We start from the raw sequence: 46,273 nt of genomic DNA, 5'->3' as shown, positions 1-46,273 counted from the left end.
GATTAAAGTGCGAACTCAACCCATTAGGGTTATCTCTCAAATGTCACTCATCCCTGAATATTTCTACTCATTTCGAGTGAACGAATCGCACCCCATGCCTGAAGGCGAAGAAGACGGGTATAGTCTGGAAGGGTTTGATCTGCCCCATGTAACGATCGAAGTACCAGCATCTCAAATTATCCCCATTGCCCAGTGGCAGCAAGAAGAAATGATTTTAGCCAAGTTACGCCAGCTATCTGGAGAAAGGCTGTTGCAATTATAAGACTATCTCGATTTTCTCTTGGAAAAAGAAGAGTCTGATTATCAGAGTGCTTAAAGCTAGGAGTGTCAAATTAGTCCTAAATGACCAGGGATATCTCTCAAAGGTTAAAATCTACCACATAAATATTTGGCGAGAAACTGCTGGGCGATCGCTTTTACTATCTTAAGAGAATTACAGCTAACCGTAGAGCAAGTGCTTAACACTGGATAAAGCAATGCGGTTAAAAGGCAGACAGACAAAGTGATTTGAGAGGTGCGATCGCTCAGTTTTCTAGCGCGAGAATAGCTTAACAGATTTCTGAACGTACACAAGTCCCAAAAAGGACAAAATTAAGGAACTTTTGCAGATTTTAAATTAATTATTTTTTATTTAGATATGTATTTCTGTATAGATTGCTAATGGGTCGATGACTGTTTGAACTTCTCCTGCCATTTGAGTCCATAACTCAGCCATGTTTAGAGTTCCTGCCAATCCAGGGAATGTAGTTTGTTCTATTCTTCGTTTTGGTACAAATCCAACAATAGTTGTTTCTACATCCCCCGGCATTACGTATGTTGAACGTAGTTGATCTTTTGTCATGCATAAATTTTCAACATTAAGAGAGCTAATTAAAATTGAATTTCCTATTTTCGTGTGCAAAGTAATTTCACCTAGTGAGAATAATTTCACTGCTTGTAATATTAGTTTAATTGCATCTGCTTGTAATGCTTCTTCTGAAAGAGAGTTATTAACTAGAATATTTCCAAACTCATCATACAATTTCAGTAATGAATTCCAATCAAAAAACTTTGATGTTCCTGTAATTTTGATTAAAGATGCATACTGTTTTAATTGATTTTAATGGCGAATTTCTTTCAAAATGCCTTTTGTAATTAGTTGCTTTTCAAATATTAAATAACTGTTATGATAATCAATTTTATCTTGTGAAAAGCTTTCCGATGATTCGTCCGTTATTGTTTTTGCACCTTCTTTATATCCTTCTTTTTTAGTTAGCTTATCATTTCCTTTCCCTGATACCCCCCCATAAGGTTCTTTGGCCCTAGACTGAACTCTATCTCTCTGGCTTCTTCTTCTGTTTTTTCGGTATATCTCTCTCCGTGGACATCAGCAGTTTTATTTCCTAAGTTTTCTGTTAATCTTCTTATTTGAATTATCCCGTCTTCTAATTGAGAAGAATATGAATTTAGACGGTTTCTATCTAAATAAATAAAGTGTTTTAGACTAATAGCGCTTCCATTGTTTTCTAATTTCATCTCTTGTTGCTTCCCGTTTAATCTCTGCTTGTAAGGTTCGTTCTTCTTCTTGACTTTCATTTTTTTTAATTATTGAATTAAATTCTTCTGAGGCTTCCTCTAATTTTTTTTTTGATGTTTCTTTTAATGCATTAGTAATTTCTTGACTCATTTCTGCCGCAGACTGAATCTTTTTATCTAATTCACTGGGTTCGGAGGACATCATTATTCGCCCCACTACTTGCGGACTATTATAATTTATTTTATCTATTTTTAGCAAAAATTTTGATTGATTCTTCTTTAAGACAGTTGTAACAAACCCATGACTGAACTCTGTAAGTGTCATCTGCTTTGCTTAAACTAGGTCAAAAATCAATGGCTTCTTTCATTGGAATTAAACGAAAAACAATAGTCTCCCAAAACTATGGCTTTCAACGTTGCCTTAGTGTAAGGTTTTCTCGCTTTGTCACAGTGATTCACTTTGAGTCTACGTTTACTGGATTAAAAATATTAAGGTGGTCGGTGAATAACACTAACCACCCTTTTGAAACTTTATTTAACTATTCCTGAATGACCTGGAATCTCTCCCAAAGGTTCAAATCTACCACCTAAATATTTGGCAAGAAACTATTCTGCGATCGCTAACGAGTTTTTTATACTCGTGAGTAGTTTGTGCTGTCTTCGCTAAAACGCAGACTACAAACAGTTCTGAAACCCAAGATTGGAGGATAGGGAACAGGGCAGTTTAGCGGCAATTGTCACAATGTCCGCAACGCCAGTTAGCTGCTTCTTTGTCAAAACCAAAGGCATTTAATAAAAACTGCCAACGACACTGCTTTGTAGTCAGATATTGATGCATTTGTTTGGCAGCGTGTAATTGGGTCGGTGGCTGAGTTACCGCTTTTTCAGCAATAGTGTAATGGAAAGGATCAAGCCAGTTTAGCTGACCATTGCTATGGAGTAAAGATAAGGCGATCGCACCATCAGGAAATTGTCGCGTCACTGCATTCACTTCTCCCTGTTTTGGTAATTTTTTCACAAGTTGCTGCGCTATTTGTTGTTGCGATCGCATTTGTTCTTCAAAAAACTGCTGTCTTTGCTTATCCTCTGGATCTAACCACCCCGTAGGTTCACTCACTAACGTTAACGCTTCTGCTGGTTTACCATCTCGTCCAGCGCGACCAATTTCTTGCACATATTCAGATAGCAGATGTGGTGCGTGAAAATGTATTACCCAGCGAACATCTGATTTATTTATCCCCATGCCAAACGCACAGGTGCAGACTACAAAGGGTATTTTACCACCTAACCAACTTGCTTCTACTGCACGGCGTTCTGTTGCACCCAATCCCGCATGATAACTAGCTGTTGCATAACCCATGTCTGCTAACCATTCAGCTAAATCTTCGCTATCTCTCCTAGTGCGAACATAAACTAATCCAGATTGTTGCGGTCTATTTTGAATAAACTTTAATAATTGTTGTTTCCTACCTCGTGGTGTCCAAGCAATGCGAACGCTGGGATGCAAGTTAGGACGGTAGGGATTCAAGCGAAAAATCTCTGGTTGCTGTAATTGTAAAACTGTTTGAATAATCTTTTGGGCTAAAGGGTCAGCAGTAGCGGTAAAAGCAGCAATACTAATTTTTGTTCCCGGTGGTTTTGATTTTAGTAGTGCAGGACGCACCGCCCCTAATCTGCGATAAGCTGGGCGAAAACTATCACCCCACTGCACTAAACAATGGGCTTCATCCAAAATTAAGGCATTAATTTGCAATTGCGGCTGACATAATCTTTCCCAGACTGGCGCACTTAGCAAAGTTTCTGGCGATAAATAAAGTAATCTTAGCTGTTGACGTTCTAAAGCTTGCAGAGTTGCACGGCGTTGAGATGAAGACAATTCACTATGTAAAAGCGCTGCTTTCTGATTGCTTTGTCGTAGTTCCTGTACTTGATTTTCCATTAGCGCCACCAAGGGCGAAACTACCAAAGTTAATCCTGTTTGTAGCAGTGCAGGGAGTTGAAAACAAATGGACTTTCCTCCACCTGTGGGCATAATAATCAGCGCATCTTTTTGTGCTAATAAACTACTGACAATTTCTCCCTGTGGGGGACGAAAATCTTCATAACCCCAGATTTTTTGAAAAGCTGCGCGAACTTCTTGCCAAGATTTTGATGTAGGCTGATTCATAATCAATAGTAGATGCACTCATATCCTTAAACGCTGAATATGAATGATGTGATTTTGAATATAGCCTCTGCTATCCAGCTAATGGTTCAGTAATTTCATCATCTTATGTTGCAACGCACTGACTGTAAGAATGAATTATAATTAAATATTATTTTTCAATTTATTAAATAGAAGATTTAGTCATGATGAATGAAGAATTAAAACACAAATTTTACATCAGCACGGATAAATCTAAATTGGATATTCAGATTATTCATGATTTTTTACAAACTTCCTATTGGGCTGAAAACATCCCATTAGCCCTTGTGGATAAGTCAATAAAAAATTCTTTATGTTTTGGACTTTATGAAGGTGAGCAACAAGTTGGCTTTGCGAGAGTCATCACTGATTATGCAACTTCTGCGTTGTTAAAAGATGTTTTTATTCTAGAGCCTTATCGAGGACAGGGTTTAGGAAAATGGTTTGTAGAATATATTTTGGAATATTCAGAATTGCAAGATGTTCAAAGGTGGATGTTAGGCACAAAAGATGCTCATGGACTTTATCGCCGTTATGGTTTTAAGAATTTGACAGAGCCAGAAAAAATCATGATGCGTTTAAATACTAATGCTGATCACTCATGAGTAAAAGGATATTTTAAAAGTATTAGGCGACTAGAAGTCGCTACTACACAAACTTTCGTCTTCCTCCGTGGACTAACACAAAATCAAGGGTTTGCTAACCTGCGGAGGCAGGTTTTGTCTGTATAGCCAAGCCAGTGCGGTCTTCTCCCAAGGGGAGACGCTAAAAGCGATAGCGAGTCCGCGTTCGCGCAGCGTCTCGTAGAGAGCGTCTGGGGGTTTCCCTCATGAGTAACTGGCGCGCGACTTCTAGTCGCCAAAGCTACTGATTTTGGGAATGGAAGGGACAACCACCTGCTGTTAGTTTCTGAAGAAAGGCATTATTATCAAAATAATGCTCTAAAGACTCAATCTTCAAATCATCAGTTACGCGAGCAATACTAACTCCTACCATTTCTATTGTTTCCCCGGTGGGTGCATAGTCTTTATACGAACCATTAAATGTTCCCCAATGTCGCCACTTAAAGGTAACATTAGGCGGCCCCGAAAGGACTTCTGTCAATTCCCAAAGAAAGCCATTAGGAAAGGCTGTATGAAAAACTTGAAATGAAGATTCAAAGGTTTCTGTTTCAGAGCTATACTGCTCACTGTCACCCAAAAATAGGTTATAAGTACCTTCGACTGCAACATCCTGAGCAGTGAATTGTTGTCCCCCATTGGTACTCATCTTAAACTTATCAGTAACAATCGAAAGCCACTGTTGAGGATTAGATTTATTAGAAGCTTCCATCTCAAAATTTCGGACTAAATTTTGTGCGATCGCCTCTAAAGAACCTTCTAGATGCTGAAATTTGCTTTCTTGATGAAGAAATTCATTGGTGTAAGAATAATCTGGGCGTTTTCCTTCTCGCCACTGTACTTCTTCATCATGAGCAATAACTATATCTCTATCTTGTACCCAAAGCGGCAATTCTGGAGTTTTTTCGTTACTCATACAAGCTGATTGAGTATAAACATCATTTTTGATCATAAAGTTTTATGGATATGAGGTAAATCTAAAAATCTGAAAAAGTAAAAAATATTTATAATGCAATACCGTTCAGTTAAAGTTATTTGTAGGATTTTTCGGTGTCTAGAGATGTTACATTACAACGTCTCTACATTCTTACAAAAAGCTGAAAAACAGCAAAAGAAACGACAGATAAACACTTATATTTATCTGTGTTTATCTGTCGTTCTATTTAACAAATCTCAACTTATGCAAAAGGTCTAATGCAGTGCAGTTACTTCCTCTGGCTTTTCTTGAGTTTGCAATGCAGAATACAACCTATTCAGCGCATTTACATAAGCTTGAGCAGATGCCACGATGATATCTGTGTTCGCTGCATGACCAGAAAACACTCTAGATTCATAACGTAAACGAATCGTCACTTCTCCAATGGCATCAATACCAGCCGTTACTGACTGCACAGAAAACTCAATCAACTCGTTAGGCACATTCACCACCCGATTGATGGCTTTGTAAACTGCATCCACTGGCCCAGTACCGATCGCAGCATCGGTTAATTCTTCACCTTGTGGGGTGCGGAGGGTAACTGTAGCAGTGGGACGGGCGTTGCTACCACATGAAACTTGCACCAACTCTACACGGAACAAATCGGGCGCTTGTTGGATTTCATCGTTAACGATCGCTTCCAAATCCCAATCAGAAATTTCTTTCTTTTTATCTGCGACATCTTTGAATCTGACGAATGCTTTATTTAATTCCGTATCCGACAGTTCAAAGCCCAATTCTTTCAACCGAGTCCGGAAAGCATTTCTCCCTGAATGTTTACCCAAAACTATTTGATTGTCTGTCAAGCCAATCAATTGGGCATCCATAATTTCGTAGGTGAGCCTGTTTTTTAACACACCATCTTGGTGAATCCCAGACTCATGGGCAAAGGCATTCGCCCCAACGATCGCTTTATTTGCTTGTACTAACATTCCCGTCAAATTAGAAACCAAGCGTGAAGTTTTGTAAATTTGCTTAGTGTCAATATTTGTCAGGGATTCTTGAGAATCTGCTGGTCTTCCCAAATAGGGGTTAAAATATTGCCGTCGCACATGCAACGCCATTACCAATTCTTCTAGTGAGGCATTTCCGGCACGTTCGCCAATCCCATTGATTGTACATTCTAGTTGCCGTGCGCCATTTTTCACGGCTTCTAAGAAGTTAGCAACTGCCAAGCCTAAATCATTATGACCGTGAACGGAAATAATCGCTTGGTCGATATTGGGAACATTTTCGATAATGCCCTTAATTATGGCTCCAAATTCGCTAGGGGTGGTGTAACCCACAGTATCGGGAATGTTAACTGTTGTTGCACCAGCTGCGATCGCTCCCTCTAACACTTGGTAAAGAAATTCTGGATCGGTACGAGCCGCATCCATCGGCGAAAATTCGACATCTGTCATGAAGGACTTGGCATAAGCTACCATTTCTTGGGCGATCGCTAGCACTTCTGCCCGTGACTTTCGCAACTGATACTCTAAATGAATATCAGAAGTGGAAATAAATGTGTGAATTCTGGCGTTAACTGCTGGTTTTAATGCTTCGGCGGCCGCTTCAATATCTGCTTTAATGGCTCTTGCCAAACTGCAAATTACCGGGCCATTTTCTGTCCCGACAATTTGGGCAATTTTCTTAACTGCTTCAAAATCTCCAGGACTAGCAAAGGCAAAGCCTGCCTCAATTATATCCACACCTAGACGCGCGAGTTGCTTGGCAATAACTAGCTTTTCGTCTATGTTCAGAGTTGCTCCTGGACACTGCTCTCCATCTCGCAGTGTAGTATCAAAAATGATGATTCGATCTGTTTTGTTTGTCATTTGCGGTTTGTTGTTTAGTTTTTACTTGTGGCTCAATATATCTTCAACCTTAGTTTTTCTTTTACTCTTACCTTTGTAAATAATTGCTAAGGCTACTAACCTTCGGTTTTTTCTATTTGTTCTCTGATATCATTTAAATCTATATATCTGTCAGTAGCGTTCCGTAGCTCTCTAGCGATCATCCCTTCTGTTGACACTACCGTAATATGTGTATTTTTTGAGCGTAATAGTTCGATTGCTCTTTCAAAATCTCCATCGCCACTGAATAATACTACTCTGTCATACTGGTCTACTGTATTAAACATATCTACAACAATTTCAATATCTAAATTCGCTTTTTGCGAGTAACGACCAGAGGTATCATCATAATATTCTTTAAGAATTTTAGTTCTGACTGTATATCCTAAACTAATTAGAGCATCTCTAAAACCTCGCTGATCTTGTGGGTCTTTTAAGCCAGTGTACCAGAAGGCATTAATTAATGTTGTTTCTGATTGCTCATGTTTGAAGTATTCTAAGACTCGCCGCGGGTCAAAAAACCAGCCATTTTTTTGTTGAGCATAGAACATATTATTTCCATCTACAAAAATAGACAGACGATTCATTGGAGAACCCATACAAATTTACACCTAATAATATAAATGAATTTAGATGGAACAATAGATTATAGCAATTTTCAAATGCCTTGTTTGCTAATATCTATAAAGTAGCTCTTCATCTATAGCTTTTATCCTACCTCTTTCAAGGCATAAAAACGGTTGCAACATTGGAGTTGAGATCCTGGGTGCTAACCTTATTCACCTCCGGCACTGCAAGAGCCACGCTGTGATCAAAATCTACCAATAAAATTGAACCAGTAACAGCATTCATCGCTGTATAACACTAAAGTTTACTCCTAAAGAGGTATAGCATAGGCTTAGGGTAGGATATAAGTTGATGCCTATCTATAGGTAAAGCTGTCAGTATAAGGACACGCTTTGTGGGGAGTACCAATATTGCGCCAAAGACAGAAGACAGTCTTGGGACAGCTTCTGGTAAAACACCCAGTTAAGAGCGTACCTGTTGGTTAGGTTAGGGTAAAATCTCGCCACAACCAATTGCAGAAGCGAAGTAGATCCGGCTCTGATGTGTGAGACAATCACTAGTTGTAACTCACTTAACAGAAAAAGAATAAATTAGGCAGTATTAGGCAGTACCTGAGTAGAAATCTCTTGGGGGCTAGCTCTGCCAATAAAAGTTTGTTGATGAATAGAAGATACTTTACAAATGTATAAGATTGTCATTTAAGTCTTATTTGAATGTGCTTACACTAAAACGTGGTCTGAATAAATAAAAGTGTTGGACTTAAATCAATCAGTAACACGATATGGCAGAAGAACCTACATCTACCTTAACTAAAAACTATGTCTCTGCTGCCAATAGAGTGTCAAGTAAACCGACAAAAGTAACCTCGACAGTATCGGCTCGCCAGTCTAGGTGGATGGTTCGCTTAGGTCATCTCCTCGCTGGCGCTTGGGTAATGGGGGCAGCAGTGCTGAGTGCTTCTGGTGGGGAATTGGTTCAATTGATGGAAAATAAGGCGCTTTCTGGCTTTTTTCAACTGCGTGGGCCGATTGTGCCTCCAGAAGACATCGTAATTTTAGCAATAGACGATCAGTCAATATCAGTACCCGAACAGTACTATAAAACAGATCCGAAACAGTATGCCTATCTAGAAACACTGAAATCTTATCCTTATAAACGGGCTGCATATGCTCAGGTAATCACAAAGTTAATCAAAGCAGGTGTCCGCTCTGTAGCAGTAGATGTCGTTTTTGACACGCAAAGTAGTTATGGAGTTACTGACGATCGCCAACTCCAGGCAGCATTGCAAAAATATGGCAGCAAAGTTACCTTAGCAGCCGTCTACGAAAATTCCCAGACGCACCAAGGGTCTTTTATACAACTGATAGACCCACAGCAGATGTTTCGTACAGGGTCAGTGTCCATTGGCTCAGTTAATTTCCCCCTGGAGGTGGATGGTAAAGTTCATCGATTGGCAAGTGAATTTTCTAAGTTGTTAGCTGAAGATAATTTGATCGAGAAGCTACCCTCTTTTGATGAAGCAGCCCTCAGGGCAGGACAAGTAAATTATCCTCAACCAAAGGGCGATCACATTTATTTTTGGGGGTCTGCGGGTACATTTGAGCAAATACCCTTTTGGCACGTACTCGACCCGGAAAACTGGAATACCTATTTGCAGCAGGGAAAGGTATTTAAAGACAAGATAGTGCTGATTGGTGCAACAGATAAGTTAAACAATGATTATTATCCAGTCGCTGCTACCAACAGCAGTAAACCCATGTCGGGTGTGGAAATTCACGCCAATGCGATCGCAACTTTGATGCAAGGTAAAGCGATTGCCCCAGGAATTAAGAGTCCACCGTTGCAAGGTTTGTTTGTGCTAATTCTAGTTGGCAGTACAGCCTTGATGATTAACAGACGCAAACGTAGTATCAATAGATTTCTATATAGCCTTGCCTTGTCTGGTAGTTGGGTAGGAATTAGCTATGGGTTATTTGTCTATGGTCAGTTAATTTTGCCTACTACAGTACCAGTCATCGCGATCGCAATGATCGGACTTTCCTACCTGGGAACCTCATTAGTCAGAGAAAGCATCAAAAAACGCCAATTAGTAGACATTTTTCAGAAGTATAAAACTTCCACTGTTGTCCAAGAGATTATCAGCCAACAAGATGACTTCCAAGGACTAATCGAGCAACGAGATTTAGCCTTATCAGGGAAAGTCCTGGCTCGACGCTACAAAATTGTCAAAGTTCTCGGTTCCGGTGGATTCAGCGAAACCTATATTGCCGAAGATACCCAACGTCCTGGTAATCCGCGATGTGTTGTCAAGCAACTAAAACCAGCTAACACCAAACCCGAAGGATTGCAAATTGCTAGACGTTTTTTTAAGTCAGAAGCGCAAACACTCGAAAAATTGGGAACGCACGCTCAAATACCTCAACTTTTGGCGTATTTTGAAGAAGATGAAGAATTTTATTTAGTGCAAGAACAGATAATTGGTCATCCTTTAAATCAGGAACTCCCAGCAGGTAGAACAATTGATGAAATTGCAGTGATCAAAATTGTCAGGGATTTATTGCAAACATTAACATTTATACATAAAAATAACGTGATTCATCGGGATATTAAGCCCAGCAATATCATCCGGCGACATTCAGACGGTAAACTGGTGCTGATTGACTTTGGAGCCGTCAAAGAAGTCAGCACAAAACAGCTTGATCATCAAGAGCAAATCCCCTTCACCATTGGCATTGGTACTCAGGGTTACGCACCAAGCGAGCAATGTTTTGGGCGTCCACACTACAGTAGTGATATCTATGCAGTGGGAATGGTTGGGATTAAAGCCTTGACTGGTATAGCACCCCGTGAGCTAAATAGAGATACTGATGGAGAGATAAAATGGAGCGATGCCTACGGCGGTAAACTACGGGCGCAAATGAGCCACTCCCTAGCTAATATTCTCAGTAAAATGGTGCTGGATGACTTTAAACAGCGATATCAGTCTGCATCAGAGGCTCTTAAGGATCTTGAAGCTCTTGAAGCTTTTGACGATATTGTAAATTCCCAAAGCAGATACCCTATGCTACAGGATGACTTATTAATGAATACTTTAGACGATTTAGGCGCTCCCACAAAATCTTGCTCAGAAGGACAAGAGGAACAAGAATAATTGGGCACAAGGGCGGGGAGCAGAGAAAAAGGATTTTACCCCATACACCCCGCCCCCTTCTCTATTCGTGCCTTTTTCACTCGGCCCTGCACATGATTTTAATTTAACGACAAGAATTCTTCTCCTACCGTCGGATGAATGCCTATAGTTTCATCCAGGTCTTCCTTGGTAATGCCCTTGCGAATTGCCACGCCGAGACTTTGAATGATATTTGCTGCGTCTTCACCCACCATATGAGCGCCCAAAACTTGCCCAGAATCACCATTTAACACTAACTTTATAGTGGTTGGCTCATTCTGTTCGATTAGCTGATACAACAGTGGTTGGAACTGGGTGCAGCAGCATTGTACAGATTCACCAAATTTTTCCCGTGCTTTTGCCTCCGTCATCCCCACACTAGCCGCTTCTGGACGGCAAAAAACAGCAGTGGGCACATAATCATAATTCAGTATTTGCGGCTTGTTGCCAAAAACTGTATTGGCAAAGGCAATACCTTCTGCCTGAGCCACTGGAGACAATTGCACGCGGCTGGTGCAGTCACCCACAGCAAAAATGTTTTCTTGGCTGCTGCGGCTGTATTCATCTACTTTAATTGCACCATCTTCGCCAACTTCAACATGGGCATTTTCCAAACCAAGATTCTTGGTATTTGGAGCGTAACCTGTGGCAACTAAGATGGTATCTGCTGTAATTATTTCTTGGCTCTCACCACTAATAGTCAACAAAAAACCCTCTTCTGAGTATTTGATTTCTTGAGCAGTGCTGTTGGTGAATAACTTAATTCCCCGTTTGCTCAAACCCTGTTGTACAGCAGAGCGAATGTCATTATCAAACCCCGATAAAATCATCTCGTCTTTTTCAATCACCGTCACCTCGCAGCCGAAAGCGTGCATCATGCTGGAAAATTCTACGCCAATGTAGCCGCCGCCAATAATTGCTAAACGTTTCGGCAAATAAGGTAGCTGAAACATCTCGCGGGATGTGATGGCGTATTCTATACCTGGGATGTTGGGCTTGAGGGGTTGCCCTCCCACAGCAATTAAAATTTTGTCTGCTGTAACTTTGCGTCCATCAATATTGATAGTATGGGCATCGATGAAAGTGGCTTCTTGAGAAATCAATTCAATTCCAGCTTTTTGCAATTGCTGAAAATAGGATTGGTTAACCCTGTCAATATGCTGATGTACTGACTTAATAAATAATGTCCAGTCAAAGTATGTTTGACAGTCACTCCACCCATAACTGGGCGCTATTTTATTTTTCAGGGCGAAGTCAGCAGCGTAAACAATCAGTTTTTTGGGAACGCAACCGCGATTTACACAGGTTCCACCGATGGCTTCTTGTTCAGCAACAGCTACACGGATGCCGTAACTAGCTGCTTTTTTAGCTGCTGCCAATCCCCCAGGCCCAGCACCAATGACAAACAAATCGTAATCAAATGTCATAAAAATCTGTTCCTTTTTTACTTTTTGGAAAGCAGAGCTATTTCATCCCTTATAGTTATTCAAACAAAACTTCATCTACTGTCTTTGGGTGGACAATTTGGGATGAAACCAGGTTGATATGTAGCACATTGCCGCATTAATAGCAATTACATCCAAAAGGAACAGCGTAGGCGCAGCCCGCCGTAGGCATCGCTCGAATATTGCTAAGTTATATTACATTATGTTGTAAAAAAGGATCTTGTCTATTTTGCAAAAGGTAAATGTTTGCGATGCCTAGTTTGAGCGGGTATGCGATCGCGCTTTTGATCCAAAGCATATAAATAACAGCCTAATCTTCAGTTACAATCTCACCTAAGACTAAAATAGTTATGGAAAAACACCCTTGTAAATAGATATATGAATGTGTTTTTAAATCCAGAAATAGAGCAATTCATCCAAACTCAGATTGAAAGTGGTAAGTATGCTTCGCCAGAGGAAGTAATTGTTGATGCTCTGAGGATGTTTGCAGAAAAAGGTCACATTGAAGCACCAGTGCAGGTAAAAACACCTGAAGAATTGGGGTGGCCTTCTGGTTTTTTTGAACAGACGGCTGGTTGTCTACAAGATGATCCTGTAGTGAGATATCCGCAAGGTGAATATGAAGTGCGGGGGCAACAGCTTTGACCTTATCCCCCAGTTTGTAAAGGGTTGAGGCTGTAAACCCGCCATTTATTTTTTCGCAGGTGTAGAAAAACCAAAGTTGAGGAGCGCCAAGGATGGGGTTTACTCCTGATTTTATATAACTCTTGGCGTGAAATACCGAAGTGATGCTCTAACTGATCGGTTGACCATTCATAGCTTTCAACGACTGAAAAAGCTGGCTGCCAACCCTGCAAAGTTTTTTTAAGCAACTCAAGTTGAATTGCTTCTTGCTGTAAATTATTGTGACGCATATTAAATTATCCCTGTTTTGTGAGTTCAACTTTCAATATGTTGGTTCATAACTAAAAAATTTAGAATCCATAAAACCTCATTGAAATTCAGGAGTTATTAGATTAAGTAACCTCAGCAAACCTCAGAATTTCCTGATGAGGGGCATATTGTTTTGGCAAATTGCCTGCACTACCTGCCGTTGCGCTAACACATTGGAAAAAAAATGTGGGGCTATACAAACAAAGCTTGTCTACGTAAGCTTTATGGAGTTGTAGACTGACTTTACTTGTGAGGTTGAGGTTAAGCGATTCTATTTACCGTACATTGTTTGTAAAGAGAGATTCATATTGCCCATTACAATAGAAGATAAGTCTCACAACTTAAAACACCAATGGATGTTAATGAAGCTTTAGATTTTGCCAATAAATTAATTACTAACAAAACAAAAAAACCTCTAAATGATATAGAAATTAAAGTTTTTAGAGGGTCTTGGGAAAGTTTAACTTATGGACAAATAGATCCTCTTAGCCCTGGATATTTAGAGAAAGATGTTGGCCCAAAACTATGGAACAAACTATCAGAAGTATTAAAAATAAAAGTTACTAAAAAGACTTTTCGAGGAATAATAGAGGGACAATTGAGGGAGCAGCGATCGCACCTAGCCGCAAACCCTCAGCCTCAAAAGTCAGTCTCTGAGCTACCAATATCCAACAATTCTGATTTTGTGGGGCGTGAGGATGCGATCGCACACCTCAACATGCTGATTGACTGTAATGCAAAAGCCATTGGTATTTATGGCAAAGGTGGTATAGGCAAAACAAAACTGGCTTATCATTACTTCGAGACTCAAAAGCTAGAGTATTTGGAACTTCAAGTAGGAATGCAAGCTCAGTACATCACTTCTGTAAAAAGTTGGGTCAATGATCAGCTACGTCATCACTTTAAAGAAGAACCACAACAGGATTTCATCGGAACACTGGAGCAACTAAAGCGTAAGCTTCAGAACAAACCAGTGGGTATAGTGATTGATAATCTTGAAACTGCATTAGATGAGAATGGTAAGTTTAAAAAAGGCCACATTGACTATTTAGAGCTATTCATTAGAGTTTTAAATGCTCCTAATATCAAATCAATCACATTAATTACCAGTCGTCAGAGGCTCAATGAAGCTAAGTTGAGCTTTGTTGAAGCTTATCAATTACCAGAACTAGATGAGAGTGCATGGCAAAAATTTTTTAGCAGATTTGGTATTAATGTTAATTCTCCAGCTATGAGCGCAATCCACAAATCTTATGGTGGGAATGCATTATGTATGAAAGTTCTCCGAGAACCTATACAAACAAAATATAATGGTGACTTAGAGACTTATTGGCAAGACAATAAAAAATATTTATTAAAGGGCAACATAAAAGATTTAGTTACAAGTCAATTTGACCGTATACAAGATAATAATATTGATGCTTATAATCTTCTTTGCCGTTTAGGATTATTTAGCTATCAAAAAATACCTCATATTCCAAGAATGGCAATATTATGTCTACTTTGGGACGTAGGAGAAGAAGAAAAGCTACCTAGTATTGATTCTTTGGAACAAAGCCATTTACTAGAGTTCCGAAAGGGAATGATAGATAATATACCTGAGTATTGGCAAGATAATCTTGATTTACATGTTCTTGTTGCACAAGGATGGATGTTTGATTTACAAAAGCTGCAAAACGAAGTGAAATTATCAGTGTTTCGACCAGCAGGATACTCTCTACATAAAGTTATATGGGAAGAAGCTAAGTCAAGGCTTAATTTAAGCAAACAATCAATAGACTATTTACTATTTTCCTTGAAAGAGCAAGTTGATAAATTCCTCAAATCATCTAAAAAAGTACAAGAATTTTTAAATTTTATATATCAAAAACAGCAAGGTTTTTTTTGCAAATTTATTTATAAAAAAGCTTGTATCCGTTCTGCTTATATTGAAGTAGCTGTAGACATATTTGGGAATTTATCTAATGAAATTGATCCCAGATTTGAGCTAGAAAATGTAGGAATGTGTCATTTTTTGGATATGCATTTATCTATTGAGCTAGATATTACTTTTGAAATTGCTCAGGACATCAATAGTATTCTTACATTCTTATATTGTTTTGATCCAAAATCTCTATTTTGGGAACTAAGCAATACTAGTGATTTAAGTGATATAGACTTTTTTTTAGAAATTTTACCTGGTATTAAGCGTGTTCTCAATCATAAACTACAAATAAATCCAGAGTTATATCAAGCATTACAACAAATTCAATCTCTTCTACCTGAAAATGTTGGAAAGATAAGTTTTTACCGTAGCTTATTGCATATAGTTAAACCTGAGTTAATCCCAATTAGTCGAAAAATTCCAATCGTATTACTGAAAGAATTTAAGGATATTTGTGGATCTCAGTTGCGTGGAAGTATAGAAGAATTTGAGAAATGGTTTCAAATTAATGGTCAAGAATGGCTTGACAAAATTGCAGAAATCATGTCAAATATTCCACGGATCAATATTAGCACTGATTGGCAATTCAGCGTTCAAGAAAAGCAACAACTCAAGGAATACTATGATGCTAATAGATTATTAGTTGACTGCCTCAACAGTGCTTCTGAGAAAATGCGATCGCACATCGAAGACACCCTACTCTTACCCATCGCTGAAATAGAAAAACGACCATTCAAAAATTAAATCGCCTTCTTATTTGCGTCTTTGTGTAAGTCCTGAATCAAACAAAGGCGGGTGCGGGGTTTGAACCCGCTAATCCCCACAATGGTGGAGATGTAACCGATAACCCTAAATTCTTGGCTGACGCCACGCTTCGCGAACGTCCCCGAAAGGCAAGTTGCGAACAAGGATAACCCGCCATGAAGTATGAAGGATAAAGTTTTTCATCCTTTACCCTTCAGCAATATCTACAACTCATCTGTAGCTAGCATTTGGATGATCCGAGGCGTACCCGGATCAAACCCTGCCAAATCCCAAGACAGCGAATCTTCAGGATCTACCAAAGTAATTTGGTAAGGTGTCAAGCTGACATACACCGCCTTGACGTTGGGATTTATCTTTTTGCGGTACTGCTTCAACGCTTGACTTGGATGCTTATTCCCAGCCCAGCTTTCTGAGTCAGTCCAAAAGCAGACTACATCAGCTTTGAACTTATTCTTAATCATCCAGTCGTAAGCCACAGATGCATCAGTTCCACCGAAGTTTTGGTTGCTAGCTTTGCGAACCGCAGAACTAAAACTATCTTTGGCGGTGATACCTAATTCCCGAAATTCCGTAGCAAAGCCGCGAATCATGTAGTTTTTCTCTGCTTTTGCTGTTACTAGCGCCATTGTGGTGGCAATTTCACAACAACTCAGCCCCATATCTGCAACCAAGCTACCCATAGAACCAGAAACGTCTACGGCGTGCATGAACACTTTACCTGTGGGCTTCACAACATCAAAAGATAGTTCAACCGCCTTTTCTAAAATGTCCACAATCCGAGGAACTGGGTTCCAAGTTTTCTTACTGCGTCCTAATGTTCCACCAGATTCATAAGTCTTGAGTGCTTTCAAAACATCAATCGGATGGATGCGACCTTTACGCAGATGTTCTCTGCGATTAAGAACTGCTTCCACTTGCAGCAAATTGGCGCTTTCATCGGCTCGCAACACACCCAGTTCAGTTAAAGAACCCAAGTTACGCAGCATTGCACCTATTGGCATTTCCTGAAATAGTAGCTGCCAAGCTTGCTGATCCATTTTGCCCACAGGTGCAGCCATTTCGTGGGTTAAGCGTCCTTGAGAAATAGCTTCATGGGTTTGGGTCGGATTTCGCTTCAGCCACTCATACCACCAAATCTGCGCCAACGCCTCTGAGGGAATATCTGCTGGTAATTCTTCCCAGCCTCTAACTACCCACTCAAATAGTTGACGGTGATTTTCTGTAGGCGGTTTGACATGGAACAACCGCAACGCATCTCGGTGGGAGAAGCCTTGACGCTGTTGATATTTCAACAGTTGATAAGCTAAACCCTTGACATCTTCCCTTGAGAGCCAAGTTTTACCAGCTTCCCGTACTACTTTGCCAAATCCCCGCAAAGATTTGGTGTAGTTCAACCATTCGTAGAAGTGGCTACCAGTGCGGACAATTTGCGGGAAGATTTCACCAAACGCCTGTTTTGCTGCTGGTGTTTCACCCATCGATAGCAGCACCAAAGCCAAGATAGGCGCACTATTATTGATGGCGCGTCCATCGCTAGCATACAAAATTTCTTCCGCTACACGGCTGGGATTTTCGGCAACAGCTTGTCTGACAACTGCCACAAAATCTTCAGTTAATTCCTGTTTACCAGCGTAGTAAGTGCTTTTTGCTGTGCCAACCAAAAGACAGCGACGCAGCATTTTCCAAATACCAGCATCAAACATAAAGCCGCCGGAACGTCCCTGAATCATCTCTGCTTCCCGTCCGGGGATAGGCTGATTTTGTGGTGTAGTTGTTTTCTTTTTAGTGAAGAAGTTGTAATTCATCGCTTCATCTCCCGGCCCTTGGGGGCAAAAATGAAAGGTGGCAGAGCAGGATTTGAACCTGCGACTTCCGGCTTAACAGGCGATAACCCTAATTCGTCGGCCTTTTCAGGCAAGGTGTGAAGAAGGATGTTTTTCGGCGCTCTACCAAACTGAGCTACCTACCACATGAAAATTTTGGATTTTGGATTTTGGATTTTAGATTTTAAATTTAATCCAAAATCTAAAATCTAAAATTATTTGGTGTAACGGAGCGGGATTTGAACCCGCGACCTCTCGAACCTGATTCGATAACCCTAATTCGTCGGCCTTTTCAGGCAAGGGGTGAAGAAGGATGTTTAGCGCTCTACCAAACTGAGCTACCCGCCACATATAAAGTTAGGAGTTAGGAGTTAGGAGTGAGGAGTTAAACATTTAAAACTCCTCACTTTTAACTTTTCACTCAGTACTGAATTTGGTGTAGTGGAGCGGGAATCGAACCCGCCACCTCCCGCTTGGCAGGCGATAACCCTCAATTCGTCGGCCTTTTCAGGCAAGGGGTGAATAAGGATATTTAGGCGCTCTAACCACTGAGCTACCCACCACATGAAAAATTTTAGATTTGAAATTTTAGATTTTAGATTCAATCCAAAATCTAAAATTAGTTTGGTGTAGCGGAACAGGATTTTTACCTGCACCTCCAGAAGTTGGATCAAGGGTGTTTTAGTTATATGCGATAACCCTCGATCTGTCGGCCTTTCCGGGCAAGGTGGGCGCTCTGCCATTTGAGCTATCCGCTACTGGTGAAAGCTAACTCCCTAATGAAAGTTTACTTGTATTATTAATGTAGTATACGGATTATTTGTTGTCAAGGGGCTGGCAAGCTAATTTAGAATTATTGTTTTGCAAAGAGAATTCTGAGCGGTACAAGCAAGCCGTCGCTCAGAATTTTGCGGGGATATTATCTGAGATGTATTGCGATCGCTCTTGTCAAAACCCTCTTATTTTCTCTTGAAAAAACTTCTGCCCGATCGCAGACCAATATTAAAGAAGTTCCAGTTTCACAAGGCTATAACACCTAGCGAGTAAAGGTTTTGCCAGGAAATTTGCCACAAATTTGCCAAAAGATACAAAAAAGTACTCAAATTTTTGCCAATATAATATATTATTTCCTAAAATTCACTTGGCAAAAATCGGTATGAGTGAAAAACCGATAGAAGGTAATGGTAATGCTTTTCTCGTTCTACTTTTGCCCATCTCGTTTTTGATTATTTTCCTGGTTGCTACCTGGAGAATTTTACTGGCGGTAATTTTCCTGGTAATTGGCTTCAAGCTTTGGCAGGAATATCAATGGCAACAGTGGACTGTGCGAGTTAATCCAATTTTTCATCAGTTGGTTCGCGAAAATCAGGGCAGACTTACGCCAATGGACTTGGCAATCAGGGGCAATTTTCCTGGAACAACGGCAAAACGCTACTTAGATACTAAAGCCTCGGAATTTGGGGCCAGTATACTGAACTCTGAAGATGCAGGGCAGTCTTATTACTTTATAACTGCCAGCATTCTCGGCAATATTCTTGATAGTAGTGAGCCTGTTAAAGAACTTCCTGCTCAACCAGTTACTAAAACTGCGCGATCGCTCCTAGCACCACCACCACCAACGCCACAGGAGGAAGAACTAGAAACCGAATCACTTCCACAGCCAAACCATGAGGAAACTAAACGATCGCTAGAAAAACAGTTAGTTTTTGGCTCTCTGATCCAATCTGAACTTGCCAAACGGCTAAATGTCTATTCCAGCACGGTTTATAAACGGCGAAATGATCCAGAGTTTCCTGAGTGGAGTCGCAGCAAAGACCCTGATGGTATTGCCTGGTCATACTCGGAAAAAACTAAGGAGTTTTTCCCACTGGAAGAAGAAGGTTAAACAATTCAAAAATCAAAAGTAATCAGCACTTACGCAAAAAAGTTCTGAAGTAGCGGTAATTCATGAATTACCGATACGACAAATCAGGTTTTTGAGACAATTTTGCGTAAGTCCTGGTAATTAATATTTTTGATTTTTGAATTCTAAACCCACAGCTTCGTTGATGGAATTTAATCCGTTTTGTTCTAGCTTTGAAAGCAAACCTAAAAGAATCCGGCGTACCATCAGTGGGCCTTCGTAAATCCAGCCTGTATAAATCTGAATCAAGCTAGCACCAGCAGTAATTTTCTCCCAAGCATCTTCAACAGAAAAGATGCCACCAACGCCAATAATCGGGATTTGTCCTTGGGTTTGCTGCCAAATAAAACGAATCACCTCAGTGGAGCGATCGCGCAATGGTTCACCGCTAATTCCGCCAGCTTCATCCTGGGGTGATTTGCCAGTTTGGTCAATTACCTGGGTTTTTAGTCCATCACGGCGGATGGTGGTATTGGTGGCGATAATTCCTGCCAGTTGGTAGCTTTTAGCCAGAGTTATAATGTCAGCGATCGCCACCCAATCTAAATCTGGCGCTATCTTGACAAAAATCGGTTTTTGTGTAGTATTTTCTTGTTGCAATAATTCTAAGATGGCACTGAGCATAGAAGCATCTTGGAGCGATCGCAACCCCGGTGTATTGGGGGAAGAGACATTAACAACAAAATAGTCTCCCAAATCCTTGAGTAAGCGAAAACTATCGAGATAATCCTGTGCGGCTGCTTCTAAGGGAGTTATCTTAGATTTACCTAAATTTATCCCTATAGGTATTGACTGGGTTAACTCATGCTTTTCTTGTGCTAATCGTGCCGCCATTGCTGCTGCACCACGATTATTAAAGCCCATGCGATTGAGAGCAGCTTTATCCAACGGCAAGCGAAACAAACGGGGACGCGGATTTCCTGGCTGTGCGTGAAAAGTTACAGTTCCCAATTCCGCAAAGCCAAAACCCAGGTTAGACCAAATGCCAGCAGCGACTCCATCCTTGTCAAAGCCTGCTGCTAACCCTACGGGATTTGGGAAGTTTAGCCCAAACAAATTTTGTTCTAGGCGTGAATCGTACAGGCACAGGGATTTTTGTAGGCGGCGGTTTACCCAATTAGCAGGGGAGCTAATATTCCTTTGCGATAGCCAGCTAAAACTGCGAATCGTCTGCTGGTGTAACCACTCTGAATCGGTTTTTACCAGATTGAACAAAAGCGGACGAATGGCAAGTTGATAAATATCCATCTCAATCCTTAACACTACGCGAATTCGGTAGACTGCCGCGCTTGCTCTTTAGCTTGTCGGAGTTCCTCTTTAGCTTGTCGCAGTTCCTCTTTAGCCTGCCGTGCTTCGTCTTTAGCCTGTCGGAGTTCTTCTTTCGCTAGCCGTGCTTCTTCAGCAATCTGCCGCGTTTCTTCGGCAGTCGCCCTGACTTTTTCAGCAAGCTGTCGCGTTTCTTCGGCAGTCTCCCTGACTTCTTCAGCAAGCTGTCGCGTTTCTTCGGCATACTGCCTCATTTGTTCAGCAAGCTGTCGCTGATCCTCTTGGGAAAGCCTGACATTTTCAGCAGACTCCCGCTGCTTCTCTTCCGAGAGCCTAACATCTTCAGCAGACTCTCGCTTCTCCTCTGAGACTTGTCGCTGCTCCTCTAGAGCATCAGCTGAAGGTTCACCCATTTCCTTAGCATTCCATAATGTAATTTTTACTAACTTGTTACTTATAACTTTCAGCAAACACCTGTGGCCATATTAGTCAAGGTGCTTTTCTGGGCATCTTATATATTACAAGTTATGTAAACCAATAAATCAGATGGGGCAGCCGCAAAAACCTATAGCCGCCGAACAGCAGATCCTCTCCTTGGGACGCGTCCTCCAGAGCCTTAGGGAAGAAGATGATGTTGACGTTCTGATTGAAACTACTATTTCTTATCTCAAGGAACAGTTTGACTACAGACTGATTTGGATTGCTCTTTACGATCGCCTGAATCACATATTATTCGGCAAAGGAGGCATCACACCTGATCATGACACGAGCTTTTTACGACAAAGGGTTGTTCTCAGTCCTGGGGATTTATTAGAGCAAGTAGTGATTGAACAGCATCCCTTGGGCGTAGCCGATTTGCAAACTGAAATTCGCGCCGGAGATTGGCGAAAAATTGCCGAAAAATTCCACATCCAGGGAACGATTATTTTACCAATTCGCTATAAAGACCGTTGCTTGGGTTTGTTGTTGCTGGGTTCAGAACGCTGGGGCTACCTACTCACAGGGGAAGCAAAAGCCCGTTTGATGATGGTTATAGGCGAACTGGGGGCAGTGCTTTATCAAAATGAGATGGATTTGCACCACAAGCAAACCAAGAGAACCGACGAGCCATTATTAGAATTACTGGAAAATTTACGCACCCTCACTAACCTTAATCAAAGACTTGAAGCAGCGGTGCAAGCAACTCATAAATTTGTCTCCCCCAACCGGACAAATGTTTACTGGTTTGAGCGGGAAGGGCGCTACTTTTGGTGTCGGATGAGCAATCAGCTGGTCAAACTTGATCGCAATTCCAGCAGTCAGCAAGCAGCAGGAATGACTGTACAGGATTTGAGCGACTTTTATTATGCTTTGGCTGTTAACCAAATTGTCTCGATTGGTGATGCACGCAGTACTTTAAAGAGCCATTTTACGGCAAAATTGCTGCAACGGCTGAAGGTGCGATCGCTCTTGGCAGCTCCGATAATCTGGCAAAAGAACTTAGTAGGTTTTCTGGCGGTGGAAAGCAATGAACCTCGGATATGGACGGAGACAGACAAAAATTTCGTCCAGGGTGTTGCTGGCTTAATCTCCCTGGTTGCATCTACCGAAAGCATGGAAAGCACTATCAAACAGATTCAAGAGGATGCTCAACTGACTAGCCAAGTTGCCCAAGGTATTTATAGCGAACATGACCTTCAGGAAACTTTACACAGCTGTGCAAAAAGAGTTTTAGCTCGACTAGCTGCTACGCGATTTTTGCTGTTGCAGTATGACCCGGAGGAGAATAATTATCAATTTATTTACCAAAATCAGCCCCATAATCGCCGACCGTTGACATTTACGCTTCATACTCTCAAAGAATTAGATGGGCAGCTTTTGCAACGTTCAACTCAAGCGGTGGAAATTGAGAACTTAGATGAAGATTTACGCTTTTTTAACTGGCGTCCGCCTTTACTAGAAAATGGTGTGCGATCGCTACTCATTTGTAAATGCGCTCAAGGTCATATACCACCAGCACTTTTGGTCATCACTCACGAAACCCATCGTTCTTGGACAACTCTGGAAAAGGAATTACTGTGGGCTGTTAGTCAACAGATTGGTGTAATTGTTCGTCAGTGGCAATTGCACAACCGCACTACTCAGCAGCAAAAAACTTCCCAGGCATTTGAGCAATGCTTACGCATCCTGACACAATCCCAGAATAGCAAAATCGAGGTCAAAAAAAAGCATTTAGAACGGACAGCACTCGAACAAATAGCATCAATTTTGGGCTGTCCCCTAGCGGTACTGCTATCCTGGTCGCCTGGTGAAAGTTGGGCAGAAATTATCCCTGGAGTGATTGACGATAGTCAATTTGGGATTTTTTCCGATGCATCTATTCCTATCCAGGCTGAAGCTTTAATTCAGTGGGCACTTGCTACGGAGAGTTACCTGACTTTGAAGGTAGATAATTTACTCCCGGAAACCCGGAAATGGTTGAATGCTCCAGACAAAGGTCAAATTTTCGTGATGGCATTACGTACCAACGCTGATTATGAAACCACGGGTGTAGTGTTGTTAGCAGACTATCAAGCGCGTCGCTGGTCAGAACAAAACCTTAGTGCGACAGTAACTCTGATTTCTCAATTAGCCTGGTGGCGTCGTGAAAAGCAAATTACCCGACTTCTAGAATCCACAACAGAGGAATTACGACAACTCAACTGGTACAAACATCGTCGCTTAGAGGAAATCCAAAGAATAACGGCCTTATCCCTTAAACAAATACATGATTTGGGCATTCCTGCTAATGAACTTACTCAGATGCGCTATCAGCTATTACTGCGGCAGTTAGACCACACAGCCACCTCAATGAGTGGAATGCTAAAACTTGAGCATTGGCAGCTACATATCAGTTGGGAAACGATGTCCATAGCCAGTTTAATGAAGCGATCGCTTGAACGCATCGAGAATTTACTTAAACAACAAAAGCTGTGGATTGGTGTACATGGTTTGGGACAACCGATTGAGGATCAAGAATCGCCAAAGAACTCTTCGTTAGCCAGAGGCGTTCCTAGTTCAAGCGCTCAATCCGCAATGGCGATCGCTGGTGATATTGTCAAAATTGAATTAGTTATCCATGAATTATTGCTTACTGCCTGTAACCGTTCTCAAACCGGAGGCAGAATTGATATTTGGTGTCGCCGTTTAGATGCGTCAAAACCCTCAGATGCAAAGCATTCTTCTGCAAGTGTAGGAGATGATCATCAGACATCGCTAGAACTGTCGATTACATACAACGGTGCGATCGAACCACAGTTACTCACAGAACTACATGATAATACACCCAAAGATGTGCTTGCTCCCTCCAACCTCGACCAACCACCAGGTTTACATCTGCTAATCTGCCAAAACCTCATGCAGGAGTTGGGAGGAGAGTTGAATTTCTATCAATTACCAGATAATCGGGTAGTTAGCCGCTTGCTGTTACCGTTAGTTGGTCATAATTCTTAGTATCTTTTTTCAAAATAAGTGTCTGAAAATGAGCTTGAGTTAAGAAAAAATTTTGACATCTTTATATAAAAACCAAGTCGTAGCCCAAAACAGCCCGTCAGATTCTCAACTTTCTCCTATGAATGTTTTTCCTACAGAGCCTGCACCAAATCCTGAAGACAGTAAACGGCAACTACCTCCTTTAAATACCGACTCGTTACTAGGTCTTCCATCTCCAGCAAATCCGACTGCTGATATAGGTGAACAAGTTGCAGCAAAAACAGCACTAGAGATAGTAGCAAAACGCTTTAAAGCAATTAACTCAAAAGTTATTAAGTCTAGTTTAATGAGCTATAAAGAAGCTCTACAAAAATTACCATAACCTGTAGAAGAAGACTATCTACTTTCTAAAACTCAGGTTCGACTAGTGGAAATTTCGGGAACTTTTCAAGGAAGGGGTCGCTCCCCTCGGCAAGGAGTACCGACACCCACTCGGACTTTCACAAAAGCTTACATTATTTTAAGGGGGCGGATGGCTTTCTATTAGGTACAACCCTTTTAACATAGCTTGAAATATTAACGCCGACTTAACTTAACTTATTGACTACAAGCATTAACAATTTATCCTTATCACTGTCAAGGCTATAGGACTTACGCACTGAAAACCTGAAACCTCGATCCCCCTAACCCACGCCAGTCGCTCCACTTGGGGAGACCCCAAGTGGAGCGCTGGCTCCCCTTAAAAAAGGAGGATCTGAAAGAGCCAACTTTTTAAGGGGGTTGGGGGATCTCTTCTGCGTAAGTCCTGGGCTAATTAAACGGAAATATCAAATTATCTTGGCAATTATCTCAATTAATTTCTATATATTTACTGACTTCACCAAGAGGTCAGCTTTGAGTTTTTAATGAATTTAATATCTACAAAAAACGTGACATTCTTTTTAAAAATAGTTAATATGTAACTTGATAAAACACTGATCAAGATCATTCCTTTTGAATGTAATAAAAATTCACATTTCAAGTTACAAATAATTAACCAGCCCGAAATCGGTAAAATTGTCTATAAAATCGGGATATTAATGGGATTTACACAAGAAGAATTAGCAATTTATCCTTAGCGTTGCTTTACCAACAGTGAACCGTTGGGAGAATAAAAACAGCAATATTTTAAGGATTGTTGTGCAGTGGATTGAAGTTTTAGTAGAAAAGCTTGGTTAAAAGGTCAAAATATATTGCCTCAATATCACCAAAATATTTCGTATTTAGCATAAAAGCTTAAACATAAATTTATTTTTTAATTGTATATCGTGTTTATAAATTTATATAGCCAATTAAATTCTTATATCGGTTTTGGTATGGCAATAGCAGCTTAAACATTCATTTTTAGGTAATGAGATGAAATCAATACATCAAATCATAACTGTCAGGTTGTCAATTCTAACTTTCCTGCAAAGAGAAATATATGGATGGTATAAAAATATATTTACAAGTATCAAGCGGCTGAAATATCAACTCTTAAACTATCGCTTTAAAGAAGACCAATATAAAATCTATCTGCCTGGAGAAATCTATCAATGAGTTTTAGATACTTCAAGCATTGTTTGAGATTTAGTTCAATCCAAAGCATTATTGTTTTGGCTCTAATATCAATTTCTAACTTGTGTGGTGCATCTGCTCAAACTACTCCTAAAGGGGGAATTGACTGGATTTTAGTAGTAGATACTTCTGCTTCCATGCGTGGTGTTGGTGGAACGAAAAATATTTTTGAACCAGTAAAGAATTCTGTTACTGAATTTGTTAACACGGCCAGATTAGGCGATACAGTTACTATCTATACTTTTGATCAAGATGTCACCGTAAATGCCAATGATGTCAGTATTACCAGTAATGCCGATAGGGGGAAACTCAAGGAAATAATTAGCTCACTTCAAGCTCAAGGTATGCGGACTTATACAGGTAAGGCTGTGCAAAAGGCTTTGCAACATTCTGCCCTGTTAAACAAACGTGCTGATGCTCTTGGTCGGACTGTCAGTATAGTATTTTTGACAGACGGAGTAGAAGATGTGCGTGGTATTCCTAATCCTATTTCTATTCCTAGCAATACTCAACTTTTACCTGATCAACAATGCAAGCCCTATATATTTTTTGTGTCTTTAGGATTAAAAGAACACGAAAAGCAGCTGAATGACTTTGCTAGCAATCCAGCGCTTTGTGGGAAGGGACAGGTATTGCGAGATCCTGGAGGAGTTGAACTCAATAAACTGGCTGAAAATATCCGGCCAGTGCTGATTACACCCAAGCTTGATGTTAATTTACCCACTGCCAATTTGCAGCCAGTATCACCTGGAACAACAACTGAACCGCTCAATATTAACAGCATCAGTAATGTCAGTGGTAAGGTAAGTTTGCAATTGGAAGACCCCAAGCAAAGCGGTATTCGCTTAATTCCACCCGATCGCACCATCGACTTAGTTGCGAATCAAGCAACAGTCATTCCCGTGCGTTTAGAGATACCAGCAGAGGCAAAGGGGGGCGCTAGTAGCTTGCGCTTGGTGTTGATAAGTGCAGATCAAGCGATCGCACCGATTACAATTGACCTACCTGTAACCATTAAGTCGAAACTACAAATACAACCTACACGGATAGATTTTGGGTCAACAGAGGTAGGGAAAACCACTGAAACCCAAACTTTGGTAGTTCGCACCAATATATCTGGAACAGCCAGCTTACAACTACAAGGCAATTCCAAAGACGTTTTTATCGCAGAACCTTCAGCAGCCATATCCTTCCAACCAGGAGAAACTAAAATTCCTGTGCAGTTGCAGGTTACTGACAGTAGTTTTGCAGGCAATCGCAACTTCACCTTAGTCCTGACCCCAGATAACTCAATTGCTAGTCCTGTGAGTACGGAAGCTCATCTGCTTATTTTGATGCCATTGGGACGAAAAATAGTCATTTGGTTGCTCTTAGGGCTGCTGGTGTTGTTAATTACCCTGATAGTAGTTTGTTTGATCCAACGTAAAACCCCCTTGGAATTAGTCGAAGATTTCCGTACCCGCAAACGCTTAGAAGGAGCATTGGTAGTGCTAGAACCACTGCCACAATCATCCCAAGACGAAGAGATTAGTCTTACTCATCTCCAGAAGGGGAGAGTATGCTTGAGTGATTTGATACCAGCCATTGCTGCTACAAATTCTGATGCCGAATTAGTCACAGTTTGGCGAGCAGGCAAAAAGAATATAGATTTGCACTGTTTGAAAGGTGTAATTTTTGTCAATACTAAAAAGATAAATACAGATGAACTTTACAACGAGGACATCATCGAGATTGACAACGTTAAGCTGCAATTTAACTGGATTGAACACCAAAGACCCTCTGAGTCAAGCAGTGGGCAGACAAACTTTTGAATAATCTCACAGGAAAGTGAATGTTAAGTCCCAAGGTTGTGCGTCCCACAGTTGTTTTTCGTCCTACCGTTGTTATCGGGTTAGGAGGAACGGGTTATGAAGTTGTCCTCAAACTCAAAAAGCGATTCATAGATGCTTACGGCTCAGTACCAGAAGTTATTCGTTTTATTTCGATTGATACTACCGAAAACATTCAAGAACGACAAAAATCACCTGATGGCACCAAGGTTGTCTTAGAACCTAATGAACTTTATGCAATTTCTGTCGCAAATCCACAAGTTCTAATAGGTAGAGAACATATCGCTAAATGGTGGCCTCAGAGCATTTCAGCATCCAGCCTGATCAGTGGTGCAGGACAGATTCGGGCACGCGGACGGCTCGCCTTATTTGCAAAAGTAGGGGATATTGACGCTTTAATTGCTCAAGCGATCAATGCTGTACGCGAAATTCGCACTACCAAACAAACATTTAAAGTTAACATTGAAGTTTCCAGTCGGGATGGTGTCGAAGTTTTTATAGTTGGCAGTTTGGCTGGTGGGACGGGCAGTGGTACATTCTTAGATGCGGCTTTTTTAACACGAGAACATCTCAATAATTTTTCTAATATTACCGGGGTATTTGTTTTACCCAGAGTGTTTGCCAATATTCCCCAAACTCATTTGGTGAAGTCTAATGCCTATGGCGCTCTCAAGGAAATCGAACACTTTTCGGGATTGTCATCGTCTAATAGCATTGAGATTGATTATGGTATTTCCAAAATTCAAGCCAATCGCCCTCCCTTTGATGCTGTATTTTTAATTGACGGCGTTAATAAAAATGGAACTGTAGTCAGCCGTCCAGACGATTTGCAAAATTTAGTTGCAGATGGCTTGTACATCCAGATTGGTTCTCAAATCGGTCTAGACGCTGCTAACGTTGCCGATAATATTCGCGCTTATCTAGCAACTGGTGAGAAAGTCCGAGGAAAGAATATAAATTACTGTAGTTTTGGCTTTGCTACTCTGACTCTGCCAGTACAGCAATACGAGCGGATGAAATTAGAGGATGCTCAAAGCTTGCTGAAAAATGAGTTAATGGGATCTACCCCAACAATCGATTTAGAAAGCGACATCGCCCGCTTTTTAGAAGATTGCAAGTTAGCAGATGCTACTACTGTCCTGAATGCGTTGACTGAAAGCGATCGCGGTGGACAGATGAAACCCGAATTCCGAATTGGCGAAATGCGTCACGATCGCACAGCTTTGCCGACAATTAAAGAACTATATAAACGGCAATTGGATCAATTTGAACAACGGACGGCTCAAGAATTGGGATTGAGTTTTTATCGCTTAGAGCAGACTGCAACTACTGCGATCGCAACCTGGTGGGAGCGGAGTCTTAACCGTGCCAATGGACTAGCTTATGTCTTGCAATTTTTGACAAAACTTTCCCAAAAATTGGATGAATCACAGCAGAGTATACAGCACAAGTCACGAGAGGCACAATCGAGCTTCAATGCTTTGAAATTAGAAGCCCAAGAAGAAAAGATTAAAGAAGCCGCAGAAACTATGTTTTCAAATAAAAATACTATTCAAGCAGCTTGCCAGAAATACAAAGAACGGGCTGACCAAAAGTGGAAGACTTATGTACATTGGAAGCGGTGTGATAAAGCGGCTGAACTCTATGGTGGGTTGCGGGTTAAGGTAGAAGAAATCCAGGAAAAGTGTCAGCGTCTGCACAGCAACCTAGATAAAGTTTACCGAGATTTAGAACAAAGTTATAACGAGGTCAGCCGTCAAGAAAATAGCGACAATCCTTTTATTCATACTATTCAACGTGGCAATCTGCAATCTAAACGCCCCAAAATTACTGGCGAAGATTTCATCCGTTGGTATCGAGAACAGTCTCAAACTTTAACGAATTGGTCTGATAAAAAAGCTGAAAATGTCAAGAACGAAATTCTGAAATTTATAGCTGAAGCTTACTATCCCCTCACCAGTATGACTGTTGAGCAGGTTTTAGCAGATAGTAATCCAGAAGATGCTGGGCAAGATTTACAACAACTTGGCAAACTTGCAGTTCCTCTGTGGCAATATCAAGCAGAGGAAATTCCACCTCAACAACAGCATTTAATTACGGAATTTTATTACTACGGAGTAGAGAGTAACAACACAGTTTTTAGCGATCCGCCGCTTTCAAATCGCTTGCCTAAAGGAAGAAATAATCCTTCTTTCGTACCAACAGGCGACCCCGATAAGGTCATGCTGTTTCGAGTGGAAGTCGGTGTCCCCTTATTCGCCTTCAACGGAATGAGGGATCTGGAGGTAGCTTATCTAGATCCAAATAAAGTCTTCAAGCACTTAGACCGCAATTGGACTAACTTACCCAATTTAATTCCTTCAGAAGATGATGGTGGGGCGTTGCGTTGGTTTGCATTAGCATTGGCACCTGATCCGTATAAATTGATTGTCAATCAGAGTAGAAGATATTTTGTTTCTACAGAACAAGCGAAAAGATCAGATGACGGAGTTTTGCTTTTGGGAAGCGATCGCAAGTCAGCATTTCAAGCTTTCAAACGTAACTTGCCTCTAATTCAGGAAATTGCTAAAAAAGTTGAGCGCATTACTTACGAAGACCAAGACAAAGCTAAATTAACTTTACAAAACTACATCAATTACCTCAGTAAGAATTTAACAGATGGCAACATTAATACCCTGATTCAAGAACAGGTAGAAATGGAAATTCAAGAAATTGAAGCCTACCTGGAAGATTTGGATGTGATTATTTAGCCCCATAGTTTGCACTCTGAGAGTGTCCCCATGCCAAAACCAACTATTTTACTTGCACTCGATCCTCATAGTGCCGCTTTTTGTGCAGCCATTAAACGGCAACTGCAAGAATTTCCGGCTGCCCAAAGCTGTTTAATTCAAACTTATACCTTAACTTGGGACGGTCAAACTTTTGGCTTTAGTAACGAGTTAGATCAGTTTGCTGACACCAGTTTTGATCTCGCTCAAACTCATAGTAAACAAGCTTATGTCTCCAAAATCCGTACTCAGTTCAGCGAAGCAAGTGGCGAAATCCAAACTGCACTGATTGAATTATTGAAAACGGCTAATCAATCAAAAGAAGCGATCGCAGCAAAACGCCAAGGAGTGGAAATCAGCAGCACCCATCGAATATATCTCATGCTGTCAGTCAGCAATCAATTTGCTCGGGAAGTAGTTTTTGGCATAGTACGCTTGATTCGTTGGCTATTTATTAAGTACTTTACAGATATTCCTTACAGCTTAGAAGCTTTATTACTACTGCCAGGATTATTTACTCAAGCCACAACTGCTGATTACGGCGCTGCTTACACGCTCCTGAAAGAATTAGATTACAAAATGACCACTGGAGTTGTGATTACAGGTGCCCAAAAAGTACCACCTTTTGATAACTGCTGGTTGATGGATGAGCAAATTGGGGGACTGAGGGATAATTTACCTAGTTATGCTGATGCTTTGGCAGGTTTTCTCACCGTCGAACCGGAAACCAACGGCTTATTAATTGGCACACAAAAAGTTAGGGGGAAAATACCTGCATATAGTGCATTTGGCTATGGAGAACTATTTTTTCCAGGAGAAATAACTATTAACCGTTTGAGTGCTGCCTTAGCTGCCGATATTCTGATGGAGCAGTATTTACCGAAGGCAGAATTCACTCCAGAGGCAATTCGCAAATGCCTGTTAGATGCCAAAGGATTTATCCTCAGCGAAGATTTCAGCAATGCTTTTCTCGGATTAGAACGAGACAACGGCAAACCAGTTTGGCAAGATTTTAATCCGCGCCTTGAAATGCGTGCTGGCCAGGCTCAGGAATATGGGATGGAATTGCAGCGTGCTTATCGGCAATTTGAAAATAAAGAGCTACTTTCCTATAAGCGCACACTAGAAACTTGTTGCAAACAATTACAGGCAACACTAACAGCCTTCTTAGATCGCACCATTAATAGCTATGCTGATGCTACACCTAGAGGCTTGCATGAAGGATCTAGGCTATTAAATATATTGACCCTTCTTTATTTGGAACTGCAAACGGATGCCATTGGCGATCAATCCCAGAATCTGGTTACAGAACTGCGTGCCGCTGAAGCATTTCTCGATTCCAGATTGCAGGTAACAATTGATAAAGAAATCACTCAAAAGCTGCTCAACCAAATTCTGTCTTTAAAATTGCGGCAGCAACAATTACAAGATATTTTAGCTGAAAGAAATTCTGAAGAACAACTGCAAGAGCTTCAAACAACTCAGAAACAGCTAGAAACCGCAATTGCTGAGTATCGCCAAGCGTTAAATGCAGAAATCGAACAAGCTCGACAAATTCGTTTTATAGCGATCGCTGGCGCTCGTGAACAAGCAGAAGCTGCGATCGTTTCATCTCAAAATCACCTAACTCTCACTGAAAATCAACTTGAAAAAGCCACAGATCAACTAAATGAACTGCTAGCAGAAGAAAATCAATTTTGCTCTCAGTATCTAGTCATTTATCCTATTGTTGTTGTTATTGCTTTATTCGGTTTGCTGATTCTGACTGGAATTTTCAGTCAATCAACACTATGGCTGTTATTGCAAAAATTTTGGGCTAACTTAGTTAGTTATCTGCTTGGGACTGCGGTAACAATTCTGACTTACTTTGGTATAGTTTGGCTTAAGTACAGTACTAACATTCGCGATCGCATTCAAAAGGCTCAGAAACAAATTAAACGCCTAGAAAGCACTGTTAAAGCAACCATCGTCGAATTACGTCGCAACTATAATGAACAATTAAAGTTGGAGTATGATTTATACGCCCAAAATCTCCGCGTTGAGGCATTGAATTATCTGATTAAAACAGCTAAACAAAGGGCTGAGACTTTACGGCAAACTCTTACCAACTTGTCTGAGATATACAATGATTTGGTTGCTCAACGCGATCAAGCTACGACGAAGTTCTCGGAAATTAGACTCACAGTTCTTACCGATGCTGATATTGATGCTTATTACCAAAATTTTCTGACCACACTAACAACTGAGACATTCACTCAGGAACAAATTAGCCGCTCTCAGTCGTGGAAAATTTCTGCTGAAGCATTTAAGAACCAACTTATCCCCTTTACTTGCCAGCAGTTCGAGCAATTGAGCAACTTGTCTATTGGGGAAGTATTAAAACAATCAGATTTAATTACCGCAAACACTGCAAATTTGCGTTTAAATCAACTTTATAATAACGCTAACTTATTGCTGCGAATTCAGGATATTGACGCTAACTTAAACCCAACTTCTCAACGCGAGATTACCCTCTGGGTAGGAGCAAAAGATAAAGAACAAATGTTTGCGCTTTACAGTCGATTTAGCCGCACTTTAACCGCCTTGGTAACTGAAGATGAGCGACGGTTGTGTGTTTTGACCCGTTCGTTGGGCTTTCCGGCTTATTTTCTCAGTCAAATTGAGTTTTATCGAGACTGCTATGAGCGGACTCAGAGCGAACAAATCGAGCTAGACGAGAACATTCCCGATTTAATTCCAGAGGAAATTGGTTCTGGTAGGGAATTAAAACTAGCTTATCAAACTTTGCTTTTAGCGATCGCTCTTGGGCTACTATCCCAGGATTCTCAAGGTGATTATCAATTCAACGGTCGGTCACTTGGTAAAGACCGAGAACAAATTACCTTGGCTTTAGCAACTGAGTTCAACTTTCAGGAAATCTATGGAAACTTACAAGAACGGATCGAAACATTTGAACATGATTTTATCTACCAGAAATTGCAGGAATTAGGAACATCTGCTTCATATTTAAATCATTACGAGGTTAAGCTTTTAGATCATCTCCTCTCAGAGTATAATCCTCTGAATTAGGCAAGCTTTTAGAGATTATCTCGTTCCCAGTCTCCGACTGGGAATGCATATTTTGGGGCTGCCGCCTCAAGACTTGCGGCAGAGCCGCAACGAGTAGCATTTCTAGGCTTTGGCTGGAAACAAGGTTTTAAAGGGGTTTGAGCTTAAGTTGACACCAATGATTCCTGAATTGCCCCTACGTGAAACTCTCATTCCTCTGCGGTAGCCTGCGGCAAGCCGCTTCTCTACGAGACGCTCCGCGAATGCGTCTACGTTATTCCGTAATCCGTGCGTAAGTCCTATTTGGAAAGAGTTAAAAAATAAGTTCAAAGATAGATTGACAATACATTTTTTCTCTGAAAGTATCCTCCCTTCGTAGCAAACTGGTTATAATTATTTTCCATCTCTCTCAGAAATCAAATTCTCATCTACACAGCATTTATATGGGACGTGTTCGTTCTAAATCTGACCTACCGACAAAAATCTGTCCGGTATGTCAACGTCCTTTCACATGGCGTAAAAAGTGGCAAGATTGTTGGGACGATGTGAAATACTGCTCAGAACGTTGTCGTCGTCGCCGTTCTGAAGCTCAAAATGAAACTAACCGCAACACAGACGCAAATAGCGCAAGGGATTAATGGAGTCACAGGTGCAACCGAAATTAATTATTCATGGGGGGGCTGGTAGTTCTCTCCACGGTAAAGGAGGATTGGAGGCGGTGCGCCGATCGCTCCATACAGTAATAGAAGAAGTCTATTCTCTGCTATTGTCAGGAGCAACTGCCTCTGAGGCGGTGGTGCAGGGTTGCCAAATGCTCGAAGATAACCCCCGCTTTAATGCTGGTACTGGTTCAGTTCTGCAATCTGATGGGCAAATCCGCATGAGTGCTTCTCTGATGGATGGTGCATCAGGGCGGTTTAGTGGTGTGATTAATATCTCGCGGGTGAAAAATCCTATTGAGTTGGCACAATTTTTACAAAGCTCACCAGACCGAGTGCTATCAGATTTCGGATCGGCTGAGTTGGCGCGGGAAATGCAACTTCCCACCTATAACGCTTTAACTGATTTGCGGTTACAAGAGTGGATGCAAGAGCGCCAAGATAATTTTAAAAGCACAATGGCTGGCGTGGTTGCAGAACCTGAACTGTTAGAAACCAGCAATGCCGGACGCGGCACCATCGGTGTGGTAGCTTTAGATGCATCTGGTAGGCTAGCTGCTGGCACTTCTACTGGTGGTAAGGGATTTGAGCGGATTGGAAGGGTAAGTGATTCGGCGATGCCAGCAGGTAATTATGCTACTAGTAACGCTGGTGTTAGCTGTACTGGTATTGGGGAAGATATCATCGATGAGTGTTTAGCTCCCCGGATTGTAGTCCGTGTCACTGATGGGATGTCCCTGAAGGAGGCCATGCAGCGATCCTTTGGGGAAGCGCACCAGAACAAACGGGATTTGGGAGCGATCGCCTTAGATGCTAGTGGAGCGATCGCTTGGGGAAAAACTAGCGAAATCTTACTCGCCGCCTACCACAACGGCGAAAAAATCGGTGACACCTTGGAATGGACTGACAACGAACTGATCGGCTATTGTTGAATCAGTTCCAGCGCTTCGGCTAAAGTTTCTTGCTGCTCAACCATTGCGGCTAATTCTTGGGCTTCATAACGCCCTTCAAAAGCTTCTAGCGCCGCTCTTTTCAGTGCCACTTGATATCCTTGTTGCAGAATATCGATTAATTCTGCTTGATTCAAGTAAAAACCACCGGATTTGCGGCGCTTGTTTATTTTGTTGATTTCCCGCACCGTATTTTCTATCGAAACATCCCAAGAGCGAGTAGAACGTTTTTCAGCCTTTTGTTTAATTAAATGGATGAGAAGAATTACACCATAACTATCAATTTTATTGATTTTGTCACTGAGGCTCATTTCTTCTAACTCATCCACCAACAGCAGCGCCTCATGAATTTTGCCTTGCTCTAGAAGTTGCCTAAGTTCTAGCAGTTCTTCCATAGTGACATACTTCCCCACCCGAAAGAACGCGCAGCTTACCCAACACTTACCTCTAGGCGTGTAATAAATACTTCTGTAATTAGCCGTTCTTGGACTTCAGATGGGTCAGCTGTCTCAAAAAATAATTCCAATGCCTCAACTAAATTACTGCGTGCTTCTTCGATGGTGTCACCTTGGCTAGCAATATCTAATTCTGGACAAAGCGATACATAGCCCTTTTCCTCACGCTCAATAATCGCGGTAAATTGTTTTGTTTTGCTCATCTTTTGCCTCTATTAAAATCAGTTAATCTGATGATTTAATTATCGCTTTATTGGCTTTTCTTGCGCCAAGCTGGTTTCACCACCTGACGACTACGGGCAATCACCAGAGAATCATCAGGGACATCTTCTGTCACGGTAGAACCGGCTGCGATGTAGACATCATCGCCCAAGGTGATTGGAGCCACTAAAACGCTATTGGCACCAGTTTTTGTGCGATCGCCTATTTTTGTCCGGTGTTTCTTTACGCCATCATAATTGGCAGTAATTGTACCGGCACCAATATTCACCTGATTGCCGACAACGGCATCACCTATATACGACAAATGTGCTGCATTCGTGCGATCGCCTAATTGAGTATTTTTCAATTCTACAAAATTCCCCACACGGCAACCAGCACCCACTTCTACATGACCGCGCAAATGAGCATAGGGGCCAATTCGGCTTCCTGCCTGCACGGTGCTATCTGTTACTACTGAATACTGCACCATGACATTTTCAGCCAACTGGCTATTTTCAATTAAACTTCCCGGCCCAATGTGACATCCTGTTTGAATCACCGTATTTCCCCGCAGATGAGTTTGGGGTTCAATAATTACATCTGGCTGTAATTCCACTGTTTCATCAATGGTGATGCTTGTAGGGTCGATGAGGGTGACACCCGCCAGCATCCATTTTTCCTTGACTCGCCTTTGCAAAATTTCGGATGCTGTTGCCAGTTGCAGGCGATCGTTGATGCCGAGAATTTCTTGATAATCTTCCACATCCACTGCCATAACTTTGCCCACTTGAGTCACAGCATCAGTTAGATAGTATTCTTTTTGGGCATTGTTTGCCTGGAGGTGGGGCAGCACCTTTGCCAAATCTGGCCAGCGAAAGCAGTAAACTCCAGCGTTAATCTGCTGATTTTCTCTTTGAGCAGCAGTACAATCCTTGTGTTCGACCATTTGCTGCACAATATTTTCATCGTTACAAAAAACGCGCCCGTAGCCTGTGGGATCGGGTAGGTGCGAGGTAAGAATGGTGGCGGCGTTTTGATTTTGGGCGTGAGTTTGTAACATCTGCTTGAGGGTTTCGCTGCGTATCAACGGTAAATCGCCGTTAAGTATCAGCAAATCCCCAGTGTAGTCTTCCAAGTGAGGAAGTAATTGCTGGATGGCATGACCTGTCCCCAATTGCACAGTCTGTTCGACAAACTCCAAGCTAAGAATTGAATGCATGGCGGCTTGCACTTCTTCGGACTGATACCCCACAATCACGATTCGCCGTGAGGGGGAAAGTGGTTCTACACTTTCGAGAACTCTCTCGACTAGCGATCGCCCACCCAAAGAATGTAAAACCTTGGGTAAGCGTGATTTCATCCGTGTGCCGCGTCCTGCCGCTAGAATTGCTACAACTACCATAATTAGCTATCAGCTATCAGTGAAATTATGATTAATCCTGTTAGTACTTTAAGATTTAGGCTCAAATCATACCAGCTAATCATAGAAGACTGAAATATACAGTAAACTACTCGCCGCTAAATCGGAGTAACGATTGTAGCGGGAGCTTTATCCCAGATTTCGCCTGTCAATTAGAAGGACAATTGTCCTTCTAATTGACAGACAATCCCCGGAATTTCGGGCGAGTTTACAAAAGTCACCCCAAGAGCGGCAATATTGTTGGCCGCATTTATAGTTAAACTAAGCGATTCTCTCACGAGAACCGCTCGTCTACAAAACCGGACATGAGACTTTCGACCTCATCCGGCTCCTCAATGATTTGGCGCTTGTCATGCGTACCTACAGCCGAACCATCATCGGTTGTTTTCATGTCGTGGCAGTGTCTATGAAAAATCTGGAGATTTTTGTACTCGTCTTTGCCTCCCAGAATTTTGGGGATTATATGGTCAATCTCCAGTACATCCTCCTCTCGGAAGTACAATCCGCAGTGGTTACATTTCCCTTTTTGCTTTTTAAGGAGTGTAGACATCCTTATTGTTGCTTCGGGGTGTATTCCCATTCTTGAACTCCAGTAAATTAGGTTGCCATCAAATGGACTGGCTTCGCCTCTGACTTTTACATGGCGTACTATAGGTGTTCTGCTAAACAAACGCAGTTGATAGAACGCCCAATGATTGGTTCTACGGCGTTCTACTTTGCTTCGTCGCTTTTGGTTCAAAGACTCTCGAATGTTAGTCAAATCTTCAAAAGCCAATGCCGCATTTATTCGTTTCGCATCTTGAACAAGTTGCTTGCTGATATTGTGATTCAACCATTCTTGAAACTTCCGCTCTCTCCCAAAAAGCCTTCTCAAAAGTCGCCTAGACGACCGAGTGCGTTTGGATTGGACGTTAGCCCTGATCTGACTGTATCGGTCACGAACCGATTGAATCTGTTTGCCACTCCACGACTTACCCGTGGACGTGGTTGCGATATCGCGTCTACCCAGGTCAACCCCAATCACTTTGCGAAAAGTCTGTGCGTCCCGGTTTCGGCCGGGTGAACTTTTCAAGACGGGAGTTTTACCAGTGGGCTGAGTCGGGATATCAACAACAAAGTGGATATTGTATTGTCCCTGTTTGGTTCTATTCAGTGTTGCACTAGTCGGGCTTTGCCCTCTCAGCAGTGCAATCTGGTAGCCACCAATAGACAACTTAAATTCAACTCGCCCACACATCAAAGTCACCCCTACAGACTGGCTTTCTTCCTTGTAAACAAAGGTGCGAACATCCAAGCTGATAGAGGTGGGTCTAAATTTGTGGATTTGCTTAACCGCTTTAGCGTTACCAATAACTCTTCTAATAGCCTGACAAACATGGTTAGCTTTCAGTCCCGTTGCCTCACGTACAGGTTTATAAACCTTATGGTGAAGCTTGGTAGTATTCCAGCAATTCTCACGTTTAGCCCTGACTTTTCCCGTTATCTTTTGAGAAGATGCGATCGCTCCTGGAAGCGCTATCCCAAAGTCCTATTCTCTCGTCGTGTATTGTCATTAGCTCTCATGTGTTGATAATACATGAGAGCTTAAAACCCTTACTATTTCAACCTTTTACGACTTAACGGGAAAAGTCAGCGTTTAGCCACCTCCAGTATCTGATTGCAAGCATCAGCAAACCCCTCCATTGTGCGGTTGATTTCGCCACCGAAGTTAGTAGGGACTATAAGTTTGCATTTAACAGATATATATTGAGTCATAACAGTATTACAACTCATCCAAAAAAATTATTAACGACAACTCGCTCACCGCTACACCGGAACGGTGAGAGGAATGGAGGTTTTAGATGAGTCAGAATAATACCATTTCGTGCTGATTACGGTAGCTACAAAATCCCCTCCTCCTACTCCCTAACGTTTTTCCTGACAGGAGCGAATAAACTCGGCAAACTGCTGCATTAGTTTGGGATTGCGCCAACCCGAATTAGCTTCTTCTAGCATCACTAAAAGTGCTTCTGCTGAAGTAAAAGCTCTCTTGTAAGGTCGTTCGCTGGTCAGAGCATCGTAAATATCAATTAACTGAAATACTTGCGCCAGGTGGGGAATATCATCCCCCTTGAGTCCATCAGGGTAGCCTGAGCCATCCCAGCGTTCGTGGTGATGGCGAATAATGGGAATTACACCCCGCATACTGCGTAGTGGCCGGCAGATTTTTTCCCCAATCAAAACGTGCTGCTGCATGATCTGCCAATCTTCGGGGGTGAGTTGGCCTTTTTTCAGCAGCACTGCATCGGGAATACCCACTTTGCCGATATCGTGGAGATAACCACCCCACATCAAATCTCGAATTTGGTAGCGTGAGAGGTTGAGGTATTCACCAAAAATTTGTCCCAGTTTTACCAGGCGTTCACAATGGTCGCCTGTATTGGGATCGCGACTTTCAATTGACATGGCAATGGAAAATAGTACTTGTTCGGCATGGTCTAAATCTTCGTTCAGACGCTTCTGCCGCACTAAGGACTTTACACGCGCCGCCAGTTCCACACGATCAAAGGGTTTGGTGAGAAAATCATCTGCCCCAACTTCAATTCCCCGAATGCGCGATCGCCTGTCATTTAATGCCGTAATAAAAATCACTGGAATTAGCCTAGTCTGCTCATCCTGTTTGAGCAATTGGCATACTTCAAATCCATCCATTCCTGGCATCATCACATCCAGCAAAATCAAATCTGGTTGTTTTTGAGTTACCAATCCGACAACAATGGAACCACTGTCCGCCTCAATCACTTCGTATCCTTCCATCCCCAAGAGCGCAACAGCAGTCATCCGACTGGCGGCATGATCGTCAACTACTAAAACCTTCGGCGGATCTAAATCAAACCCATTCACTTTAGAACCTTTGGCTTGTAGTGTTCTAGAAACCAATGAATCATCACCACAATTAACATCAGCTTTTATCCAAGAATACACTGCTTGGCTATCTTCAAGCATAAGGTCTTCTTGAGATAACCCTAAAGAATAACCCTCTGAATTTTGCGATCCTACGGCATGATTAGAACCCATATTCTTCACTGTGCTAATGGGGTTTGACCCACTAACAATTTGTTCTGTAAAGCCAGTATGGTTGGATTTCCACTGAATCACAAAGGCACTCCAAGTTTTTGCACAAGTTAACAGTGTCAGATTTCAAAAACAAATTTAATATTTGGCTGTATCTAAGCCAGAGTTTTCATAGGGATTATGCGTGATGTCAAGCTGCCTATCTGAGTTTTTCGCAGCATGTATCTTTTATCTTATGAACAAGGTATATCTTGTTCGTAACATTTTTTTGCTTATAATTCCAGTATGATGAATTGGCACAAATGTTAAATCAGGTTTTTTACGGAGATTTTTTAACCTAGCGCCGTCAGAAAGCGTTATGATTGCTTGCTTTATTCGATATATCGGGTTTTGAGTTTTAACTTTTTATGGTAATCATTATGCGTATACGTTTTTACTTAATCACTTATAGTAATACTCGATTACTGCTCAGTGGTATGTAATATTGAATACTACCACATAATTAAGCTATTTGGCTTGTAAAAACTCGTTGCCTGAGTATTTAAAAAGTAATAGGACTTAGGCATCATACATATGTACTATACAAAATTTGGGCTTTTGAGCCATATCTAGCACCCGACACAGTAAATATGCGACTAAATCAGCGTTGTGATCAGCGTCTGAAAGAGACATTTTGCGTAATACACATTAGAGTTAGTTTGTAGAGTGCATAAGTTTTAAGTGAATCAGAATTTTTGGCAAAAAAAATATCTAAAATTATTAATTTTGCACAAATTTTTAGATTGATAATTTTATCAATAATTGAAGCAGGTATTGATGATGCAAAAATATTTGTGCAGTTAATTATGTTTGTGAATTCTTTGAGAGCTTTGTTGTGAAATATCTGTTATCTGTTATCAGTGTTGGGTTTCGTTCCTCAACCAAACCTACGAGCGATCGCACTCTTTAAGCGCAAATCTTCTATCAGAAGAAAATCAACATGAATTCTCAAATTTAACGCGGCATTTCCCAAGGGGAATAGGTTAAAATTTGCCCGTCTGGCATGATGGTGTCTTCCAAGACAGCATCCTTGATAGCATCGTCCAAAATAGCTTTTCTGAGATTAGCACCACGGAAGTTAGTATTCTCCAAGATAGCATCTCTAAGATCGGCTTCAGTAAGGTTGGCATCGAGCAATCCAGAACCGTATTAGCATTGGAATATGACGAATATAGGTTTAGTAAAGATATTGATTTTCTTTTTCCCTATGGAACTGAACATTATAGATACTTAAGAAATTTAATCTATGATGATGGAATTGCTGCATTATTTATAAATCCCACAAATATTAAGTTGGGTGACAGCACAGCAAATCAGTACGGGATTCGATTTCCTGTTACCGTTCATGGAACAACTATTAAAGTAGAAATTGTAGCTAATGGAAACTTTAACTTAGATCCTCCTGTTTATCCTCAGTGGGCAAATATTCCATGTTTAAGTATAAGTGACAGATTTACATCAAAACTGATGGCTAACGCTGATCGTTGGAATGATACCAGCACCCAATCCAGGGATTTAATTGACTTAGCAATTCTACGGGTGAATAACGATATCCCTGCGGGTGCAATTTCTAAAGCTGAGGCAAGCTATGAAGTTCGCTCACCACTAATTAGATCGATTAACCAATTTCTTAAAAATACAGAATACAGTCAGAAATGTTTTCAGGAATTAAGTGTGAATGAAGAAAAAATTCCAATAATCATGAATGGAATAGATTTGCTTTTTGTTGATTTTAAAAAAAATCTTTCAAGGTAGAAATAATCTAGGGAATACCGTATAGCTAAGGTAGCCGGAGGAACATTTAGCAGTGCTGGGTTTCGTTCCTTAATCCAACCTACCAGCGATCGCTAGGCTTCGGTACAAAAGATGATAAAGTCATCATTGGTAACGTCATCCTACTCGACAAAGACCTGATTAGCGCGATCGCAACTGATAACCCAGTTGCGTAAGTCCTCTAAATAATGCCTAATTTCCAATGCCTAATACCCAATTTGTTGTTTCGCCAGCTTGGCTGTTTGAACATCTGGAAGATCCGCAAGTCGTTATTGTGGATTGTCGCTTTTCTTTAGCCGATCCACAACTCGGACAACAACAGTACCAAACAAGCCATATTAAAGGATCATATTACCTAGATTTAAATGAGGATCTTTCCAGTCCAGTGGGTAAACATGGCGGGAGACATCCTTTACCTAACCCTAATGATATAGCTAACAAATTTGCGGCAATTGGGGTAAATTACCAAAAAACTTTAGTTGTAGCTTATGATGATTCGCGCTTTGCCTTTGCAGCTCGTCTATGGTGGCTGTTGCGCTATCTCGGACATGAGCAAGTAGCAATACTAGATGGAGGCTTTGCTGGATGGCAAAAAGCTGATTATCCGATTACGGATGTTATTCCTACCCCCCGAATGGGTACGTTTGTAGCTGAAGTACAAACAGAAAAGGTGGTAGATATTACTGTGGTGAAAAGCCGGAAAGATAGCGACGAGGTAGTATTGGTAGATTCAAGAGAGAGCGATCGCTACCGAGGTGAACGAGAGCCAATTGATAAAATTGCTGGTCATATTCTCGGTGCAGTCAACTATCCTTGGCAAGAAGTTACAGACTCTTCCGGCTACCTACTCCCTCAACCAGAACAACGCCGTCGGTGGGAAAAACTAGAAGCAGCCGAAGAAATCTTGGTATATTGCGGTTCTGGTGTTACTGCTTGCGTAAATTTACTTTCTTTAGAATTAGCTGGCATTAGCAAGGGTAAACTTTATGCTGGCAGCTGGAGTGATTGGATTTCTTATTTATAGCGAGGAGTTAGGAGTGAGAAGTTAAGAATAAAAACCCCTAACTTTTAACTCCTAACTCCTATCAAAACTGACCTAATTGTAAATTGTAATTAATACTGAAAAACCAGCCATCAAAATCAATGTTTTCGGCGGTTGAACTACCTAAACTAACTCCAGCCTGTACATTCATATTAGTGGTATCGGATATTCGGTAATTTAAGTGCCCAAATAACCGATGAAATTGGTCTTCTCGATCGCGCTGTGTAAAGTCCGAGAAGTTCGCCTGGTAGTCAATACCAACCTGGAGAGGGTTTTGTAAGTAGTAGCTCAGAGAAATCCAAAAGGAATTGATTATCCGATCGCGACTTAGGGGGTCAGAAAAATTTACACTCAATTCGTAGAAGCTATCTAGCGTTAATTTTGAAGTTAAGGGATCTCGCCGTCCCAATGACAGTTGCACGGAACTCTCGTTTAAAAAGCGATCGCCTGCTTTAAAGCTATCCAGGCGATTGCTGTTGTTGGCATAAAATAACTGTTGATTGCTCCAACTTATTTCTCCGTACATTCGCTGGGATAGCTGCTGGTAAAGACTGAGATTAAATCTTACCTGGTTGTAATGGTATTGTGACTGATTTATATAACGAATGAGATTACCATCAATGGAGCCGTTTAAATAAGTCTTAGATCCCAAAGGAAAATATGCAGAGGCTAAGGTCAGTCCAGAAATAATTAAACCATCTTCTATTGGACTATAATTTGAGGAAAAAATGTTACTTGTCTGGAAGTAGCCTACATGGGCCTGTAGATAGCCGATAGGTTTAAACTTAACTATGGGTTCTGTTGGTGGGAGTGGCTGCTGTTCTAAGGGTCGTAACCGCACACGCAACCCCAATTCGCGATCGCTATCAGACTCAGGTGGCTGTTTTGGCGATCGTAGCAGCTGCATTAGTCTCTCTAGCCTTTGGGACTGATTTATTTGAGGTGCATTTAATAGTTGCTCTTTTGAGTCTGGAGGAGATGTAGGCAAATTACTTGGCTGCGATTCTAGCTGTGGCGGGTCATTTTGCTTTTGAGTATCTCCAGGTTTTTGATTTGTGTTAGGGGCTTGACTTGTTTGTGGTGTTTGCTGTGCTAGATTTAACGGCATCTGGGAGTCTAAAGGATGCGACTCACTAGACTGTTTACACAAAGAGTTAATTATCTCTTGCTCCAACTTCTGACATAGCTGCTGATAACTTACCTGTGTGCTTGCTAAATTTTTAGGACGCCAAATATCTGTATTTGCAGATTCTGCCGCTTCTACTCTAATGCAACACCAGCTTCCACCACTGGATGCTAACAAAATACAAAAAAACAAATTCTTCCAGTTCTTGAGTTGCATCTGGTTAGATCGCATTGATCGCATTTGGCAAATGTAGACCTACAAGCTGTATCGGAAGTTCCGACTCAGAAGATACAGCTATTAAGCGTATCTATTTTAGTTTTGTAGGTATATACTGAAACTACAAACTAAAATTGCTGCTTTTCGGATTTTTTCCCAGATTTTTTTGCAAAACTGAGATGCTCCGAGAAAGTTGATGTTGAACTTTAGTGAAATAAAGCCAGTGAGTCATTTCACAACAGATCCCTAACAACCCCTTTTTCCACATAACTGATGAACCTGTGCCTGATCTGATTAAAAAGGATTATCTGTAAGGTACTCTTCATTTAATTGTTGACATCAAGTACTAACTTTCAAATCTGCTACAGATTTTATTGCATAAAATGTCAGTTTAAGAAGAAAAACTTAAATAAACTAAACACATAGTTTATTTGCTATCTATTTTATGTATGTATTAAATGTAGGGTAGAATGCAAATAAATTTACCTAAGAAAACTTATAACAATTAGCAGCAGCTTAAACCTTTAACTTTTTTGGTACTAGTTTAAATTCATAAATTCTCAAACTATGTTTCATAAATCCTTTCCACTGTTAGTGATTGGTTTATGGGGAGTTATACTACTGCCTTTGCCAAATCGGGTAAGTGCTATGACTCCTCTAACGCGAGCGGAGATTCAGAACCTCCGCAACATGGTACAACTGATACCCAAAGATAAACTCAAGAAGCGTCCTGCACGCAAATCAGATGCAATGATTCCTGGGGATGGGTTGTCAACTGGTCGAGCTTCCCTAGCAGATTTACGTTTCAATGATGGCTCTTTGGCACGGGTTGGAGAACAGGCGCTATTTCAATTTTTGCCGAAGACTCGCAGCTTTAGACTGTCAAACGGAACCGCATTGCTGCTTATTCCACCTGGAAGGGGGCAAACACGGATACAAACGCCAAGTGCAGCAGCAGCAATTCGTGGTTCAGCATTATTTGTCCGCTACGACCAACAAACGGATACTACGATTGTGGGTGCGCTGACAAATAGCGGCATTGAAGTTTCTAATAAGGAAGCTTCTCAAACTCAGGTGCTGCAAGCAGGACAGATGATGGTTATAGTTAAAGGCAAATTTCAGGGCTTATACGATTTTGATCTTAGAAATTTTTATCAAACGAGCGATCTGGTTCGGGGATTTGATTTGAATAGGCAAAATCCTACGCCTACGTCCGACCCAGCGATCGCTAGTGTTCAAGCTGAAACTGCTACGGCTTTGAACGCACAGTCGCCTATAACAGGTCAGGGAGTAGTTGAAAACCCATCTTTTGCAGAGCTAACTACTAGTCCTTCAACTTCCTCTACCAACAACATTATCACAGGCAATTCTCCAGTAGACCCCATTGGAGATGATTCCGCATTAAATCCCTTTAAGGACATAAGACAAGTCCTGTCAAATACTGAGCAGCGTTCTGGAATAAATAGTAACAGAAATAATCTAAATACTCAAAATAATAACGTAGTCCCAACACCAACAACTTCTGTAGTCCAAACACCAACAACTCCTGTAGTCCAAACACCAACAACTCCTGTAGAACCAACACCAACAACTCCTGTAATCCCAACACCAACAACTCCTGTAGAACCAACACCAACAACTCCTGTAATCCCAACACCAACAACTCCTGTAATCCCAACACCAACAACTCCTGTAATCCCAACACCAACAACTCCTGTAAT

At 41.3% G+C, this 46,273-nt stretch carries 36 protein-coding genes and 4 tRNA genes; 17 read left to right on the top strand and 23 right to left on the bottom strand.

Annotation, left to right across the window (positions count from 1 at the left end; translation table 11 throughout):
- Window positions 1–262 (top strand): hypothetical protein (locus V7K30_RS18210; protein ID WP_335001569.1); only part of this gene is annotated, 262 nt, incomplete at its 5' end.
- A 369-nt stretch (window positions 263–631) separates the two neighbouring features.
- Here the strand turns inward: V7K30_RS18210 and V7K30_RS18205 are convergent.
- From V7K30_RS18205 to V7K30_RS18190, 4 genes are all read right to left on the bottom strand, one after another.
- Window positions 632–1,021: a hypothetical protein gene (locus V7K30_RS18205; protein WP_335001567.1), complete on the bottom strand. Its 390-nt coding sequence runs from the start codon at window positions 1,019–1,021 to the stop codon at window positions 632–634.
- Window positions 1,022–1,251: 230 nt separating this feature from the next.
- Window positions 1,252–1,515, bottom strand: coding sequence for a DUF6414 family protein (locus V7K30_RS18200; RefSeq protein WP_335001565.1), 264 nt, complete (start codon window positions 1,513–1,515; stop codon window positions 1,252–1,254).
- Complete coding sequence (locus V7K30_RS18195; RefSeq protein ID WP_335001563.1) at window positions 1,484–1,840, bottom strand: hypothetical protein; 357 nt, start codon at window positions 1,838–1,840, stop codon at window positions 1,484–1,486. Before V7K30_RS18195 ends, V7K30_RS18200 begins: the two co-directional genes overlap by 32 nt.
- Window positions 1,841–2,239: 399 nt before the next feature.
- A complete protein-coding gene (locus V7K30_RS18190; protein WP_335001561.1) occupies window positions 2,240–3,682 on the bottom strand; it encodes a RecQ family ATP-dependent DNA helicase in 1,443 nt (480 codons plus the stop codon).
- Between the two features lie 182 nt (window positions 3,683–3,864).
- Here V7K30_RS18190 and V7K30_RS18185 point away from each other — a divergent pair, with 182 nt between their 5' ends.
- Window positions 3,865–4,305 carry a GNAT family N-acetyltransferase gene (locus V7K30_RS18185; protein WP_335001559.1) on the top strand — a complete coding sequence of 147 codons (441 nt, stop codon included), beginning with the start codon at window positions 3,865–3,867 and terminating at the stop codon, window positions 4,303–4,305.
- 259 nt (window positions 4,306–4,564) lie between these two features.
- On the opposite strand, the gene V7K30_RS18180 is transcribed toward V7K30_RS18185, so the two are convergent.
- The 3 genes from V7K30_RS18180 to V7K30_RS18170 all read right to left on the bottom strand — a co-directional run bounded on the left by V7K30_RS18180 (window position 4,565) and on the right by V7K30_RS18170 (window position 7,730).
- On the bottom strand, window positions 4,565–5,236 hold the full coding sequence (locus V7K30_RS18180; protein ID WP_335001573.1) for an ester cyclase: 672 nt from the start codon (window positions 5,234–5,236) through the stop codon (window positions 4,565–4,567).
- A 275-nt stretch (window positions 5,237–5,511) separates the two neighbouring features.
- Window positions 5,512–7,113 carry a 2-isopropylmalate synthase gene (locus V7K30_RS18175; RefSeq protein ID WP_335001557.1) on the bottom strand — a complete coding sequence of 534 codons (1,602 nt, stop codon included), beginning with the start codon at window positions 7,111–7,113 and terminating at the stop codon, window positions 5,512–5,514.
- Between the two features lie 95 nt (window positions 7,114–7,208).
- The gene (locus V7K30_RS18170; RefSeq protein ID WP_196517317.1) at window positions 7,209–7,730 is read right to left on the bottom strand and encodes a LabA-like NYN domain-containing protein; all 522 of its coding nucleotides are present in this window, start codon (window positions 7,728–7,730) and stop codon (window positions 7,209–7,211) included.
- A 749-nt stretch (window positions 7,731–8,479) separates the two neighbouring features.
- Between V7K30_RS18170 and V7K30_RS18165 the strand changes: the two genes are divergently transcribed.
- On the top strand, window positions 8,480–10,849 hold the full coding sequence (locus tag V7K30_RS18165) for a CHASE2 domain-containing serine/threonine-protein kinase (protein WP_335001555.1): 2,370 nt from the start codon (window positions 8,480–8,482) through the stop codon (window positions 10,847–10,849).
- 98 nt (window positions 10,850–10,947) lie between these two features.
- On the opposite strand, the gene gorA is transcribed toward V7K30_RS18165, so the two are convergent.
- Window positions 10,948–12,294: a glutathione-disulfide reductase gene (gene gorA / locus V7K30_RS18160; protein WP_335001553.1), complete on the bottom strand. Its 1,347-nt coding sequence runs from the start codon at window positions 12,292–12,294 to the stop codon at window positions 10,948–10,950.
- Window positions 12,295–12,690: 396 nt separating this feature from the next.
- On the opposite strand from gorA, the gene V7K30_RS18155 reads away from it, so the two are divergent.
- The gene (locus V7K30_RS18155) at window positions 12,691–12,957 is read left to right on the top strand and encodes a ribbon-helix-helix domain-containing protein (RefSeq protein WP_335001551.1); all 267 of its coding nucleotides are present in this window, start codon (window positions 12,691–12,693) and stop codon (window positions 12,955–12,957) included.
- Between the two features lie 2 nt (window positions 12,958–12,959).
- Here V7K30_RS18155 and V7K30_RS18150 read toward each other — a convergent pair whose 3' ends face one another.
- A complete protein-coding gene (locus V7K30_RS18150) occupies window positions 12,960–13,226 on the bottom strand; it encodes a hypothetical protein (protein ID WP_335001549.1) in 267 nt (88 codons plus the stop codon).
- A 371-nt stretch (window positions 13,227–13,597) separates the two neighbouring features.
- Between V7K30_RS18150 and V7K30_RS18145 the strand changes: the two genes are divergently transcribed.
- On the top strand, window positions 13,598–15,913 hold the full coding sequence (locus V7K30_RS18145; protein WP_335001547.1) for an NACHT C-terminal helical domain 2-containing protein: 2,316 nt from the start codon (window positions 13,598–13,600) through the stop codon (window positions 15,911–15,913).
- Window positions 15,914–16,137: 224 nt separating this feature from the next.
- Here V7K30_RS18145 and V7K30_RS18140 read toward each other — a convergent pair whose 3' ends face one another.
- The 5 genes from V7K30_RS18140 to V7K30_RS18120 form a co-directional block, all read right to left on the bottom strand.
- Complete coding sequence (locus V7K30_RS18140) at window positions 16,138–17,739, bottom strand: TROVE domain-containing protein (protein WP_335001545.1); 1,602 nt, start codon at window positions 17,737–17,739, stop codon at window positions 16,138–16,140.
- A 37-nt stretch (window positions 17,740–17,776) separates the two neighbouring features.
- Window positions 17,777–17,903: transfer RNA gene (locus tag V7K30_RS18135), tRNA-OTHER, on the bottom strand.
- Between the two features lie 74 nt (window positions 17,904–17,977).
- Window positions 17,978–18,106, bottom strand: a tRNA-OTHER gene (locus tag V7K30_RS18130).
- A gap of 85 nt (window positions 18,107–18,191) precedes the next feature.
- Window positions 18,192–18,321, bottom strand: a tRNA-OTHER gene (locus V7K30_RS18125).
- Between the two features lie 61 nt (window positions 18,322–18,382).
- Window positions 18,383–18,516: transfer RNA gene (locus V7K30_RS18120), tRNA-OTHER, on the bottom strand.
- A 397-nt stretch (window positions 18,517–18,913) separates the two neighbouring features.
- Between V7K30_RS18120 and V7K30_RS18115 the strand changes: the two genes are divergently transcribed.
- Entirely contained in the window at window positions 18,914–19,642 is a 729-nt protein-coding gene (locus V7K30_RS18115) for a hypothetical protein (protein WP_335001543.1), read from the top strand.
- Window positions 19,643–19,762: 120 nt separating this feature from the next.
- Here the strand turns inward: V7K30_RS18115 and V7K30_RS18110 are convergent, their stop codons facing one another.
- Together V7K30_RS18110 and V7K30_RS18105 are read right to left on the bottom strand one after the other, a co-directional pair.
- Complete coding sequence (locus V7K30_RS18110; protein ID WP_335001541.1) at window positions 19,763–20,908, bottom strand: quinone-dependent dihydroorotate dehydrogenase; 1,146 nt, start codon at window positions 20,906–20,908, stop codon at window positions 19,763–19,765.
- A 14-nt stretch (window positions 20,909–20,922) separates the two neighbouring features.
- On the bottom strand, window positions 20,923–21,339 hold the full coding sequence (locus tag V7K30_RS18105) for a hypothetical protein (protein ID WP_335001539.1): 417 nt from the start codon (window positions 21,337–21,339) through the stop codon (window positions 20,923–20,925).
- A gap of 133 nt (window positions 21,340–21,472) precedes the next feature.
- On the opposite strand from V7K30_RS18105, the gene V7K30_RS18100 reads away from it, so the two are divergent.
- From V7K30_RS18100 to V7K30_RS18070, 7 genes are all read left to right on the top strand, one after another.
- A complete protein-coding gene (locus V7K30_RS18100) occupies window positions 21,473–24,397 on the top strand; it encodes a sensor histidine kinase (protein WP_335001538.1) in 2,925 nt (974 codons plus the stop codon).
- A gap of 52 nt (window positions 24,398–24,449) precedes the next feature.
- The gene (locus tag V7K30_RS18095) at window positions 24,450–24,758 is read left to right on the top strand and encodes a hypothetical protein (RefSeq protein ID WP_335001537.1); all 309 of its coding nucleotides are present in this window, start codon (window positions 24,450–24,452) and stop codon (window positions 24,756–24,758) included.
- Between the two features lie 1,192 nt (window positions 24,759–25,950).
- A complete protein-coding gene (locus tag V7K30_RS18090) occupies window positions 25,951–27,783 on the top strand; it encodes a vWA domain-containing protein (RefSeq protein ID WP_335001536.1) in 1,833 nt (610 codons plus the stop codon).
- Between the two features lie 20 nt (window positions 27,784–27,803).
- On the top strand, window positions 27,804–30,551 hold the full coding sequence (locus V7K30_RS18085) for a tubulin-like doman-containing protein (protein ID WP_335001534.1): 2,748 nt from the start codon (window positions 27,804–27,806) through the stop codon (window positions 30,549–30,551).
- 30 nt (window positions 30,552–30,581) lie between these two features.
- On the top strand, window positions 30,582–33,638 hold the full coding sequence (locus V7K30_RS18080) for a hypothetical protein (protein WP_335001532.1): 3,057 nt from the start codon (window positions 30,582–30,584) through the stop codon (window positions 33,636–33,638).
- Between the two features lie 422 nt (window positions 33,639–34,060).
- Complete coding sequence (locus tag V7K30_RS18075; protein WP_094350216.1) at window positions 34,061–34,255, top strand: DUF2256 domain-containing protein; 195 nt, start codon at window positions 34,061–34,063, stop codon at window positions 34,253–34,255.
- The gene (locus V7K30_RS18070; protein WP_335001530.1) at window positions 34,255–35,208 is read left to right on the top strand and encodes an isoaspartyl peptidase/L-asparaginase; all 954 of its coding nucleotides are present in this window, start codon (window positions 34,255–34,257) and stop codon (window positions 35,206–35,208) included. The genes V7K30_RS18075 and V7K30_RS18070 overlap by 1 nt, the downstream gene beginning before the upstream one ends.
- Here V7K30_RS18070 and V7K30_RS18065 read toward each other — a convergent pair.
- The 4 genes from V7K30_RS18065 to V7K30_RS18050 form a co-directional block, all read right to left on the bottom strand.
- On the bottom strand, window positions 35,199–35,621 hold the full coding sequence (locus V7K30_RS18065; protein WP_335001529.1) for a DUF29 family protein: 423 nt from the start codon (window positions 35,619–35,621) through the stop codon (window positions 35,199–35,201). The two genes, V7K30_RS18070 and V7K30_RS18065, sit on opposite strands and share 10 nt — an antisense overlap.
- A 35-nt stretch (window positions 35,622–35,656) precedes the next feature.
- Window positions 35,657–35,884, bottom strand: a complete 228-nt coding sequence (locus V7K30_RS18060; RefSeq protein WP_335001527.1) for a type II toxin-antitoxin system HicB family antitoxin — start codon at window positions 35,882–35,884, stop codon at window positions 35,657–35,659.
- Between the two features lie 47 nt (window positions 35,885–35,931).
- Window positions 35,932–37,284, bottom strand: coding sequence for a bifunctional UDP-N-acetylglucosamine diphosphorylase/glucosamine-1-phosphate N-acetyltransferase GlmU (gene glmU, locus V7K30_RS18055; RefSeq protein WP_335001525.1), 1,353 nt, complete (start codon window positions 37,282–37,284; stop codon window positions 35,932–35,934).
- A gap of 292 nt (window positions 37,285–37,576) precedes the next feature.
- Window positions 37,577–38,596 carry an HNH endonuclease gene (locus V7K30_RS18050; RefSeq protein ID WP_335001523.1) on the bottom strand — a complete coding sequence of 340 codons (1,020 nt, stop codon included), beginning with the start codon at window positions 38,594–38,596 and terminating at the stop codon, window positions 37,577–37,579.
- Window positions 38,597–38,725: 129 nt separating this feature from the next.
- On the opposite strand from V7K30_RS18050, the gene V7K30_RS18045 reads away from it, so the two are divergent.
- Window positions 38,726–38,872: a hypothetical protein gene (locus tag V7K30_RS18045; protein ID WP_335001521.1), complete on the top strand. Its 147-nt coding sequence runs from the start codon at window positions 38,726–38,728 to the stop codon at window positions 38,870–38,872.
- 335 nt (window positions 38,873–39,207) lie between these two features.
- Here the strand turns inward: V7K30_RS18045 and V7K30_RS18040 are convergent, their stop codons facing one another.
- Both V7K30_RS18040 and V7K30_RS18035 read right to left on the bottom strand, forming a co-directional pair.
- A complete protein-coding gene (locus tag V7K30_RS18040) occupies window positions 39,208–40,440 on the bottom strand; it encodes a two-component system response regulator (protein WP_335001519.1) in 1,233 nt (410 codons plus the stop codon).
- A 909-nt stretch (window positions 40,441–41,349) separates the two neighbouring features.
- Complete coding sequence (locus V7K30_RS18035) at window positions 41,350–41,532, bottom strand: pentapeptide repeat-containing protein (RefSeq protein ID WP_335001517.1); 183 nt, start codon at window positions 41,530–41,532, stop codon at window positions 41,350–41,352.
- An 18-nt stretch (window positions 41,533–41,550) separates the two neighbouring features.
- Here V7K30_RS18035 and V7K30_RS18030 point away from each other — a divergent pair, with 18 nt between their 5' ends.
- Entirely contained in the window at window positions 41,551–42,150 is a 600-nt protein-coding gene (locus tag V7K30_RS18030) for a nucleotidyl transferase AbiEii/AbiGii toxin family protein (RefSeq protein ID WP_335001515.1), read from the top strand.
- Between the two features lie 220 nt (window positions 42,151–42,370).
- Window positions 42,371–43,192 (top strand): sulfurtransferase, encoded by an 822-nt coding sequence (locus tag V7K30_RS18025; RefSeq protein WP_335001513.1) that lies wholly within the window; start codon window positions 42,371–42,373, stop codon window positions 43,190–43,192.
- 61 nt (window positions 43,193–43,253) lie between these two features.
- Here the strand turns inward: V7K30_RS18025 and V7K30_RS18020 are convergent, their stop codons facing one another.
- Entirely contained in the window at window positions 43,254–44,552 is a 1,299-nt protein-coding gene (locus V7K30_RS18020) for a hypothetical protein (protein WP_335001571.1), read from the bottom strand.
- Window positions 44,553–45,119: 567 nt separating this feature from the next.
- On the opposite strand from V7K30_RS18020, the gene V7K30_RS18015 reads away from it, so the two are divergent.
- On the top strand, window positions 45,120–46,273 hold a 1,154-nt coding region (locus V7K30_RS18015; protein ID WP_335001511.1), incomplete at its 3' end, for a FecR family protein.

The sequence above is a fragment of the Nostoc sp. genome, from assembly GCF_036917655.1.
Taxonomy (GTDB): domain Bacteria; phylum Cyanobacteriota; class Cyanobacteriia; order Cyanobacteriales; family Nostocaceae; genus Nostoc.
Note: the sequence above shows the minus strand (reverse complement) of the source record. Positions and strands in the feature narration are given on the sequence as shown.

Coding starts and splice junctions, on each gene's coding strand:
- V7K30_RS18045 (WP_335001521.1), top strand. CDS start 38,726: ATGGTGAAGCTTGGTAGTATTCCAGCAATTCTCACGTTTAGCCCTGAC.
- V7K30_RS18175 (WP_335001557.1), bottom strand. CDS start 7,113: ATGACAAACAAAACAGATCGAATCATCATTTTTGATACTACACTGCGA.
- V7K30_RS18185 (WP_335001559.1), top strand. CDS start 3,865: ATGATGAATGAAGAATTAAAACACAAATTTTACATCAGCACGGATAAA.
- V7K30_RS18165 (WP_335001555.1), top strand. CDS start 8,480: ATGGCAGAAGAACCTACATCTACCTTAACTAAAAACTATGTCTCTGCT.
- V7K30_RS18180 (WP_335001573.1), bottom strand. CDS start 5,236: ATGAGTAACGAAAAAACTCCAGAATTGCCGCTTTGGGTACAAGATAGA.
- V7K30_RS18075 (WP_094350216.1), top strand. CDS start 34,061: ATGGGACGTGTTCGTTCTAAATCTGACCTACCGACAAAAATCTGTCCG.
- V7K30_RS18065 (WP_335001529.1), bottom strand. CDS start 35,621: ATGGAAGAACTGCTAGAACTTAGGCAACTTCTAGAGCAAGGCAAAATT.
- V7K30_RS18155 (WP_335001551.1), top strand. CDS start 12,691: ATGAATGTGTTTTTAAATCCAGAAATAGAGCAATTCATCCAAACTCAG.
- V7K30_RS18090 (WP_335001536.1), top strand. CDS start 25,951: ATGAGTTTTAGATACTTCAAGCATTGTTTGAGATTTAGTTCAATCCAA.
- V7K30_RS18170 (WP_196517317.1), bottom strand. CDS start 7,730: ATGGGTTCTCCAATGAATCGTCTGTCTATTTTTGTAGATGGAAATAAT.
- V7K30_RS18085 (WP_335001534.1), top strand. CDS start 27,804: ATGTTAAGTCCCAAGGTTGTGCGTCCCACAGTTGTTTTTCGTCCTACC.
- V7K30_RS18025 (WP_335001513.1), top strand. CDS start 42,371: ATGCCTAATACCCAATTTGTTGTTTCGCCAGCTTGGCTGTTTGAACAT.
- gorA (WP_335001553.1), bottom strand. CDS start 12,294: ATGACATTTGATTACGATTTGTTTGTCATTGGTGCTGGGCCTGGGGGA.
- V7K30_RS18020 (WP_335001571.1), bottom strand. CDS start 44,552: ATGCAACTCAAGAACTGGAAGAATTTGTTTTTTTGTATTTTGTTAGCA.
- V7K30_RS18195 (WP_335001563.1), bottom strand. CDS start 1,840: ATGACACTTACAGAGTTCAGTCATGGGTTTGTTACAACTGTCTTAAAG.
- V7K30_RS18150 (WP_335001549.1), bottom strand. CDS start 13,226: ATGCGTCACAATAATTTACAGCAAGAAGCAATTCAACTTGAGTTGCTT.
- V7K30_RS18080 (WP_335001532.1), top strand. CDS start 30,582: ATGCCAAAACCAACTATTTTACTTGCACTCGATCCTCATAGTGCCGCT.
- V7K30_RS18070 (WP_335001530.1), top strand. CDS start 34,255: ATGGAGTCACAGGTGCAACCGAAATTAATTATTCATGGGGGGGCTGGT.
- V7K30_RS18200 (WP_335001565.1), bottom strand. CDS start 1,515: ATGAAATTAGAAAACAATGGAAGCGCTATTAGTCTAAAACACTTTATT.
- V7K30_RS18110 (WP_335001541.1), bottom strand. CDS start 20,908: ATGGATATTTATCAACTTGCCATTCGTCCGCTTTTGTTCAATCTGGTA.
- V7K30_RS18060 (WP_335001527.1), bottom strand. CDS start 35,884: ATGAGCAAAACAAAACAATTTACCGCGATTATTGAGCGTGAGGAAAAG.
- V7K30_RS18105 (WP_335001539.1), bottom strand. CDS start 21,339: ATGGGTGAACCTTCAGCTGATGCTCTAGAGGAGCAGCGACAAGTCTCA.
- V7K30_RS18145 (WP_335001547.1), top strand. CDS start 13,598: ATGGATGTTAATGAAGCTTTAGATTTTGCCAATAAATTAATTACTAAC.
- V7K30_RS18140 (WP_335001545.1), bottom strand. CDS start 17,739: ATGAATTACAACTTCTTCACTAAAAAGAAAACAACTACACCACAAAAT.
- glmU (WP_335001525.1), bottom strand. CDS start 37,284: ATGGTAGTTGTAGCAATTCTAGCGGCAGGACGCGGCACACGGATGAAA.
- V7K30_RS18100 (WP_335001538.1), top strand. CDS start 21,473: ATGGGGCAGCCGCAAAAACCTATAGCCGCCGAACAGCAGATCCTCTCC.
- V7K30_RS18190 (WP_335001561.1), bottom strand. CDS start 3,682: ATGAATCAGCCTACATCAAAATCTTGGCAAGAAGTTCGCGCAGCTTTT.
- V7K30_RS18115 (WP_335001543.1), top strand. CDS start 18,914: ATGAGTGAAAAACCGATAGAAGGTAATGGTAATGCTTTTCTCGTTCTA.